The organism is Chlorobaculum sp. 24CR, assembly GCF_004118635.1.
Taxonomy (GTDB): domain Bacteria; phylum Bacteroidota; class Chlorobiia; order Chlorobiales; family Chlorobiaceae; genus Chlorobaculum.
Genome location: NZ_SDGU01000061.1, coordinates 56,548 through 112,337, shown reverse-complemented (window position 1 = coordinate 112,337; position 55,790 = coordinate 56,548). Strand labels below are relative to the sequence as shown.

The window sequence follows — 55,790 nt, the reverse complement described above, 5'->3', positions numbered from 1 at the left end:
TCACGACAAGCAAAACTCACGGGAGAAGCTATGAGCGGCATTTACGAAAGCAAATTGAGAGCGCTGCTCGAATCGGCGGGCATCGCCGTCGGAGGCGGCAATCCGTGGGACATCACCGTCAACGACCCCCGCTTCTACAAGCGCGTCGTCACCGAGTCGCATCTCGGCATCGGCGAATCCTACATGGACGGCTGGTGGGACTGCCCGGCGCTCGACCAGTTTTTCTACCGGGTGCTTCGTTCACGCCTCGACACCAAAGTTTCGCAAGCGACCCGCGCCCTCGGCAATATCCTCGGCGTTCTGGTCAACCTTCAAAAACCCTCGCGGGCGTTCACCGTCGGTGAAGTCCATTACAACGCGGGCAACGATCTGTACGAGGCGATGCTCGACAAGCACATGCTCTACAGTTGCGGCTACTGGAAAGATGCCCGCGACCTCGACGAAGCGCAGGAGAACAAGCTGCGGCTCATCTTCAACAAACTCGACCTCGCGCCGGGAATGCGGGTGCTCGACATCGGCTGCGGCTGGGGCGGCGCGGCGCGCTTCGCGGCGGAGCACTACGGCGTGAGCGTCACCGGCGTCACGGTTTCGAGCGAGCAGAAGAAAAAGGCCGACGAACTGCGAAACAACCTTCCGGTCGAGGTGCGGCTCGTCGATTACCGCCAGCTCAGCGGCAGCTTCGACCGCATCTACTCCATCGGCATGTTCGAGCATGTCGGCGTAAAAAACTACCGGCGCTTTTTCGAGATTGCCCGCAACTGCCTCAAAAATGACGGCCTGTTCCTCCTGCACACCATCGGCAGCAAGCGCTCCTCGACCCACACCGACAAATGGACGCACAAATACATCTTCCCCAACTCCATGCTCCCGTCGGCCCGTCAGATCACCACCGCCGCCGAGGGCCAGCAGCTCATCGAAGACTGGCACGCCTTCGCCAACGACTATGACCACACGCTCATGGCCTGGCACCGGAACTTCGAAGAGCACTGGCCTGCACTTCGCCACGCCTACAGCGAACGGTTCTACCGCATGTGGCGCTACTACCTGCTCAGCGCCGCCGGATCGTTCCGCGCCCGAAACGTCCAGCTCTGGCAGATATTGTTGTCAAACAACGGAATTACGGGAGATTACTACGTGCCGAGGGAGCACAAAAAAGTTCTGGTGAAGGGGTAAGTCTTCTGTCAATGGCAACCACCATCATTGCGAATCCCGACTTGTCGGGATCGATACCGCACACGGGCCTTGAACATGATTATCCAGACAAACCATTGTCATTCCCAACTGTAGGGACGGGTCTTGTGCCCGTCCTCTTCCTCTGTCTGTTCATGGAAAGCCGCATCGCCAAGTGCCGACTTGTCGGGACTCGCGATGGCGAATCTCCGTCATTTTTATTTTGACAAACCGGTAATCGGAAGAACACCCTCCCCACAAAGTCGCTGACTTTCAGATAAATCCTCAGCCCGCATTAACCGGATAAATCAACTCCGCCCCGTCGCCCGGCCACAAAAAAACCCCGCATCCGAGGACGCGAGGCTTGAGAGGTGTTTTTGTTCTCTGGCCGATCAGCTTACGGCGATCTCTTTGCTCTTTTTCTCTTCCGGCTCCTTTTTCGGGACAACGATTTTCAGCACGCCATTGTCGTAATTGGCCGTGATGTTCTCCGCGTCCACGTTTTCGCCGATGGTGAAGCTCCGTGACAGGCTGCCCCACGAGCGCTCGACCCGGTGGTAATTCTTGCTTTTCTCCTCCTCCTCCTGCTGGCGCTCAGCACAGATGCTGATGACCTCGTCCTCCATCGTCACCTTCACATCCTCCTTCTTCACGCCCGGAATGTCGGCGGAGAGGTAAATGGCTTTTTCATCTTCACTGATATCCACCTTGAAGGTCGGAGCGATCATCGAGCCCATCGAGCTGATGAACGGCGTCATCTTTTCGTTGAACACATCTTCGAACATCTTCAGGGGATCCCTTCCATACAGCTTCAGGTTCATGGTTCTGCTCCGTTTGTTGGTTCTTGAATCTGGTTCGGCACAACGTTATCAATGAATTCTAACACGTTTCAGGCCGACAAAATTCCATGCCGGGCCTCCGCAGAATCACTTCAAGATGATGTGACGAGCCTGGCACAGAAGCGAAACCTCTCAGGCTCGTTTGCGAACAATTTCCCCGATCGAGAGTACCGATAGTTCATTGCACTAATTTTTTACATTCTATTTATCGCCCCGACCCCACACGCCAGCAGTTCCGGTTCATTGTGGATTCGGTTGACCGTTTTGTGTTTTGCGCCTTGCCCAACCACACCGTTCAAACCTCACAACCCGACCATCCATGCGTCATTACCCAAAATCCCTGAAAAATGCGGAGGCTCCGGCTGAACATCCGCCGCTGCCGCTCGAAAGCTGCCTGGCCAAATCGCGAAAAATCGATGCCCTGCGCTCCGTTGCCGGGCGAACGGTGCTCGACCACTGCCGCATCGCGGGCGAGGTGGCGCGGGAGCTGATCGCCCGCTCGCCCGCCTATCTGCGCGAGCCGTTCTTCCCCGGCGGCTCCACGCTCGTCGCCGCCTGCCACGACCTCGGAAAGGTCAGTCCGACATTTCAGCAAAAAATCTATGCAAAGATTGAGAACGCCGATGCATCATCGCTGGAAGCGTTACGCAATGTCGATCACTCCATCGATGAAAATAAAAGCTGGGGCGGACACGCGGGCGTGAGTCAGTGCGCTCTCGAAGCGCTGGAGGCGGGCAAAACCGTCGCTTCGATTGCCGGTTGCCACCACGGTTACGCGCCGAATCTCGGCGCACGATCCGCCGACGCGGAGTCGTTCGGCGGCGCGGCGTGGCAAGCCGAGCGAGCGCGGCTTTTGGCGCTGCTGATGGAGGCGACGGGCGAGCGGTTCCCGGAAATCCGCGATCCGCTGCACGCCCGCGTGCTGGCCGGGCTGACCTCCGTGGCGGACTGGATCGGCTCCGGCGCGACCTTCGACGACCCGGCAGTGCCGTGGCAAAGCCGCATCGCCAGCGCCGTCGATGCCGCCGGATTCACGCCGCCGCGCCTCGCGCCGGGGCTGTCGTTTCGGGAGATTTTCGGGTTCGAGGCGCGCCCGATCCAGCGCGGCCTGATCGAAGCAGCCTGTCACCCCGGCGTCTATATCCTCGAAGCGCCGATGGGCATCGGCAAAACCGAGGCCGCGCTCTACGCCGCCTACGCCGTCGTTTCGTCCGGCAATGCACGCGGGATATACTTCGCGCTGCCGACGCAACTGACCTCCAACCGCATCCACGAGCGGGTCGAGCGCTTCCTCGACAAGGTGCTCGAACCGGGCTCCAGCAACCGAAACGCGCTGCTCGTACACGGCAACGCCTGGCTGCGGGAGTTCGACCTCGGCGCGGACGCCGCGCCCGGCTGCTCGTGGTTCAGCTCCGCCAAGCGCGGACTGCTCGCCCCCTTCGCGGTCGGCACCATCGATCAGGCGCTGATGGCCTCGATGAACGTCAAGCACGGCTTCGTCCGCGCCTTCGGCATCGCGGGCAAGGTGGTCATTCTCGACGAAGTTCACTCGTACGACGCCTACACCGGCACCATTCTCGACCGGCTGGTGGGCGAGTTGCGGCGGCTGCGCTGCACGGTCATCATCCTCAGCGCCACCCTCACCGGCGAGCGGCGGAGCGCGTTGCTCGGCGCGGAACGAAGCGCGGAAGCGCCCTACCCGCTCATCTCGGCGCTGGCTGACGAAGCGCTGGAGCCGGTCGAAATCGCGCCTAAAACAACCCCCGGAAACCGCGTCGCCATCCGCCAGACGCTCGACATCGACGAGGCGCTCGACGAAGCGCTCGACCGCGCGGATTCCGGCCAGCAGGTGCTCTGGATCGAAAACACCGTCAGCGAAGCACAGGAGATGTTCAAACTCCTCGCCGCACGAACTGACGGCATGGCAATCGAGTGCGGCCTGCTTCACTCTCGCTTCATCCACCGCGACCGCGAGGTGCTCGAAAATATCTGGGTCACGCGCTACGGCGCGGATGGCGCGGCGGCGCGGCGCGAGCGGGGGCGGATTCTCGTCGGAACGCAGGTGCTGGAGCAGTCGCTCGACATCGACGCCGACTTCCTCGTCACGCGCCTCTGCCCGACCGACATGCTCTTGCAGCGCATCGGGCGCTTGTGGCGGCACAGCTTCCACCAGCGCCCCGCCGGAGCGAGGTGCGAAGCGTGGATCGTCAGCGCGGAGTTCGAGGCCGCCGAGCAGAATCCGGGCGAGGCGTTCGGCAAAAGCGCGAAGGTTTACAGCCCCTACGTGCTCCTGCGGACGCTTCAGGCGTGGGCTGGCGTGGAAACGCTCTCGCTGCCGGGCGACATTCGCAGCCTGCTCGAACGCACCTACGAAGCGAGGCCGGAGAGCGAGGCGATGGCGAAACTCAAAGCCGAACTCCAGAAACACAAGGCGAAGCTCGAAAGCTTCGCGCTTCAGAGCGTCTCGTTGGACCTCCTCGAAAAGCCCGACACCAATGTTGCCACGCGCTACAGCGACATCGACAGCGTCGAGCTGCTCCTGCTGCAATCGGTCAGCCACAACCACGCGGCGCACGAAACCACGGTGACGCTGCTCGATGGCAAAACGCTCACGCTGCCGCACGACTTCGCCGCCGGGAAGAAGCGCGAGCAGCGCCAGCTCGCCGCGCGTCTCGCCACGCAAACGCTTCAGGTCGCCGATTACGCCGCGCCCACGGCGCCCGGACGCAACACGCTTTCGTGGCTCAAGCCCTACTTCTACCTCGGCGATCCGTCGAAGAGCGAAAGCCTCCTGCGCGTCGCCATCGTGGGCGAGGGCGGCCAACTGAAGCTGCCCGGCGGCGGCGCGGCGTCCGGCGACTACGAACTGAGTTACAACCCCCGTTTGGGATACCAATACGAAAAACGATAACCCTCATCGACACAGCCATGCAAAACCGTTTCAACCTGATCGACGAGCCGTGGATTCCAACCATCGGCAAAGGCTTCGCGAGCCTCGGCGACATTTTCAGCGATCCCAACATTCCCGCGCTCGGCGGCAACCCGGTGCAGAAGATCGCCCTCACCAAGCTCCTGCTCGCCATCGGCCAGGCCGCCTGTACGCCGGAAACCACCGAGGAACTCGAACAGCTCGACGCCGAAACCTTCCGCGCCGCCTGCCGCGCCTACCTCGAAAAGTGGCGAGACAGCTTCTGGCTCTTCAGCGAACGGCCGTTCTTGCAGATGCCCGCCGTCCGGAGGCTGATCGAGGAGCGCAAGCAGACCGAACTGAAAGCCGCGCCTGCCGCTCCGGCGAAGAAAAAAGAGGCCGCGCAGAAAAAGGCGGAGGACGACGCCCTGCCCCGCGCAATTGGCACGGGCTTCTTCCCCGACCTGCCCGCCGAGAACAACACGATTCTGAGCCAGTTCCAGTTACTCGAAACCACCGATCCCGCCGAAATGGCGCTCTTCATCGTCACGCTCATGAACTTCGCCTTTGGCGGCAAGCGGATCGAAAAGAACCTCGCCCCGCTCACTCACGGATTCACGGGCAAATCGGTCTCAGCCAAGGCGGGGCCGAGCATCGGTAATTACGTGGGCTACCTGCACTCGTTCCTCACCGGCCCGACCCTGACGGATACCCTTCTGCTGAACCTGCTGTCGCGGGAGCAGATTCGCGACAACCCGTACTGGAAATCGGGCCTCGGCAAGCCACCGTGGGAGCTGATGCCGGAGGGGGAAGATTGCCCCGCCGCCAACAATCTGAAGAACTCCTACATGGCGACCCTGCTCTCGCTGTCGCGCTTCGTGCTGCTCGACGGCGAGGGCATCTACTACGTCGAAGGGCTGCAATACCCAAGCCACAAGGAGGGGTGGCGCGAACCGGGCATGACGATCAGCGATCAGGAAAAACAGTTGAAAGTGCTCTGGATCGATCCCGACAAGCGCCCGTGGCGCGAGTTGCCCTCGATGCTCGCCTTCCTCGAAAGCGGTGAAAACAAAGGCTTCGAGTGCCAGTTCATCAGGTACGGACTCACGCGGGCAAAGCGAAAGCACCAGCAGATCGGTATCTGGTCCGGCGGACTTCGCGTCAGCGCGAACTCAGGCGACCAGTCGGTGAAGCAGGACAACGATTTTGTCGAATCCCTCTTCCTGTTCAACTCCGAGGCAATTGATAAAAACTGGTACGACCGGTTCAAGCAGGAGATGGAGTCGCTCGACCAGCTCTCCAAAAGGGTCTATGCGGCCACAAGGAGCTATTTCTCTAAACAGAACATGGACGGCGGCGACCTGGCCTCCAACGCTTCGGGCCTCTTCTGGCAGCTCTGCGAGCGGCGCTTCCCGGAACTGGTCGACGCCTGCTATGAGCCAAACAAACTTCCCGCCATCCGCAAAGCGACCGCCGCGCTCGCCTTGCAATCGTACGACGCCTACTGCCCGAAGGAGACGGCGCGGCAGATCGATGCGTGGGCGGAGTGCCGACCGAATTTTGCGAAGCGTTACATCAACAACCGATAAAACCAACCGTTATGGACAACGAAAAAGAGAAGAAAACCGGCAGGCCGGAAAAGTTCGTGGAGTTCGTGACCGGGCTGTGCCAGCGCGACAAGGGGGCCGCCGCCGCTTTGCGCCGGGCGGACAACCCGGCGACCGAGTACCAGAGCTGGGAGTACCTCGCGGGCTTCAACATCGACCTCGAAAACCGGTTCGAGCGCGTTCCCTACGCCACCATCGCCGCCGCCATCTCGCGAGCCAAAGCGGAGCGCAACGGCTCGGCGGGCATCGGCAAGGCCATCGCCTTTTGCTACGACGACAAAAGCGCCAGCGAGCAGGCCAAAGCGCGGCTCCGGCGGCTGCTCGCCTGCGATTCGGTGGAGGAGGCTTGCCGGATTCTGCGCCCGCTCTTCAGCCTGATCGACTCGAAGGCGGCAGTCACGCTCGACTACGCCAAGCTGCTCGACCAGCTCCTCTGGTTCCATCGCGACAGCAACCGCGTCAAAACGGCCTGGGCGACCGACTTTTACCGCCACGCCGCCAAAGCAGAAAACGAGGAGGTGGAGGCATGATTGCAACAATGCTCACCCTCACCCGCAAGGACGTCAATGCGCTGCGCATGACGGACGACTATTCGCTGCACCGCGTCATTTACAGCCTTTTTGAGGACGTGCGCTCGGAGGCCGAAAAGCGGTCGAGCGTTCCCAGCGGCTTGCTCTTCGCCGACAAGGGGGGCGATGCCAAAGGCAGGCGAATCCTCATTCTGTCGGACAGGCCGCCGCTGCAACCGGCGCACGGAACGCTGTCTGCGTCGTGGACGGTGCCCGACGAGTTCCTCCAGCACCGCTTCTACAAGTTCGAGGTGACGCTCAACCCCACGCGCAAGGAGAACAAGAGCGGCAGGCGCGTACCCATCAAAACCCGCGAGGAGGTGGCGGCGTGGTTCGGCGGCAAGTCGCTCGCGTCGTGGGGATTCAGCGTCGATCCGGCGCGGCTCGACGTGCGAATGCTGCCGGTGATGCAATTCAGCAAGCAGGACGACCGTCCCGTCACCCACGGAGCGGCCAGCGTGTCGGGAATGCTGCGGGTCGAAAACCGCGACCTCTTTATCGAAAGCTTCAACAAAGGCATTGGCCGGGGCCGGGCGTTCGGCTTCGGGCTGTTGCAGATCGAACCTCTCAAAGACGACTCAAACCACTAAAACCATACCACCATGAACACCATGAACAACAATCCATTCAAGGGCCAGCGCATCGAGTTCCACATCCTCCAGCCCTTCCCGGTCACCTGCCTGAACCGCGACGACGTTGGCGCTCCGAAAACCGCGTCGGTCGGCGGCTCCACCCGCGCCCGCGTCAGCTCGCAGTGCTGGAAGCGCCAGGTGCGCCTCGAAATGCACAATCTCGGCGTGACGCTCGGCATCAGGAGCAAAGAGAGCAAAACCAAAAACCTCTCGACCTACCTTGCCAAAGCCTGCGTCGCACTCGGCGCGGATGAGGAAAAAGCGCAGGCTTGTGGAGAGAAGATTGCCGCCGCCTTCAGCAACGACACGCTTTTCTTTTTCAGCGAATCGGAGGCAAACGCCTACGCGCAGTACGCCGCCGAAAAGGAGTTCGACGCCACCAAGCTCAACGACAAGGAGCTGGCGAAGCTCTCGAAAAAAACGCTCGATCCAGCCAAGGATGGCCTCGACATCGCGCTGTTCGGGCGGATGGTGGCGCAGGCTGCCGAGCTGAACATCGAGGCTGCCGCGTCGTTCGCTCATGCCATTTCGACGCACAAGGTGAGCAACGAGGTCGAGTTCTTCACCGCGCTCGACGACCTTGCCGAGGAGCCGGGTTCGGCGCACATGGGCAGCCTTGAATTCAACTCCGCCACCTACTACCGCTACGTCAGCCTCGACCTCGGCCAGCTTTCGGCGAACCTCGGCGGCGCACAGATCGCCGACGCGGTGGAGGCGTTCACCAAGGCGCTTTTCCTGGCCGTGCCGAGCGCCCGGCAGACGACGCAATCGGGCGCGTCGCCGTGGGAGTTCGCGAAAGTCTTCATCCGCAAGGGCCAGCGCCTTCAGGTTCCGTTCGAGACCGCCGTCAAAGCGAAGGATGGCGGATTCCTCCAGCCGAGCATCAAGGCGCTCACCGACTATCTCGCCAAAAAGGAGCAGCAGGCCGGGTCGCTCTTCGGCAAGGAGCGGGAGTTCACCTTCGGCGGCGAGGACGAAACGTTCAGCATCGACACGCTGGTCGGCGAAATCCGCAACTTTATCGAAGCGAAATCATGAGCAATCCATTCATCCTTTTATGGCTCGAAGCGCCCCTGCAATCGTGGGGCGCTGACTCGCGCTTCGGGCGGCGCGACACGCTCGACTTCCCCACGAAGTCGGGGCTGCTCGGCCTGCTCTGCTGCGCCCTCGGCGCTGGCGGGGAGCAGCGGGAACTGCTCGACGAAATGGCCAAACTCCGCCAAACGGTGCTCGCGTTCCAGCGCGAACGCGGCGAGCGCCCGCCGCTCTTGCGCGACTTCCAGATGGTCGGCAGCGGGTACAATGAGAAAGACAAGTGGGAAACTTTGCTGATTCCGAAAAAGCGCGATGGCGGCGGCGCGGTGGGCGGCGGCACGAAGATGACCTACCGCTACTATTTGCAGGAGGCCGCGTTCGCCGCCGCGCTGGAGGTTCCGGCGGCGCGGGCCGGGGAGTTCGCCGAAGCGCTTCAGTCACCCGTGTGGGACATCTATTTCGGACGGAAGTGCTGCGCGCCGACCGACCTGGTGTTCCGGGAGTGCTTCGAGACGGAGGCGGAGGCGCTCGAAGCGGCCTCGGCCATCGCCGCCGGAAAGTCGCTCCGGGAGGCGTTCCGCGTTCGCGACTACGCGCCGGGCGACGAAGGCGAGGGGGAGGTCGTGGCGCTCAACGACGTGCCGGTGCAGTTCGGCCCAAGGAAAAAATATCGCCAGCGGCGAGTAACCATAATCCACCACAACGATGAAGAGTAACGCACTCGGCAACGAAGGGAATCCGGCGCGGCTTTTGATAAAAGTGACGCGGGATACCCTGCCGCAGGTCAAGGAAAAGTATCCGTTTCTGTATCTTGAGAAGGGTCGGATGGAGATCGACGACAGCAGCATCAAGTGGATCGATTGCGACTGCAACGTCGTGCGCCTGCCGGTCGCCATGCTGAATTGTATTTTGCTCGGCCCCGGCACGACGGTGACGCACGAAGCGGTCAAGGTGATGGCCGCCGCCAATTGCGGCATCTGCTGGGTGGGCGACGACAGTTTGATGTTTTACGCCAGCGGTCAGACGCCGACCAGCAACACGCGGAACATGACGCATCAGATGAAGCTGGCGGCCAATCCGACAAAAGCGCTCGAAGTGGCGCGGCGGCTCTTCGCGTACCGCTTTCCGGACGCGAATCTGGAGAACAAGACGTTGCCGCAGATGATGGGCATGGAGGGTTTGCGGGTGCGGAAGTTTTACGAGGAGATGGCCGTGAAGTACAAGGTGGGCTGGAAGGGGCGGCGGTTCGAGCCGGGAAAATTCGAGATGAGCGACACGACCAACAAGATTCTCACGGCGGCAAACGCGGCCCTGTACAGCATCATCATGTCGGCGGTGCACAGCATGGGCTATTCGCCGCACATCGGGTTCATTCACTCCGGCAGTCCGCTGCCGTTCATTTACGACCTGGCCGATCTGTACAAGCAGCACGTCTCCATCGATCTGGCTTTTGCCATGACTGCCGAGATGGCCGGATATTACGACCGGCACAAGATCGCCGCGGAGTTCCGGAAGCGCGTCATCGAAATCGACCTGCTGGGCAAGATCGGCCCTGACATCGAAACCATTCTGGGGAAAAAGCCATGCTCGTCGTAGTCGCCAATGACCTGCCCCCGGCGGTGAGAGGCCGGATGAAGCTCTGGTTCATCGAACCCAGGGCGAACGTTTTTGTGTCGGGCGTGCGGGACAGCCTGGCCAGAAAGGTGGTGGACTATCTGCACGAGCACTGCCCGCCGAAAAGCGGCCTGATGATTTTCAACAGCTCGAACACGTGCCCCGGCTACGAGATTTTCGGCTTGGGCGACACGCGCAAAGAGATCACGGAAATTTCGGGCCTGCCGCTCGTGATCGAAAAATCCGCCGCCTCGCCACCAGATAACCCAAACAGCTTGACGCCAGACGTCCCGAAACCCCAGTAAAACCCAGTGTCTTCCCCACGCCCGTGGGGGTGTTTCCTGCCCAAGGACTGCCCATGGGAAGTTATTACCGTCTTCCCCACGCCCGTGGGGGTGTTTCTGATACGAAATTATCGCGTTGTAGCATTGCCCAGTCTTCCCCACGCCCGTGGGGGTGTTTCCCTGCAAATAGCGGGGGTGGGAAGGGGTTACCGAGTCTTCCCCACGCCCGTGGGGGTGTTTCTAAATCTCCGGGGCCGCACCAAATGCCGGGCGGGTCTTCCCCACGCCCGTGGGGGTGTTTCCAATGGAATACCCTATGAGTGACAAAAAAGAAAGTCTTCCCCACGCCCGTGGGGGTGTTTCTTTCTCGGAGAAGGACAGACTTAGATCGGAAAGGTCTTCCCCACGCCCGTGGGGGTGTTTCTCCACCGACGCTTTCCGACGGCATGACAGGCAAGTCTTCCCCACGCCCGTGGGGGTGTTTCTAAAACCCACTCTGGTTAATGGTTCTATGGTTAGTCTTCCCCACGCCCGTGGGGGTGTTTCTGCAGGAAACCGGGACTGGTCAGGCATGATAGAGTCTTCCCCACGCCCGTGGGGGTGTTTCTTGGCCCACAAGCTTATACGAAATCACCACAAAGTCTTCCCCACGCCCGTGGGGGTGTTTCATTTTAAGACGTACACCCTCGCACTCTTAGACGGTCTTCCCCACGCCCGTGGGGGTGTTTCTATCTAAAGGCGCAACGATGGCTTCATATATGAGTCTTCCCCACGCCCGTGGGGGTGTTTCCACATTGCAGGCCGGTATTTTGAAGGCATGGAGGTCTTCCCCACGCCCGTGGGGGTGTTTCTTTACGAGACCGTAGATATTGACGCGAGACCGGGTCTTCCCCACGCCCGTGGGGGTGTTTCTGAAATCAACGCCGCGCCCGCGACCAGCGCGACGTCTTCCCCACGCCCGTGGGGGTGTTTCCACGGCATGAGCGTACCCCTTTCTACAAAAAAAGTCTTCCCCACGCCCGTGGGGGTGTTTCTTGCGGGCTGGACGGTCACTGTCTGCGCAGACAGTCTTCCCCACGCCCGTGGGGGTGTTTCTCTGCTCTTCCGCGTCTGGAAAACGCTCGCGCCGTCTTCCCCACGCCCGTGGGGGTGTTTCCTGCGTCCGCCGAGAAAGCCGGGGCAGTGCAGGGTCTTCCCCACGCCCGTGGGGGTGTTTCTGAGCAGCAGTCCATCTGCGTCCCCGCCGGGAAGTCTTCCCCACGCCCGTGGGGGTGTTTCTCATATCGAGAATCTCATCGGCTGTCGCAGCGGGTCTTCCCCACGCCCGTGGGGGTGTTTCCTTCCGAACAGGCTGTACTGCAACCGTGATATGGTCTTCCCCACGCCCGTGGGGGTGTTTCTCTGCCGGAGGTAATCCCTCGACATGCCGTACAGTCTTCCCCACGCCCGTGGGGGTGTTTCTGTGCTGTACCAAAGCAGCACGAAGGTACCGCAGTCTTCCCCACGCCCGTGGGGGTGTTTCTAAAAGCTCTTGGCTCAAGGCGTCCGCCTGAAAGTCTTCCCCACGCCCGTGGGGGTGTTTCTCCAGACCAAAGACTCTTCGCTGGCGTATTACAGTCTTCCCCACGCCCGTGGGGGTGTTTCCGATTTACAGAGACCGGGAAGTGGTCAGACCCTGTCTTCCCCACGCCCGTGGGGGTGTTTCTCTGGAACAGCTCCTCGAAAAAGTGCGAAAGATGTCTTCCCCACGCCCGTGGGGGTGTTTCTGCTTTCTTTCATCTCCAGCGACGACCGAGACCGTCTTCCCCACGCCCGTGGGGGTGTTTCTTCCTTTTGCGATAGACATGGATTTTGATGACGGTCTTCCCCACGCCCGTGGGGGTGTTTCCGAAGGAGAGGCTCTTCCCTCGACGCATGCCGAGTCTTCCCCACGCCCGTGGGGGTGTTTCTGCCGTGGAGTCGGGGATTTACGAGGTGTGGCAGTCTTCCCCACGCCCGTGGGGGTGTTTCTTGGAAAAGCGAGTGGCGAATGTATCGTCGCAAGTCTTCCCCACGCCCGTGGGGGTGTTTCCGAGGGCATCATGAGCTGAATCACATCGTGCACGTCTTCCCCACGCCCGTGGGGGTGTTTCGGAGCTGAAGACTGCACAGATCAACCTGAAGGTGTCTTCCCCACGCCCGTGGGGGTGTTTCTTAATACCACGCCAACGGCGAGAAACAGGCTGTGTCTTCCCCACGCCCGTGGGGGTGTTTCTCCCAGACTCCACGGTATTCTGAGCAGGGCAAAGTCTTCCCCACGCCCGTGGGGGTGTTTCTATTCCGTTCGTTTGAAACAAGCCTTTCCGTTAGCTAACTTGTATTTTATTGAAATACAAAACTCAAGCAGAGATGAATACATCAACGAAAAACAGTGAGCAAAAGGAGCAGATCAGCTTTCGTATTGCCTCCAGCGAGAAAAGGCGAATCGAGAGACTTGCCCAAGCTCTGAACCGGGACAAGACGTTCGTTTTCACGGAAGCAATCAGCCACTATCTGGATCTCAACGAATGGCAAATAGCAGGCATTCAGGAAGGGCTGGAAGACCTTGAACACGGACGAGTCGTTTCACAAGAAGAGATCGAGGACGAATGGAGGCGAAAGAGTGAAGGTTCAGTGGACTGAAAAAGCCCGGAAGCGTCTCCGTGAGATCGAGGCGTACCTCATCGCCGAAGAGTGTACGCCGATCAGAGCCAGCAAGCTCATTTTTTCGATTACCCGGAAAACCAGCAAACAGCTTGCAGACTATCCGCAATCAGGCCGGCCAGGAAGGGTAAAGAACACCCGTGAACTGTTCTTTTCAGACAGCCCGTTTCTGGTCGTCTATACGGCACGAAAACAGACGGTCACGGTACTTTCTGTTTACCATACAGCCCAACAAATACCCACCGCTTGAATCCTGAGAAACACTCGATGGGCCGCGCCCGTGGGGGTGGGCGTCGCAAAAAGTGGACGAGGTGGACAATGTGGACGAGGTTGACAGAAGAGGCGACGGGATGGGGTTGCTCCGTTCGCGTAAAAAAAGGCGACCTCGCAAATCGAAATCGCCCCTGCAAAAACAGCAAACCCTACCGCGCAATCACAACCTGGTGCCGATGCCGAGCAGGTCGGCGATGTTGGCTTTTGGGTCGATGACGGGGCGAATGGCGGGGGTGGCGCTGGTCATGATGGTCGTCACGCCGGGGCCGTGGCCCGCTTCGCGGCAGTCGCTGTGCACCACCACGCCAATGGTGACGGCCCCCTTGCGGTAGGCCCGCCCGTAGCGGTTGTCCTGGTCGAGCAGCGCCACGAAGTCGCCGAAGCGGATGCGATCGAGGCCGAACTCGCGCACGGCGTCGGCGTCGCTGGTCACGATGTCGTAGTCGCCTTTGGCCACGTGCGCCGAGCCGATGCCGGAACCCATGCAGTAGGCCGGAACCATCGTCGTCACCGGCACTTCAAGAACGCCATCGTCGGCGACCACGATCTTCATCTTCGCCAGAAGTGACGGATCGAGGTTGAAAAGCGATACTGCCGGGAAGTCGGTCAGCTTGAGGCCCTGCCCCTTCGAGCGCACCATGATGGTGTCGCCGTAGGCCATCTTCTCCTTCACGTCGCGCGGAAAATCGACGATGATGTGCTCCGAGCCGCCGTGATGGCCAAGCACCACTCCGCTCTCGCCCTTCGCCTCGCCGGAGACGAGGGTAGCTTTGTTGCCAACGCAGCTCAGCATCTGCACGGTGACGTTGGGGTGTTCGTAGGGTTTGTGCGTGTCGGCGGTGCAGCTCACGCCGGGTTCGATGTGGTCGCCCTCCCAGCCGAACGCCGGATCGCCCGCCTGGAGGTTGAGCGTGATGCCGCCGATGGAGGGCAGAATGAAGGGCGTGCCCTGATGGTCAACCTCCCAGGTTCCGCGAGTGCGGGGCTGGCCGGGCTGGCACTGAAGCAGAATTTCGACGAGGCGCTGTTCGTTGGTTGCAAGCATAGCGAAGTCAAAGGTTTAATGATAAAATTACGCCGTACGAAGAGACGTCGCCAGTAATTTGACCAGCATTCGACGCCACGACGCACGGTGAGCCAAGGATGAAAAAAATAAAGTCGCGCATCGCTATCCGAGAAAAAATTCTCTTTTCAGAGAGCTTTTTCCTCAGATACTCCTCGAAGCGGCGTATCAAATACGTAACGAATTTTCCTTTCCGAGCTTTTTTTATAACATTCAAACTTATGATTTTTATGAAGTGTCACCCCCTACGTTTTTCGTGAATTTATCCGGTCATCATGTACAATAAGCAGTTTCACCATCTTCTAATAAAATTACGCCAATCAGCGCTCTTCCGAAGTCGTCCGCGCCTTCTCGCCTCATCGACGGCCCTGCTCGTCGTTCTTTTCTTTTCAGTCAGTTTCGTCCTTTCCGCCACCTCCCGGTACGCCTCATCCGGACACTGGTCCGCTTCGCCGATCCATGCGCTCGGCAAATCCCTCGGCCTGACGAGTGACGACGAGCTTGGCATGAATGACGAGTCCGACAAGGTAACGCTCGACGAGGGCGAAAACGATCCGGCTCACCGCATTGAAAAGAGAGTTCTCAGGCGGGGCGAGTCTCTCTACACCATTCTCACCGCTGCCGGACTGACGCCGTCCGAAGTTCACGAACTCACCTCGCAACTCAAGGGAAACCGCGCCATCAGAGGACTGAGGGCCGGAAAAACCTATCAGCTCGAAACCGGAAAAAAAGGAAAGTTCATCAGTCTTTCCGTGCAGTCGAGTCCTTACGAAATCCTTCATCTCGTCAAGGATCAGCAGACCGGCAAGCTGAGCACCGAGCGCGAAACCATCGAATACGATACCCGCGTCGCCACCATCGAGGGAACCCTCCGCTCCTCGCTGTCGAGTGAGCTGCGCAGCCGGAACCGCGGCTCGCTCAATCCAAAAATCAGAAAAATCCTCTCTTCCAGACTCGATTTCAGAAGAGACATTCACCCTGGCGCGACCTACCGGATTCTGTTCCAGGAGCAGTGGGACGAGACCCATTGCGTCGGAACCGGCGACATTCTCGCCATCGAAATCAGCTCGAAAGGCCGGAAATTCAACGCGTACCAGTTCACCAATACCAAGGGCGACACCGCTTACTACGATGAAAAAGGGCGCGCCATGATGCAGGGCCGCGCCATGTTCGTCAAGCCGTGCAGCTACCGCCGCGTATCGAGTGGGTTCGGCTATCGTATCCACCCGGTCACCGGCCAGCGCCAGTTCCACGGCGGCATCGATCTGGCCGCGCCCGTCGGCACACCGGTGAGGGCAGTGGCCGACGGGCGCGTCATCTTCCGCGGACGCAAGGGCAATGCGGGCAACATGATCACCATCGCTCATTCCGGAAAGGTTCATACGATGTACCTGCACCTGAGCCGTTACGCAGCCTCCTGCCGTTATGGCAAACGGGTGAAACAGGGCGATATCATTGGCTATGTCGGCTCGACCGGCCGCTCGACGGGGCCGCACCTCGATTTCAGGATCATCAGGAACGGACGCCCGCAGAATCCTCTGGTGGCGCTGAAGCAGGTCGCGCCGCGCCGATCGCTTTCGCCTGCGGAACTGCACAGCTTTATGGCCAGAGTGCAAACCTATGAGCGGCAGCTCAGCGCCGACCGCCCGGTCATGGTGGCCGATACTGGCGAATCTGGCGAATCGGTGCTCTGAGCCGACGGACAGGCTTCAATCAAAAAGCCCCCGGAATGCTTCATCTGTATCGGCATTCCGGGGGCTTCTGCGTTTCAACGAACTCTGGAGCTGCGGCGCGGTTCAATCGTCATTGACAGGTTTTCTCGACGCCTTGATCTCGCCTCGTTTCGCTTTCTGTTCGAGCCGTTTTGCTGACGCGCTTTTTGGCGGCTTCGTCGGTTTGCGCATCTTCTGTTCGACCAGCGCTTTGGTCAAAATGCCCTGAAACCGTTCGAGCGCGTCCTGTCGATTTTTCTCCTGCGAACGGTAGCGCTGGGCGCGGATGACGAGCACCCCCTCCCGCGTTATCCGGCGGTCACGCTGCTGCATGAGCCGCGCCTTGAGTGCTTCCGGAAGCGATGACGCGCCGATATCGAAGCGCAGATGCACCGCCGTTTCGACCTTGTTGACATTCTGCCCGCCCGCGCCCTGCGAGCGCATGGTTTTGATTTCGATCTCGCTGTCGTCAACCGAAACACCTCTCGCTATGCTTATCACGTGCGCGCCTCCTCTTCTGCGGAACATTGCGAAAAAGCCGCCAGCAGCGGCGAAGCGAGCGTCTCCTTCCAGCTCCGGAAAAGGATGCTCTGGATGCCAGCTTCGGCGCACGTGCCGGTGTTGACCTCACGGTCGTCGATCAGGAGAAATCCGGAAGCATCGAAGCCGGAGGAATCGAGCACGTACCGGAACGCCTCCGGCGAGCGCTTCAGCCAGCCGTGCTCGTAGGAGAGAAAATAGCGATCCATGTTGCGCAGCACCGGAAAGCGGTCGATGAGGAAAGCGAAGTGCAAGGGGTCGGTGTCGCTCATGATCCAGAGCCGGTGGCGTTGCCGCAGCGTTTCGACCGCTTCGGCGCTGCCGGGCGTCGGCACGAAAATGTCTTGCCAGGCGAGACGGAGCCTGTCGGGCGGCAGGTCGCGCGTGAGCGGATCGGCGGCGATCATGCTGAGATACTCCTGCGGGCCGGTGCGCCCGGTGTCATGACGATCCTTGAGTTCGCCCTGGCAATAGCGCTCCATGATCGCCGCCGCGCCCGCTTCGCCCTTGCGCGAAACCGCCCGGCAGAACGGCATGAAGTCCACGTTGACCAGCACATTACCAATATCGAGAAGAATAACGCCCATCATTCAAGTATTCAGTTCCGGCCACCCTGTCCATGCAAATCCACCACTTCCCCGCCCCGAAAACAGAACTGCCGGGCGTCAAACCCGGCAGTTTTGGCAAAGCTTCTTAAACCTTACACGACGCCCCAGAGCTTGATCTTGAAGTCGTCGCTGCCGCTGGCGATCACCTTGCCGTCCGGCGAGAAGGCGACCGACTGCACCTCGTGCGTGTGGCCGCGATAGGTGTGCACGAGCACGCCTTTGGCGACGTCCCAGAGCCGCACCGACTCGTCGTTGGCGGCGCTGGCGATGAGCGTGCCCGCCGGGTTGAAGCAGAGGCTGCGAACGCCATCTTCGTGCCCTTCGAGGATGTGGATGATTTTGCCGCTCGTCGCGTCGAGCACCTTCACCTTGGCGTCGCGACCGCACAGCGCGATTTTGCTGCCGTCAGGGCTGAAGGCCGCGAAGTGCGAGAGCGTGTCGCCGGTCGGGTAGTTGGCGATGTTCTTGCCGGTTTCGATATCCCAGATTTTCACCACCGGCTCCTCGCCGCAACTCACGAGCTTTTTGCCGTCGGCGCTGTAGGCGATGCACTCGATGTAGGACTTGTGGCCGAAGAGCGTTTTCAGCTCACTGCCGGTTTCGGCGTCCCAGAACTTGATGGTGGTGTCGCGCGAGCAACTGGCCACCACCTTGCCGTCGGGGCTGAAGGCGATCATGCGCACCTCGGTATCGTGCCCCTTGCAGACGTGCAGGCACTTGGCGGTCACTACGTCCCAGATGCGCACGGTGCTGTCGATGCTGCCGCTGGCAACCTTGTCGCCCTTGGGGCTGTAATCGACGCACTTGACCCAGGTGGTATGGCCCGACATGGTATGGATCGCATTGCCGGTCTCGACATTCCACAGCTTCACCTTTTCGTCGAAACTGCCGCTGACCAGCTTCTTGCCATCGGGGCTGAAGCGCACGCCAAGCACCCGGTCTTCGTGACCGACGAGGGTTTTGATCAGGGCCGCGTCTTCGCGCACCTGAGGCCGTTTCAGTTCCACCTCTTTTTTGCCGAATATCTTCGAAAGAAAACCCATGTGTGTAGTTCGTTTGATGGTTGCCGGGCGACGGCATGACGATGCCGGAAAACGCCTGAAAAAATTGTCCGTTAATTTAAAAAAATTTATCCGTATCACCCACCGCCGACGCGCTCTGCGCCGCTAACTGCCATGACCTGAAAGCGGGTAGTTCCGCCCCTTCCACTGCGGCCCTTTGCCGAAAACGCTCAGGCGAAACGAGTTGGCGGCGATCAGAAGCAGCATCGCCTGCGAAAAGAGATGGAGCGCCACGGGCCATAACGGCTGGCGGAACTTCGCGGCGATGAGGAGGCGGATGAGGAGCGCCACCGTGATCTGCGCCGTCGGCAGCCAGAACAAGGCGAGCGAGCGGTCGCCATGCAGCGCCGACGTAACGAGGTAGCCGTACGGCGCGAGGTAGAGGAGCGCGACGAGCGCCATCAGGGCGAAGAGGCCAACGACGTTGTTGCCGAGTCCGGCGAAAAGATTCTTCGAGAAACCCTGCCACACCTCGCCAAAGCCCCGGTACATGCGGCAACTCACCGCGTCGGTTCCATCGAAAGCCGCCACCTTGCCGCCCGAACGCTTGACCGCCTTGCAGAGCCAGACATCCTCGACGATGTTGTTGCTGACCGACCGGTGCCCGCCGATCTTTTCGTACGTCTCGCGCCGGAAAAGGATGAACTGGCCGATGGCGTAGCAAAAAGCCGGAGAGCGACTTTTCCAGACCATCGAGAGCGGCAGGTAGCTGAAGAGGATGTGATAGACCAGCGGCACGATCAGCTTCTCCCAAAAGCTCTGCATCTGTTGCGCCGGAGTCAGCGAGAGCATCCCCGCGCCGTTGCCCTGCATCGCCTCGACCGCCCGCGTGAGCGCGTCGGGCCGGTGGCGCGTGTCGGCGTCGGTGAAGAGCAGCAGCTCGCCCGCCGCCGCTTCGCCAAGCTGCTGGCAGGCCCACGCCTTGCCGTGCCATCCGGCGGGCAACTCGCGACCTTCGAGAATCCGCAGCCTCGCGCCGAGCGGCGGAGCGGCGATCCGGCGGAGCGCGTCGAGTGTGCCGTCGCTGGAGTGGTCGTCGAGCACGATCACCTCGAAATCCGGATAGCGCTGACCGAGCAGCGAAGTGACGCACGCCTCGATGTTCAGCTCCTCGTTCCGCGCGGGCACCAGAAGCGACACCTTCGGCGCGAACGCGCCGTCGCCCGGCCCGGCGGGAAGCGGCGGCAAGTCGCCGAGGTTCTTCAGCACAATACCGAGAAAAACCAGCAGCGAACCAAGGATGAAAAGTTGATAAAAGATCACAAGCGTCTGTCAAAAAGAGATTGGGCTAAAGCCCTGATTTATTATGAGTTTTCAGGGTACCCCGGCTTAAAAGCCGGGGCAATTATCAAGAGTTGTCGTGGCTGCATGAACAAAAAGGCCGCACCAGGCGGCCTTGCATGACAAGATAAGGAAAGACGGGTGGAGCACAGAACCCATAGATATTCAGAAGGGTTTTAACCCTTCGGACATTCAAAACGCTCACATTATTACTCCGGCGATAAAACTCTTAAACAATTGCCCCGGACTTCAGTCCGGGGTTTATGGATAAGACAAAATATATAAGGGCTTTAGCCCAATCACTTTTTTTAGGGAAGATTGCGAATTAGGGGTTGCTGAATAATACTTAAATCATTTTATGATAATGAATTAAGCGGTATTTTTCGTATCTTGAATGCAAGGAAAAGCCTGAAAAAGCCCCAAAAACCTTGCACCTCGATACCACCGATTCATGTACCAGCCGAAGTTTCATCAGCTCACGTTCGAAAATTTCCATCTGCCGTTCGGTGGTAAACTCGATCCGGAAAACCGGTGGGTGAAGCTCGCCGACGTAATTCCCTGGCACGTCGCCGAGACGATGTATGCCAAAAACTTCATGTCGAAACGAGGCGCTCCGGCACTGACGGTCCGCATGGCGCTGGGTTCACTCATCATCAAGGAGAAACTCGGTCTTTCGGATGTCGAAACGGTCGAACAGATCAAGGAGAACCCGTATCTCCAGTTCTTTATCGGGCTTGAAGCGTACCAGCATAGAGCGCCCTTCGACGCCTCGATGCTGACCCACTTCCGCAAGCGCCTGAAGCATACCGATCTGGCGGCGTTGCAGGAGGAACTCCTGCAACGCCATCTGGCTGAGGAGCGAAAAAGGGCGAAGGAGAAAGGGAAGGAAAACGAGAAGGGAAACGAAAACGACGAAAAGGGCGATCCTGCCAACAAAGGCAAGCTCATCGTTGATGCCACCTGTGCTCCGGCCGACATCGCGTATCCGACCGATATCGGGCTCTTGAACGACGCCCGCGAGAAGACCGAGCAGATCATCGACGAGCTGTGCCAGATGCACCCGGAAGGGGTGAAGAAACCGAGGATGTCTCGCCGGACAGCAAGAAAGGATTTCCTTGCTGTCGGCATGAAGAAGAGTCTTTCAAGGAAGGCCCTCCGCAAAGGGCTACGCAAGCAGTTGGGCTATCTCAGGAGGAACCTGCAGTTCATCGGCACTCTGTCCGCATCGGTTCCGCTGACGGTTCTCTCGACAGCGCGGTATCGCGACTTGCTGGTGATCAATGAACTGTACCGGCAGCAGTTGGCAATGTACCAGAGCGACAAGAAGAGCATCAGCGACCGGATCGTCAGCATCAGCCAGCCCCATGTCAGGCCGATTGTACGGGGCAAGGCCGCAGCCAGGACGGAGTTCGGCATGAAGCTCTCGATCAGCGTCGTTGACGGCATCAGCATGCCGGAGCGAATGAGCTGGAACGCCTACAACGAAGGCTGCGACCTGGTACGGGATATCGAGCGGTACCGCGAGCGATACGGGTGCTACCCTGAATCCGTGCATGCCGACAAAATCTACCGGACGCTGGCCAACAGGCAGTGGTGCAAGGCACGTGGCATCAGGCTGAGCGGTGTGCCGCTGGGGCGACCACCGAAAGACGCCGAGAAGAACCGGGCCCGGCGCAGACAGATCAGGGAAGACGAAGGAATCAGGAATGCCGTTGAAGGCAAGTTCGGTCAGGCGAAGCGTCGATACGGACTGGGTCGGGTGATGGCAAAGCTTGCCGAGAGCAGTCTGAGTGTGGTCTCGATCATATTCCTTGTGATGAACCTGGATCGGCTGCTCGCCGCTCCTTTTTTGCGCCTGTTCGAATGGCTCCTTTTGGAGCTTGACGTAATCAGAAATTTGTTCGTGTGGCCATCTCCCCGAGCGCCGATTGAGTGCCGCAGGGCGATGGCTTGAATTCTTCAGTAGGCCCGAATTATTGTTGCCGGAGTAATAACATTGCCCCGGTTTTCAAGCCGGGGAACGCGAGGATTTCAAGCACCACCCGATCCCGAACGCTTTCGGGACAACCGTTGCGGCGCGGTTCCCTCTCAATCGATGAGCTTGTTGATGTTGTACTCGAAAATCCCCTCCGCGCCAGCCCGCTTCAGTTCAGGAATGAGCTTGCGCACGATCTTTTCGGCGACGATCACTTCGAGCGCCACCCAGTCATTTCCGGCCAGGCTCGAAACCGTCGGCAGGCGCAGGGCGGGAATGACCGACATGATCCTGTCGAGCGCGGCTTTCGGGGCGTTCATCTTGAGGCCCACCTTGCCCTGCGCGTTGATCGCGCCCTGGAGCAGCATGGCCATGCTTTCGATCTTCTCGCGCTTCCACGGATCAGCCCACGCGGCCTTGTTGGCGATGAGCTTGGTGTTGGACTGAAGCACCGTCTCGACGATACGCAGCTTGTTGGCCCGCAGCGACGAGCCGGTCTCGGTCACTTCGACAATGGCGTCGGCCAGCTCCGGCGGCTTGACCTCGGTCGCGCCCCAACTGAACTCCACCGAAGCGTTCACGCCGTTCTCGGCCAGATATTTTTTCGTGATGTTCACCACCTCGGTGGCGATGTGCTTGCCCTCCAGGTCTTTGACCGTCTTGATCGGCGAGCTTTCCGGCACAGCGAGCACCCAGCGCACCGGCCTCATCGAGGCTTTGGAATAGACCAGATCGGCCACCTCGACCACGTCGGAGTCGGTCTCGATGATCCAGTCCTTGCCGGTCAGCCCGGCGTCGAACGCACCTTGCGCGACGTAACGCGCCATCTCCTGGGCACGGATCAGGATCGCCTCCAGTTCGTCATCGTCGATCGAGGGAAAATAGGAGCGGCTCTGGACGGAGAAGTGGAAACCGGCGTTGGCGAAAAGTTCGAGAGTCGAATCCTGAAGGCTGCCCTTCGGCAGGCCCAGCTTGAGAACCTTGTTGTTGCTCATGTGATAAAAGAGAATCTGATAGTTGACTTAAAGCTTTTCGAGCCGGAACTCGCCCTGTGCGTACACGCCATATTGATAGCGCCCTTCGATCCATGAACCGAGATTGACGTAGGTGCCGCCCGAATTACCGACCACCTGCACGCGCTCCGAGTGGTTATGGCCGCAGACAAAGTAATCAAAATCACGTTCACGCGCCAAAGCAGCGGCAAAATCGAAAAGGCGCGTCGATTCAGCGCGCATATCGACCTTTTTGTGCTTGCGGCTGAGAAGGGAGAAGCGCTTCATGAGCGCCGTGCCGAGGTCGGAGTGAAAGGCCGTGAGCAGGCCGAGATTGAACGGGTTGCGCACGAAGCGGGCGAAAAGCTTGTAGCCGAGGTCGCCCTCGCCGAGACCGTCGCCATGCGCGACGAGAAAAAGCTTGCCGTCGTGGCGCACCTCCTGCAATCCGTAGCAGGTTTTCACGCCAAGCTCGTCGTCGAAAAAAGTACCGAGGTAAAAGTCGTGGTTGCCCGCAAACCAGGTCACTTCGACGCCGCTCCGGACAAGGGCCGAAAGCATACAGAAAAACCGGGTGAACCCTTTGGGAATCACGTGCCGGAACTCCATCCAGTAGTCGAGAATGTCGCCGAGCAGGTAGAGCGAGCCGCCCTGTTCGCGGATGAGTGCGAACAGGGTTTCGAGACGCTCCAGTTTTTCCTGTTCCGCCTGAGGCTCTTGCAGGCCGAGATGAAGATCGCTGAGAAAATAGAGTCCAGGCATCACACAGAGTCAACAGGTTCAGAGCAACGCGGAAAGCGCGATGACCCCCGTCGGAATGAGAATATTGTCCACCTCTTTCGGACTGACGGCTTCGATGACGGTGGCTGCGACGGCGATCATGGCGATCTTCGCGGGATCGAAGGATTCCGGCACGATCAGCCAGACAAAGAAGAGGCCCGCCCCAAGGCTCCCCGCAAGAAAGGCGAGGCTCCCCTCGACGCTTCGTTCGCAGAATACCTTGTATTTTATTTTACCCATTCTCGTTCCGATGATCGGCGCCAGACCGTCGCCCCAGCCGAGCACAGCCATCGCCAGCACTCCGGCGAAAAGTTTGTAGTAGAGGGTGCCGCAGATCATGGCGACCACCACGAAGTAGAGCGTACCCTTGAGCAGCTCGCGCTTGTCGCCGGTGCGGGTCATGGTTTTGACCGCCTGGTCGTCATCGGCGGCGAACAGCCCTTTCTGGATGAGCAGCAGCGTCCAGACGGCGAAGACCGTGATGTTCAGGTAGTGCGACCAGTCGCCGTCGCGGAAAAGGGGCAGAAACACGATGACCGAACCGGCGCAGATGTGGGTGATCTTGCGGCTGATGTCGCGCGGCAGGCCGTGGTTGGTCACGAGCCAGTCCATGAGCGGCGGTACGCTGAACACATACGCGAACGTGAGCAGCATGACCAGAACGTTGTGCCACACGACAGGCAGGTCGAAAAAGGTAGGGGCTATGGCTGTCATGACGCCTCCGGATGGTGAAGGTTATGAGGAAGATGACCTGAAAAACGGATGTTCGCTCGAGGCATCGTCATCGTCTTGTCGTCCGGCATTCATCGGAACCGGCAGGCGAAAAAAGAGAGGGTTCCGCCCGCCACCTTCGCAAAGATCACATGTACTGTCTGCCAACCAGCGCGGCGGCAAACATCTGGTTGGTCAGAAACAGAATGTTGTTGACCACCTGAAACCGCAAAAAGGCGTTGTGCTCCTGCACCTCGCTCTTGCCGATGGCGTTGCCGAAGCCGTCATCGACAGCGTGCTGCACCAGGGTGATACCCGATTTGGGGTCGCGGTAGATCGGAATCTGGATGATGATGTTGAGCACCAGACCGGCAACGATGAAGTACATCAGAGTCGTGAAGCCCCACATGTATGCGCGCCAGGCGAACACGGCGAACACCAGATCGATGATGATGAAGGCCACCAGAAAGGTGTTCTTCGCGCCGATCATCACCGTCAGGGACTTCATGCCCCCCTTGGCGTCACCCTCCTGCGATTTGAAGTCGTTCATGACGATGAGGGCGATGGCCATGAAGAAGTTGAGTCCGGCCAGCCAGAGCACCTCAGGGCGTATGTCGCTGAAGAGCGCGTTGGCCGAGAGGTAAGTGATGAATCCGTAGGAGAAGCCCACCGCCGGGCCGGAGAAGAAGATGTTCTTTTTGAGCTTGAAGGGCGGCGCGGAGTAGAGGTAGCCGATGACGAGGCCCGCCAGCAGCGAACCGACGAAAATCAGGCCGCGCTCGCCGCCGATGCTCATGCCGATCCAGCTACTCAGCACAACGGAGATTACGAGCACGATGCTCCAGTTCCAGATCGCCTCTTTTTCGGAGAGCCTGCCGGACGGAATCGGGCGGGTCGGCTCGTTGACCCGGTCGAGTTCGAGATCGTAGTAGTCGTTCACCGACTGGCTGAAACCGGTGCCGAGCGGGCCGTAGAGAAAAAAGAGGGCGGCAAGCAGAAGGTAGTCGTGCACGGTCGGCTGCATGGCTCCGGAGGCCATGACCCCACCGGCGAGGCAGGGAAAAACGCTGATCCAGGTGACGGGGTCGAGCAGTTCGAGATGGGCTTTTACTTTATCGACAAAACCTTTGCTTGCAACTGACATGATTGATAGAAGAGGTGAAAACGGCGGCCTGCCGGTTGAAAATGATTGCGAGAGCCTCGGCGAGGGGTTACTCCGCACCATGAAGCGCCCGAATATGTTCCGTGAATTTACGAATCCCGGCGAAATAATAACATCATATCGGGAACAATTATAAAGGAAGCATCTCCGGCGTGTGTCGCCAAGTCGGGATCATGAAGGAGACGTTGGCCGGGACGTTCCCTGAAGTGGAGCCAGAAGAATCGTCTTCGTTCTTTGTCTTTTGAAGTCCCTTGAGTGCTTTCCGTCCTTTTTGCAGGATTCCCCGTTGAATCGGAGGCACTCAGGCCCGGCGTTATCCCGCAAGTGCGCTTGCCGACCGACTACGACGCCGCCTCGCCGGTGAGCGTGGCCGAGGTGGCGGCAGTGATTTTTACGAAAAGCGTGTCGCCCGGGCTGAACGCGCCACGGTTGAAGACCACCGCGCGGTTGGTTTTCGTGCGGCCCATGAGTTGCGACGATGAGCGGCGACTTTCGGCTTCGGCGAGCACCTCGACGGTTCTGCCAATATCGTCGCGATATTTGAGCCGCGATATGCTGTTCTGCAACTCGATGATCTCCTGGAGCCGTCGCTTCTTGACCGCTTCGGGCACGTCGTCCGGCAGGTTCCGCGCCGCCCAGGTGCCGGGGCGCACCGAGTAGTGGAACATGAACGACGAGTCGAAGCCGACCGCCTCCATGAGCGAAAGGGTCTCCCGGTGATCCGCCTCTGTTTCGGTGCAGAAGCCGGCGATCAGGTCGGTGGTGATGGCGGCGTCCGGAATGTGGCGGCGGATCATGGCGATCCGGTCGAGATACTCTTCGCGCGTGTGGCCGCGCTTCATCAGGTCGAGCATCCGCGACGAGCCGGACTGCACGGGCAAGTGGATGTGGTTGCAGAGATTCGGCCTCGCGGCGATGACTTTGACGAGCGCTTCGGAGATGTCCTTGGGGTGCGAGGTGGTGAAACGGATGCGCATCCGGGGCGCGACGAGGCTCACCCCGTCGAGCAGCGCGGCGAAGTCGAGGCCCTTTTCGGCGTCGCGCCACGAGTTGACGTTCTGGCCGAGCAGCGTCACCTCGCGGAACCCCGCCGCGGCAAGCGCCGCGACCTCGGCGACGACGCGCTCGCAGCCGACGCTACGCTCGCGCCCCCGCGTCACCGGTACTACGCAAAAAGCGCAGTAGTTGTTGCAGCCGCGCATCACCGGCAGGAACGCGCTGATCGTGCCGGTTCTGACGGGATCGATGCCCGCGTAAGTTTCTTGCTGATCGTAATCGAGGCTGGCGAGACGCTTCTGTTCCCGCGAGTTTTCGATGATGCCGGCAAGCTCGCGATAGTTGTCCGGCCCAACGATGAAATCGACGAAGGGATAATCGCTGAAGACCCGTTCGCGCTCGAACTGCGGCACGCAACCAAGCACACCGATCACCAGCCCCCGCTGCCGCCGCTTGCGCCCCTTGAGCTGCGTAAGGATGTTGCCAAGCCGCTCCTCGGCATTCTCGCGCACCGCGCAGGAGTTGAGCAGCACCACATCGGCGGAAGCCTCGTCGCCAGCCCGCGCGAACCCGCCCTCCGTCAAAATCGACGTAACGATCTCCGAGTCCGCCAGGTTCATCTGGCAGCCGAAGGTGTGGATGTAAAATGTTGATGCCATGCTGCTTATCGAATCAACGCTGCTCTGAGATGTTGGGCTAAAGCCCTGATTTACTTTGCATTATCTGCATACCCCGGACTAAAGTCCGGGGCAATTATTCATGAATTAATGGTCGGGACAATACTTGCCCCGGCTTTCAAGCCGGGGATACAGAATTGACCAGTTTTCTTGGGCTTCAGCCCAATCTCTTTCTTTGTGATTTGTGCGATTGATTGTTGCCGGAGCAATAATGCGATGACAAATCAAAACCTGCACACTCACTCAACCTCCCGAAACGGAGCGAGGCGCGACCTCGTGAATCACCCGGCGAACCGGAGTCGTCACGAGGCGCGCCCTGCCGCGTCCTTCCCTTGAACTGAAAACTCCCCGGCGGAGACCGTCAGGCGCCGAAGTGGAGGTGGACGTACTTCTGAAGTTCGGCTTCGGCATCCTCCTTGCACAGACCGCACACCGTGCTGATTTTGGTGTGCTCCTGAAGTTCGTAGAAGGTGCGCGCGCCTTCGAGCACCGCCTCTTCGATGTCGTGATCGGTCACGTTCATGCACTGGCAGACCGTGCGGGCCTGCGCCTTCTGAACGCGGTCGGTCATGCCGTTGCGGATGAAGTAGTCGTTGATCGCCGCCCGGAGCGCCTTGTCGCCAAGCACCGAGCAGTGAATCTTGTTCTCCGGCAATCCGCCCAGCTCCTTGGCGACATCTTTCGGTGAAATGTTGAACGCCTGGTCGAGCGTCATCCCCTTGACCATTTCCGACAAGATCGAGGTGCTGGCGATGGCGCTGGCGCAGCCGTAGGTTTTCCACTGGCAATCGATGATCTTTTCGCTCTCCTTCTCGACCTTGATAGCCACCATCATCTGGTCGCCGCACTGGAGGTTGCCCTCCATGCCGACGCCGTCGAAGGCGCTGGTGTCGTTGCCCTGAAGAATATTTTTCGGACTCTCGAAATGCTCCTTGAGTTTTTCGGTATATGCCCATTCACCTGATTGCAGCATGAGCGCCTCCTTTGATATAAGCTGTTGACATGTTTCTGATTCTTTCTATGATGCCCGGCAGAACGTCGAGCAGGTATTCGACCTCATCGATGGTGGTCGTGCGGCCCATGCTGATGCGGATCGAGCCGTGCGCGCGCTCGGCATCGACGCCCGTGGCGAGCAGCACGTGCGACGGATCGAGCGAGCCCGACGCGCAGGCCGAGCCGGTCGAGACCGCGATGCCGACAAGATCGAGATAGAGCAAAATCGACTCGCCCTCCGCGCCGGGGAACGACACGTTGAGCGTGTTCGGCACCGAGTCGGTCGGGTGACCGTTGAACAGCGCTTCGTCGATGCGCTCCTCGATCCCCTTGCGCAGCACCTCCTTCAACCCCAGCAACCGCTCCGCCTCCGACTCCATCTCGGCCTTTCGCATATCGACCGCCATCGCCAGGCCCATGATGCCAAGGGTGTTCTCGGTGCCCGCCCGGCGGCCCCGCTCCTGGTGACCGCCCCGAATGAAGGGGCAGTAGGGCGTTTTCTTGCGGACGTACAACGCCCCGATCCCTTTCGGGCCGTAAATCTTGTGACCGGAGATGGTCAGGAAATCGACGCCGAGCTGGTTAACATCGACCGGCACCTTGCCGAACGCCTGCACGGCGTCGGTGTGCATCAGCGCTCCGTGCTCGTGAGCGAGCGCGCTGATCGCCGCGATGTCCTGAATCGTGCCAATCTCGTTGTTGGCCATCATGACCGAAACGAGGCCGACGCCTCCGGCCTTCAACTGCTCTTCGAGCTGCCGAATATCGACCTTGCCATAGCCATCCACGTCGAGATAGCTGACATCGACGCCGCGATGCACCAGGCACTGCGAAGTTTCGAGAATGCAGGGATGCTCGATGCGGCTGGTCACGATCTTCGGGCGCATACCGGGAAAACACTGCCCGGAGCCGCAGACGAAGAGCGACAGCACGGTGTTATTGGCTTCCGAACCGCTGCCGGTGAAAACGATCTCGCTCTCGTCGGCGCCCATGAAGGCCGCCACGCGGTGACGCGCATCTTCGACATTGGCGCGGGCCTCGCGGCCAAAAGCGTGCATACTCGAAGGATTGCCGAACATCTCCATAGCCGCCACCAGCTCTTTCTTCACCTCGGGGTGAAGCGGCGTAGTGGCATTGTTATCGAAGTAAATCTGTCTTGATGGCATAACTGGTTTCTGAATTTCGGTGATATTTGCCTCAGGCAGGACAAATATAAGGTTATTACCGATGAACACCCATGCCGAAAGATAAGGTTCCCGGCATCAGCGAATAAGGACTAAAGTAGTCTTGTTTTATTTGAAAAGCAAACGTGACGAGAGAAAAACGGAGTTTCCGGAGATCAGAGAGGCTGGAGCAAAAACGAAGCCAGGGAAGTGCGGCTTGTCGGCCCCCCTCTCAGAAACCACCGAAAAAGAACAACAGAATCAGGGCGGAAAGGATGACGGCTGCTGCAAATACGGTCACAATCAGCCCGCGGCGCTTTTTGCCTTGTGGTTCCGGCGCGGACTCACGCGGACTTTCCGAAACGACCTGAGCCGGAGGCGGAATTGAAAAATTCGATGTGGAAACACCCAGTTCGTTCCGGCAGGCATCGAGCAGGGCATCGTCGCCAACGCCGAGTTCCGCGGCATACTTCTTTAGATAGGAGTAGATGTACAGGGAAGGAAGAAAGTCGAAATCCCCCGCTTCAAGCCGTTCGATATGGACAGTGCGGATTTTGATAAGACGGGAAATTTCATCGACAGAGAGCGACTTCTGGACACGCGCTTGCTTGAGCGCCCGAACAAGCCGCTCAAGTGAACTTCGGTCCAAAGTCTCATCAGGCATTGGAAGGAAATGGTTTTTGTGACGAAAATACCATCGAAGTATTTTCTAATTTATAAAATAATAGCGTTTTAACCCAAGAGTAATTGTCGGAATACTATAGAGATACTACCGCAAAATGCAGCAAAACGCCGTATCGCCTGTTACAAAACGGAGAACAAACCGGAAAGGTTCTCCGTTGAATACGGCTGACAAATACATCGCCTGCACTGGGCATTCAATCTCTCCGGCGGCAAAACACTCACTCGGAACCGTAGGGCGTGAGCCACATCCAGGCCTGGCTGGTGGGCGAGCCGCTTTTCCGTCCGGTATTTTTCAGACTCTCCGAACCGGACGCCGCCGATTCGACCCCTGGTTTCATGAGCGATTTCAGACTGGAAATCTCGCTCTCCGGCATCGGTTTCCAGGAGAGAAACACCCGGTCGCCGGGATGAAAGAGCTTGTAAATTCCGGCCTTTTCCGGCCTGGATGCATCGAAAAACAGAACATCGCCTTGCGGCTGGACGGCAGCGTGCATGAGCGCCTCGCCGGTTGAAACCACCCATGAAACCTGGTGATCGCTGCCCAGCATTGCCCCACTTCCAAGCAAATGAAACGGCTCGGCCTGCCGTGAAACAAAGATGAGATGACGGTAGCCGCTCAGGCGTTCCTCCATTGATTGCAAAAGCGTAGCGGTCAGCCACCGGCGGTTTTCATCGGCGGCAAGCGCAGCGGCAGGGTTCGGCCCGGCAGAAGCCAGGCGCTGCCGCAGCGCGACGAACCGGCTCCTGAGCTGCTCTCCCGGAACCGTCGAGGTGATGATCTGCATCTCTTTTGCGCTGACCAGCATCACCGTCGAAAGCGAATCACCGACAGAGACCCGTATCAGCGCCTCGCCGGGCCGGAGACTTTTGCGCAGGGTGTTCAGCGTCACGGGCCGGGGCTGCAACCGCGCGGGAACTGTGCCGTCAACCCTGGCCGCATCAGCTATCAAGGCAATCAGCCGCCCTTGCTTCTCCCTGATGACTTTGTCAACCAGATTCGCCAGCATGAACCCCGCGCCCTCTTCCGTCATCATGATCTTGCGCTGAAGCAGTCCCGATATATCCCTGTTCAGCTCGATGATCTCGTTCTGCACAGCTTCGTTGCCCGGCGGCAGGCGGAATCCGGCAATACCCATCTGCACCATGCGCTGCTGCTCAAGGTAGTCGGCAAGAGCGCTTGCGTCGAACAGCTCGATATACCGCCCTCCGGCTGTCAGAAGATCGCCAAGCTCTCCGGCTGCCTCGCGCTCCAGGGCGACATAGCCGCTCGCCGTGGCCGGAATGCCGTAGTGTCGGCAGGCAGTCAGCCCGAGCCGATACGCCTCGATCCGCTCGGCGGGCGTGAGTTCAACAGAGCGGCCAAGCATGAAGAGCGCCGCCGTTTTCTCGAAGGGCATGTTTCGCTGGCCGAAATACTCGATGACGCTGCGCCAGGTATCGGGCTTGCGGACAATGATGTTGTTGGACTCGAACTGAAGGATGGGCACGAGCCGTCCGAAACCGGCCTCCTGGGCGACAGCCAGCGCGCGGAACAAGAGATAGCTCGCGTTCGGGCGCTGTTTTTCCATTTGCTGGAGGCTTTTGGCCGCAATGCGCAAAGCCCTGACCTTCACCTCCGGCGGGCTGTCCATCTTCATCACCCGCCCTGAAACCATGGCGATCTTGCCCGCGATATTGTCGGGCGCGTCGAGACCGGCAACCCGGTCCAACAGGGCGCAATCGAGAATCCCGGAAAGCGCCGTCATCTTGATGGCGGCGTCTCCGGAGGCGGAAAACTCGCTGTAGATTCGCGCCGCTTCGACAATCTTTCCAGCCCTGAACAGCAGGCGCGCCTCGTTGAAGCGCTGCCAGGCGTCCGGATTTCGGAGCGAAGCCATCACCGAAGCCGCCTTGCCGTACATGCCCAGCTCGGCGTACATCCTGCCGGTATCGAGCGCGGCGGCGTTGTGCAGCGAGTCAGGCAGCTTGCCGCCGTCGTGCCGCCGGATGGCATCCCAGGTGCGGAACGCGCCGGAGTAGCGGCCGGTCAGGAACTCGATCCTGTTTTTTTGGCAGAGCGCCTCCAGAGCCGTCTGGCTGAACCCCTTCAGGGTATCGGCGCCGAGCGCCTGATCGTAGAGGGCGAGCGCCTCCGGGTACTTCTTCTGATTGCCGAGACGCGCCGCCTCATCATAAAGAGAGACCGTATCGGGGCTGGGTTCATGCTGGCTGCACGACACGAGCGGCAGCGCGAGGCAGAGCGTCAAAAGGCCGCGAAAGCAGAACAACAGAACAGGTTTCATAGCTATCCGGAACAGTGATGATACAGGTTTACTGATGTTACACAGAATTTCTCCCCCGTTCAAGCCTCCCCGTCACGGCGGCGGCAACTCGCCGCAATGAAACGTTCAGCGCTCCAGGCCGGTTATGTGAAGGTATTGAAGTATCTTGAGATATATCGAGGCGACAGCCGCAGATTCACCGAACTTTAACCTATGAATTCCCACAGCGCGGAAGCGCTCTTCATCCTCTTCTTGATCCTCATCGAAGGAGTGCTCTCCCTCGGAGAGTTCGCCATCATCTCTTCGAGTCCCTCCCGGCTGCGCGAGTTGCGGGAAGCCGGGTATGCGTCGGCCTCCGTTGCGCTGAAACTTCAGGATAACGCCGCCCGGTTTCTCTCATCCGTCAAAGTGACCGCCACCCTGGTCGCCACCCTGACGGGCGTTCTTGGCGGGCTGTTCTTCTCCGAGCCACTCGCCGCCCTCTTTGGTCGCATCGGCCTGCCCGAAGCCTGGCGGCTCCCCCTTGCGCTCGCGCTCGTGATTGCTTCGCTGGCCTACGTCTCGCACGTCGTCGGCAGGCTGCTTCCGAAAAAATTCGCCCTGCGGCACCCCGAATCCATCGCCGTGAAAATGGCCGGCATCATGGACAAACTCTGCGCCATCAGCTCTCCGGCGGTGCTTCTTGCCGAAGCGTCAGCCGCCTTGGTGCTCCGCGCGTTCGGCGTCGAGGCGGGCGAAAAGCCGCAGGTCAGCGATGAGGATGTGATGCTCATGATCCGGCAGGGCGCCAAAAAAGGGGTGTTCGAGTCGGTCGAGTACGAGATGATTTCGAGGATTTTCCGCATGAGCGACAAGCGGGCCAGCGCCATCATGACGCCGCGCAGCGAAATCGAGTGGCTCGACCTGGACCGGCCCGACGAGGAGCTGGTAGCGCGCATCAGGGCCAGCGGGCGCTCGCGCTTTCCGGTGGCGAAGGGCGGACTCGACGAACTTCAGGGGGTGGTCAGGTCTCTCGATCTGGTCAACTTCAGCCTCACCTCGAAACGCAGCATTCGCGAGGCGATCCGGGCGTCGATGCAACCGCCGCTCTTCGTGCCCGAATCGGTGCCCGCCTTTCACGTGCTCGAACTCTTCCGGAAAAACCGCGCCCACCTGGCGCTGGTCATCGACGAGCACGGCTCGGTGCAGGGAACGATCACGCTCACCGACGTGCTCGAAAGCATCGTCGGCGACGTTCCGGCAGACGACGTCGAGGGCAAAGAGAAGCGCATCGTGCGCCGGAGCGAGCGCACCTGGCTGGTCGATGGCATGTTGCCGGTCGATGAGTTCCTCGTAGCCTTCAACCTCGAAGCCGACAAATTCTTCGAGGAGGACGAGCCGCGATCCGACACGATGGGCGGCTTCATCATGACCCGCCTCGGCGAGGTGCCGTCGGTCTCCGACGCCGTCCGCTGGAACGGCCTGGTCTTCAAGGTGATCAAAATGAACGGCAAACGAGTCGGGCGAATTTTGGTCGAGCAGGAGGCGAAAAGTGGCGGGAAAAAATAGCAGTCTGCTTTTCGAGACAGTGTAGCGGAATGGTGTTCAAAGTAAAAAATCGGGAAAGCTTTGGAGCAATGAACTCCATCATTGCTTTTTCATCCGGGGCCTGTAACCTTGCAAGATTTTTCCTAACCAGGATTGCATTAGGATGCGACATGCCCAGTAATTTTTCGCAAATCTGCATCGCGCAACTCCGATCCGCCGCCGGTTAGCACGAACAGGAGCGGCTATAGAGAGCACTGCTCGAACATAACAAGCAGATCAGCGCAATATTGGGAGAGTGAAGAGGGGCAAAGAGACGGAACACTGAACGTCAACATTTGGTTTGCAATATATATCACCAAGTGATACATTTCCTCATGAGGGTTTTCATGAACAAATGGTTCAACCACTGGGCGCGCCGCTAGGGAATGGCCGATGCGGTCTTGCTGAAAGCTGCCAGAGAGATCGCGGCAGGTAAGGTTGAGGCTGATCTTGGTGGCGGCCTGTTCAAGAAGCGGTTGCCTCGGCAAGGCGGCGGCAAAAGCGGTGGCTATCGTGTGCTTGTGGGTTACAAGAAGCCCAACGCTGAACGGATCATTTTTCTGTATGCCTTTGCAAAGAGCGACAAAGCCAACATTTCGGACAGGGAAAAATCCGCGCTGAGCCTTGCTGCCGAGTCGTTTGTTTCGGCAACCGACGAGCGTGTCGCAGTGCTTTTATCGACAAATGTTATCTGGGAGGTACAGATTGATGAGTGAGATTCTGGATATAGCCAACGAGATGGCGCAAGACCTTTTCAAAGCTGGCGTTATGGACGAAGTGACGATGCGTGCGGTCGAGGCGCTTTGCCTACCGACCAAACAGCCATTCGGCCCGGATGACATCCGTCGCATTCGCACGGCCAACCATGTCAGCCAGGCCGTTTTTGCCGCCCTCCTCGGCATCGGCAAAACGACAGTGCAACAATGGGAACAAGGTCTGAAAAAGCCCAGCGGAGCCGCGCAACGCCTGCTTGATTTGATCGATCGCAAAGGCCTGGCGATTCTGGGGTGAAACCGGAGCAGAAGGTTGACGAGACGATCAGCGCAATATTGGGGGAGTGAGCTTAGGGTGGAATAATCGATAAGTGCATTTCAATGCTTATATTGAAAAAGTAATTCTATGTAAAGGCAATTGAAATATTATTATGATTGGAAAGCGGCAATGTCTAAAACCAAAATAACCGTAGCTACAGTTGGCCACATGCCCGCTGACTTCAACAGAAAAAAGGTTAAAGAATGGAGGTCTTCCGTATTTGAAATAATCGATGGGATAGAAAGCTACACAATACCCTGTAATTCAGACGGAAATAGTTGGGAATTTACCGATATAACCCTTGAAAGAGTTCTTCCGAGTAGATTCAATGGCGAATTTTTAATCGCTATTGTGAATGTACCAATAGAGCATAATTGGTATTCAAGGAGACTATCATCTAATAGGGTTGTTGTTTCGTTCCACGAGATTAAAGAGATTCTTAGATTCTCGAATATCCCCTTGGAAAACCTAATATATCGCCTTCTTTATGCATATACCCTTGCTTATAAGCGTAGCGGTAATCGAATCCCCGAAAACAAAGAGATTTCGGATTTTACACATGATGAGACACGAGGCTGTCTATTCGATATGAATGGAATCAAAACCGATGTGATATACTCATGCCATAGCCCTATCATCTGTTCAGATTGTGTAGAGCGTTTAAGGAAAGAGAGGGTTTCCGAAGAAACGATTAACTTATGCCTGAATGAAATTCAGCGAATCCGAAAGGCATTGTTCTACAGAATCACAGACTTCATTAAAAAGCATCCATTATGGTCACTTACTATTTCAGGAATAACTACAATAGTTTTAGGAGTAATCGGTTCCTTGATCGGCTCATATGTGTTTGAGGCAATAAAATAATTTCATATTCAATCACGTCATTTTATCCAAGCTTAGTGACACTTACCAGCATTAGTACCATATCAAGGCGATAGTGTCGTATAAAAAACCTCATCCCATCCCTCGCTGTAATCTGTTCGGGTAATTCCGACACTTGGCGGCGTGCCACTCATCGCAGATTCAGCTTGCGACAGAGCGAAGCTGCGCTTTCACAATCACCTGTCTCGTGATAAACCTGTGTTAGATTCTGGGTGAATTTCTTTTGCGCCATTCCAGATCGCGCTGCTGCCAAGTCAACCGTATCGTCAATGATCGATACGACCATTCACTCTCATCGCAGTGAACGGAAAACGCGCCGGGGGCATTGGTGTAGGACGAAACTCGAACAGCGCATCTGAAAATGGAAAATGAGGAGGAATGATGATCGAACAAGGCAAAATCGCCCCGGATTTCACGCTTCCCGACAGCAACGGGAAGATGGTCTCCCTGTCGGAGTTCAAAGGCCGCAAAGTGCTCCTGATCTTTTACCCCGGCGACGATACGCCGGTCTGCACCGCGCAGCTTTGCGACTACCGCAACAACGTCACCGCCTTCACCAGCCGGGGAATCGAGGTCATCGGCATCAGCGGCGACAGCCCTGAATCGCACAAGCAATTCGCCGAAAAGCACGAACTCCCCTTCCTGCTCCTGAGCGACCAGCAGCGCACCGCCGCCAAAGCCTACGACGCACTCGGCTTCCTCGGCATGGCGCAGCGAGCCTACGTGCTCATCGACGAAGCAGGCGCGGTGCTGCTCGCTTACAGCGACTTTCTGCCGGTCACCTACCAGCCGATGAAAGAGCTGCTCGCCCGCATCGACGCCTCTTGACGGCTGCGGCGACGCGCGGCGGTTGACCAAAATCCGAATCTTTTTTCGTATCTTCGCGGGCAACTTTTTCAGAACAAAATGCAGACCTCCACCATGGAACGTACCCTTACCATCCTCAAGCCCGATTGCGTGCGCAAGCAGCTCATCGGCGCTGTCACCGACCAGATCGAACGCGCCGGTTTCCGCATCGTGGCGATGAAGAAAACCCGCCTCACCAAAGAGACCGCCGGCGCATTCTACGCCGTGCACAAAGAGCGCCCGTTCTACGGCGAGCTGGTGGAGTTCATGTCCTCCGGCCCGTGCGTACCGATGATTCTCGAAAAAGAGAACGCCGTAGCGGACTTCCGCACGCTGATCGGCGCGACCGATCCGGCGCAGGCCGACGAGGGCACCGTCCGCAAGCTCTATGCCGACAGCAAGGGCGAGAACATCGTCCACGGCTCCGACTCCGCCGAGAACGCCGCCATCGAAGGCTCGTTCTTCTTCTCCGCCGAAGAGGTGGTCAGGGTTGACTGATTGGCATCAGGTTTGACCGGACTTCATGCAAAAGGCCGACCCGGCAGAAAAAACCGGGTCGGCCTTTTGCGTTTGCCGACGTTTTTTGCGTGAGTTTTATTTCGGCTCGCCCTGTCCTCCTGCCGAAATTCCCCCGCCGGAATTCCTTTCCATCAGCGACTCGCTGAAGGTCTCGCCGTAAATATCCCACACCGTCACGAACAGCGCGGCGATGACCGGGCCGATGATAAAGCCGGGCAGGCCGAACATGCCGATGCCGCCCAGCGTACCGAAAAAGATGAACAGCTCGTGCATACTCGTATCGCGCCCCACCAGAATCGGGCGAAGCACGTTGTCGATCTGGCCGACGACAATGCTGCAAAACAGCAGCAGCCCGATCGCCTGGGCGTAGTCGCCCGACAAGGCCAGGATGATGACCGCCGGAACCCAGATCAGCGGCGAGCCGATGAGCGGCAAGAGCGAGAGCGTCGCCATGATCGCGCCCCAGAACACTGCCTGGTTGATCCCGGCCAAATAAAAAGCGAAACCGGCCAGAGTGCCCTGAATGAGGGCGATGATGAGCGAGCCTTTCAGCGAGGCCCGCGTGACCGATACGAAACGGTCGAACAGGCGCTTCTGATCGTTCTCGTTCAGGGGAAGGTAGTACTTGATGCGCTCCAGAAGCTCGTGCCCGTCCCGAAGCAAAAAGAACATGGCGTACCAGAAAATGATAAAAAGCACCAGATCGTAGAGCGCCGACCAGGTGATCGCCGAAAAACTGCTGATGACCGACGAACCGAGATTGCCGAGAATTTCAGCGGCTTTTTCGAGAATCAGGTCGCTGTAGCTCTCTATATCCTTGTAGAAAGAGAGGCTCGACAGCATGTGCATGAACCCTGCCGGATCGCGAAGCTGTTCGCGAATCAGCGGAATGGCCGTACTGCTCAGGGAGACCGCCTGAAGGATCACCACGGTAAACACTGCCAGAAGCGGCAGGAAAACCATCATGAAAAAGATGAACAGGGTCAGGCTGGCGCTCAGGCTCCGGTGGCCTCGGGTTAGCGTGATAAACCAGTTGAACAGTGGATAGACGAGGCCGGTAAAAATTCCGGCAAGCAGAATCGTCACCAGAAACTGCCGGATCATCGTCAGAAAGAGCGCGGAGATCAGCAGCGTCGAGACCAGCACGGCGATCTTGTTGAATTGCGGTGTGTTCATCCGGTTCATGGCAATGCGGCAGCGTACATCATTGGGAAAACTTCCTTCAATGTAAGCCGCCCGCCGCATCACTGCAAAAAGTGATTCGACCGCAACAGCGTTCGCCAGCGCCTCTTTTTTTGGAGCCAACATCGCTGATCGAAGGGAAAGACGCGGAGATGGAAATCGATTTCGATTTTGGGAAATCCATGGCGACGGACTTGGTAACGCTGACCGCTCAGAGACGCTTTGCGGGATCGGCTTCGGCGAGGAGCATCGAGCGGACGAGGGCGACGGCGAAGAGTCCGGCGGTCTCGGCCCGCAGCACCGACGCGCCGAACGACACCGGCGTGAATCCGGCCCCGACCGCTTCGGCGACTTCGGCATCGGTGAAGCCCCCCTCGCCGCCAACGAGGAAGAGTATCTTTTTCCCGGCTGGCTCGAACGAGGGAAAGCTCTCTTCGCTTTCGTGGGCGATCATGCGCAGATCGTAGCCGTCGAGCGAGAGCGCCTCGCGAAAAACAAGCGGCGGCATGAGTTCGGGAAGATGGAGGCGGCGGCTCTGGCGGGCGGCTGACTGCACAATGCCGCGCCACCGTTCGAGCTTGCGCTCGATCTTGCCGGAGTCGGGCGTCGAGACGGTGCGTTTGGTCATCATCGGCACAATGCGGGCGACGCCGAGTTCGGTCGCTTTTTCGAGGAAGAGGTCGAAGCGCTGCGGCAACTTCAGGAGCGACAGCGCGACGGTCACTTGCGTTGCGGGCGGCGGTACGTGGAGCGGGTTCTTGATCGCGCCTTCGAGCGAGTGCTTGCCGATGGCCTCGACCGCCAGCTCCGCCGCCATGCCCGCGCCGTCGGTGATGGGCACCAGGTCGCCCGGCTGGCAGCGCAAGACACGGGCGAGATGGTGGAACTGTTCGCCGTCGATCACGGCGCGGGCATGGTCGAGGTCGAGCTGCTGCGGCAGCACGTAAAAAAGATCCATCTCCGGCTACTCCTTTTCGGTGAGGGCAACAGTCGCGAAAGCCACCTCCGCCGCCCCGGCGGTTTTCAGCGCCTCCGCCGCAGCCACCATCGTCGCGCCGGTCGTGAGCACGTCGTCCACCAGCAGCACCCGCGCGGGGCAGCGCTCGCGTCCCGGACGGAAGGCTCCCGCCATGTTGTCGCGCCGCGCCTCCATGCCAAGCCCGGTCTGCGAGCCGGTGTAGAGGCAGCGCTCGATGCACTTCGTTGCAACGGGCAGGCCGAGCACTTCGGCCATGCCGCGAGCAATCACCTCGGCCTGGTTGTAGGTGCGCTCGATGCGCTTGAGCGAATGCAGCGGCACCGGCACGATGGCGTCGAACGGAGCAGGATCGCCGCCCTGCCGGAGCAGCTCGCCGAGCCGACGACCGAACAGTTCGCCGAGGGGAAACAGGCCGCCATATTTCATGGAGTGCATCGCTTCGTGCAGCTTGCCGCTGCTTTGGTAGGGATAGAGGCTGCACGCGGCTGGCGGAACCGCCCTCTCGCCGAAGTGCGCACGCACGGTGCTTTTGAGCGCCGCGCTTCCGGCAAGAGCGCCGGGAAACGGGTTGAATTCATCGAAGCATCCGGCGCAGATCGGCTCTTCGCCCTTGTCGAGCGGCTTCTGGCAGAGGGTGCAGACCGCCGGAAAAAGCAGGTGCGTCAGTCCTTCAAGCATCGAGTCCGGATGATTTTTCGGCGTTGAAGCAGAGCGCCGCCGCGCCGTAGATTCCGGCCTTGTTGCCGAGCCGGGCCGGCACGATCTCCAGCCCATCGTGCATCGAGGGCAGAGTCGAGCGGTGCAGTTGCATCATGGCCGGCTTGAAAATCAGCTCGCCCGCCGCCGCGATGCCGCCGCCGATCACGAACTTGCGGATGTCCATCAGCGCGGTGACGTTGGCCAGCCCGACGCCGAGAATGGAGCCGATCCGCTCCCAGGTGCGCAACGCCGCGGCGTCCCCCTCCTTGGCCGCCTGTTCGAGATGTCGAGGCGAAAGGCGGGAAAAATCGCGGCTGCACAGCTCCGCGAGGCGCGGCGAGCGCTCCGAGCCCATCTCCGTGCTGCACGCCATTTCGACGATACGCTCCTTGCCGATCAGCCCCTCGATGGTGCCCCGGATGCCCGCGTGAACGCTCTCGCCCTCGAAATCGACGATCATGAACCCGATCTCCCCCGCCGTGCCAGTCGGGCCGCGATAGAGCTTGCGGTCGAGAATGATGCCGCCGCCAACGCCGGTGCCGAGCGTCACCAGCATGAAGTCGCGAAAGGCGTTGCCGCCGCCGAAGATCGCCTCGCCGTAGGCCGCAGCGTTGGCGTCGTTTTCGATGATGACGGGCGAGCGGAGGCCGTGGTCTTGTTCGAGGCGGAGCTGGAGCTCTTCGCGCAGAGCGTAACGCCCCCAGCCGGGAAGGTTCGGCGGATAGGAGAGGGTGCCCTTCGCGGCATCGACCGCCCCCGGAGCGCCGAGGCCGATTCCGGCAAAGAGGTCGGCGTCGAGCGTGTCGGCGGCGCGCTGGCAGAGTTCGCTGGCCATGAACGCCAGTTGCCGCACGACGCCGTCCGGACCGGCGGCCACATCGGTCGGCCGGGTATCCTCGAAGAGAATCCCCTCCGCCTCATCGACAACCGCTGTCTTGATGTTCGTCCCGCCGAGATCGATGCCGAGCGCCCATGATGGCATAACCGTAACTGCTTAAGATTTGAAGGGTTTGAGGAACTTCCTGCCATGCTCTCCCGATGCGAAGAAGTCGAGGATTTCCAGCACCTCCGGCGTTTGCGGAAGATCGTTGCGCACCGCTTCGAGCGCTTTGGAGAGCAACAGGCCCGACTGGAAAATGATGCGGTACGCGTTGCGGATGTTGCCGAGCTGTTCGGAACCGAAGCCGCGCCGCTTGAGGCCGAGCACGTTGAGTCCTTCGTAGCGGAACGAGGCGTGGCCGCCCGCCATAACGAAGGGCGGCACGTCGAGCGCCGCGCGGGAGATGCCGCCAACCATCGAGTACCGTCCGATCCTGACGAACTGGTGCACTCCGGCCAGTCCACCGACAACGACGTAGTCGCCCACCTGGCAGTGACCGCCGAACTGCACCGAGTTGGCGATCACCACATGGTTGCCGATCACGCAGTCGTGGCCCGCGTGAACGTAGGCCATGATGAGATTGTCGGAGCCGACCACGGTTTTGCCGCTCGCCTTGGTGCCCCGGTTCAGGGTGACGTACTCGCGGATGACCGTCCGGTCGCCAATGTGGAGGTACGTTTTCTCCCCTGCGTATTTGAGATCCTGAGGCGCGGTCGAAAGCACCGCTCCCGACGAAATCCGGCACTCGACGCCGATGCGCGCCCCGTCGGCGATGTGGACGTGAGGCCCGATGACCGTCCGGTCGCCGATAACCACATCGCTCTCGATCACGGTATAAGGGCCGATCTCAACCCCTTCGCCAAGTACGGCTCCGGAGCCGATGAGCGCTGTTGCGTGAATATTGCTCATTGAAAATTACAAACTATTGCTTGAGTGAATCCAGACGCCTCCGCAGTTCGGGAAGGGCCATTTCCAGTTCTTTCATGACACGATCCGCCTCGCGAACCCTGCCCGCCGCGCGGTAGGCCTGGGCCAGTGTGAAGTACAGTTCGGGTTCCGCGCCCGCGCTGCTCTGAGCGGCCAGCGTTTCAAGATAGTGAATATACGGATATGCTTTCTCGTTTGCACCGCCTGCGGCATAGAGCGTAGCGACCGATGCGGCGAGCTTCGGCGTCACCGGAAAGCGGACGAGCGGGAAGAGCCGGGAGTAGCGGTCAAGCACGTCGAGCGAGAGACTCCCCGACCGCACGGTTTTGCGAGCGCCGGAAGCGTCCGGCGCCATTACCGGCGCGTCCGGCGAAGCGGCGAGCGTAATGGCCAGACGCACGAAAAGCGGCGGATAGTTGCCAAGCAGATTCCGCGAGGTTTCTTCGATATTGACGGCAAGATTGCCGGTATTGCGATAGCGGTAAACGTTGAACAGATTGCCGTAGAGCGTACCTGGGTCGGCGAAGCTCAGCGCCGAGGCGCTCCTGAGCGGTACGACGCGATAGACAAGACCCTCGAGGCGCAGGTTGCGGTCGAGGCCGGTCATTTCGGCAGGATCGACGGTCAGCGCGAAGTAGATCGGGCGCTTGCCGTAGTTGTCCACCACGATGGCATAGACGGCGATGTCCTGCGGGCGGAGGAATCCCGTCCCCTGGTAGGTGAGGGCGGGCCTCAGCGTCCAGCGCAGCGAGTCGGAGGGCGCGCCCGGCAGGGTGACGCCGGAACGCCGCGCGTCGTCGTAGAGCTTTCGCGCCTCGCGCCCCGCCGGAACGGCCACCTCGACCGAATCGACCGGCACGTAGGAGATGTTGCCGAGGTCGTCGTCGCGCATTTCGATATTGACCGGTTTGGCCCCGCGCGGGCTGTCGTGCTTGAGTTGCAGCAGGTACCAGCCGGTGTTGGCCAGGCTCAGATTGACCACGCGCACGTCGGTGCGGATATGCTCCACCTCCTGAAGATACCAGAGCGGAAAGGTGTCGTTGTCGCCGTTGGTGAAGAGAATGGCGTCCTTGTCGCAACTCTGCAACATGTTCCACGCCCAGTCCCACGGCACGTAATTGCCGGAGCGGTCGTGGGTGCGGTAGTTGGCCATGAGCATCCGCCCGTTGATCGACAGGAGGCCGGACGCCACCACCGCGATGGCGAGCCAGGTGAGCTGCTTCGTATCCAGCGACTTCATCTTTGCGGAGAGCCAGGCAAAGAGCCGCTCGACGCCGATGCCGATCCAGAGCGCGAAGGCGAAAAAGCTGCCGACGTAGCTGTAGTCGCGCTCGCGCGGCTGAGGCTCCGGCTGGTTGAGATAGAGCACCAGAATCACGCCGGTCATGGCAAAAAGCACCGCCACGGGCAGCGCCATCTTCCAGTTTTTCCGGAAATGAGACCACGCCCCGAACAGACCCACGAGAAACGGCAATCCCCACAGCTTTCCCCAATCGACCACCGCCCCTTCGACATCCGAGGAGCGCCCGATGAACTGCCATCCGAAATAGCGCAGGTACATCTGGTTGAGCTGGTAGCGCCAGAAGTAGTCCCACTCGCTCGAATATTTCTGGTAGAAGTACTGATAGACCGGCTCCGGCGACCAGCGGCGCGGCCACAGCGGCCACTCGCCATACTGCTCGCGGTTGACGTAGGAGAAAAAGGCCTGGAGCGTCGAGGGATCGTTCTCGTTGATCGGCGGCCCGGCGTGGGCGCGCACGAAGATCAGCACGTACGAGGTGTAGCCGAGGATGAGCAGCACCACCGAGAGCAGCGCGAGATTCATCAACGGGATGCGTTTCTGGTGGCTGTACCAGATGCCGGAAATCAGTGCCGCGAGCACGGCGATCAGCCCCCACCACGAGGTGGTGACGAGCAGCACCGGGATGCCTTTGATAATCAGCTTGTAGATCAGGAAAAACAGGCCGAGGCTGAAGAGCGCCATCAGGCTGAACGATTTCGGCGTAACCGTGTACTTCTTGAAATAGTAGATCAGCACCAGCGAGAAGAGCGCGAGCAGGCAGAGCAGGTGTACGCCGATGGAAAGGCCGATCATGTAGATCACGCCGAGCAGCCACCGCTCGCTGCCGGGCGCGGGGTCTTCGTCGTGCCAGCAAAGCATCATCCAGAAGATGGTGGCGGTCAGGAGCGACGAGGCCGCCCAAAGGCCGGTTTCCGTGGCGTTGAACCAGAAGCTGTCCGAAAAGGCGAGCGCCAGAGCGCCCACCGCCGCGCCGCCCCAGGCCGCGATCTTTTCCGGCAGGCTCCAGCCCTCCGGCTTCGTCCCCCGGTAGAGCGCGATCAGCCGGACGATGATCAGCCAGGTCAGCATGATGGTCGTCGAGCTGATGAGCGTACTGAAAAAGTTGAGGCGAGCGCCGATGTCGTCAAAAAACGGAAGCAGCGAAAAGAGGTGGCCGACGAGCAGGTAGAGCGGCGCGCCGGGGGGATGCGGAATGCCGAGAGTATGCGAAGTGGCGATCACCTCGCCGCAGTCCCAGAACGAAAAAGTCGGGGCCATCGTCGAGAGATAGAGCGCTTCGGCGACAAGAAATATACCGGCGGCGATGATCCGGTTAACGCTTCTGTAGGTCATTCGGGACTGGTTGTTGACAATTCGGTATCAGCCGGGCGCTCACTCCGAAAGCAGTTCGGCGGCGACGAGATCGGCGAAAAGAAAGCCCGCTTCGGTGAGCGACACCGCGCCGCCATCGAGTTCGATCCACCCTTTTTCCTGTAACGCGGCAAGCACGGAATCGAGATGCTGATGCCCTAATTTATGCCCTTTTCGCAAAAACCCAACAGAGAGCGGACGGCGGATTCTCAGGGAGAGAAAAACCTCTTCGTCAAAGCGCTGCGCCTCGGTCAGCGCCTCGCGGAAATCGACCGCCCCGGCGGCGTCGGCGAGGTACTTCGTGAGGCTGCTCGCGTTCGAGAAGCGCGTCTGAGCCCCGGAACTGACGATAAAGCTGTGCGCCGCCGGACCGAAACCGAGGTACGGCTCGCGCATCCAGCTCGCGAGGTTGTAGCGCGAGTGGCGGCCTTCGAGCGCAAAGTTGGAAATTTCGTAGTGGCGATACCCCGCGCCGCAGAGCAGCTCCGCCGCCAGCCGGTACATCGCCGCCTGCGCCTCTTCGCCGGGCAGGCGGCGAAGGCCTTTCTGCACGTCGCGCCACAGGCGGGTCTTCTCTTCGAGCGTGAGCATGTAAACCGAAATGTGCTGCAAACGAAGGTCGAGCGCCGCGCGAAGGTCGCCCTCCCATTCGGCGAGCGTCTCCCCCTCCGCGCCGCACATCAGATCGACGCTGACCGACCGAAAGCGTTCGAGCGCTTCGGAGACGACCCGGCGGGCATCGGCAGCCGAATGCGCCCGTCCGAGCGCCCGGAGCTTGCGGTCAGCAAAGGACTGGACGCCGATGGAGAGGCGGTTGACGCCAACGGCTTTCAGCGCGTCGAGCGAGGCGGGCGAAAGATCTTCGGGGTTGGCTTCGAGCGTGATTTCGGTTTCGGAGGAGATTTGGGCCAGGCCGGAAACCTGCGACAGCCATGCGCCGATGAAGGAGGGCGAAACCAGTGACGGCGTACCGCCGCCGAAGTGAATCGCCTCGATCACCTGGCCTGCGAAGAGCGGCGCTTTCGCCGTGGTTTCGACGGCAAGCGCCTCAAAAAAGCGCTCGACGAAGCCGGGTTTGGTGACCAGAAAAAAGTCACAATAAGGGCAGCGCTCCCGGCAGAAAGGAATGTGCACGTAGAGGCAGATCATCGGGAGCCTTTATCTTGATGTGTCCGACAAGCCGAAATCGATTCTTTCCCTTGCCACCCCTGAAGTCCTTTCCGTCCTTTCAGTCCCCTGCTGTTGCCTTCCTCGAAAGCACAAAGCCGGTCACGGCCTGGTAGAGGTCGTCGGCGACATGATCCGGAAAAATCTGGCGCTCCGCGCAGAGCGCCTCCTCGTTGTGGCCGGTTCTGACGAGAATCGTCTTCAGCCCGGCCCGCTGGCCGCACTCAACGTCGATCAGCTTGTCGCCGATGAAGAACGAGGAGTCGCGATCGACCCCGATGCCCTCCTCGCGCAGGTCAGCGATGGCCTGCTCCACCATGCGGGGCGATGGCTTGCGGTGGTCGATGAAACGGTCGTACTCGGGGTGGGGAAAATTGGGGTGCGCCGGGCAGTAGTAGCAGCGGTCGAACGAGGTCTGGCGCTCCGCCAGCAATTCATTGAGGTAGTCGTTGACATCCTCGACATCACGCGGCGTCACGATGCCGCGCGCGATGCCCGCCTGGTTGGTGATGAGCACGATGCGGAACCCCGCCTCGCGCGCAAGCGCGATGGCCTCGTCAGCCCGGTCAATCAGGATGAACTCCTCGCGGCTCGAAACGTAGCTGCCGATATCGCGGTTAATCGTACCGTCCCTGTCAAGAAAAAGAACCTTCACACTCTCCATAGAACTTATTTCATCCAAGCAGGTTACGGTAAAGTTCGGCATACTGCCCGGTTGAAGCGCTCCACGAGAAGTCGCGCCCCATGCACTCCAGCATGAGCGCGCTCCAGCGCTCCTTGTCGGCGAAGAGCGCCAGCGCCTCCTGGAGCTTCGAGGTCAGCGCATCGGGCGTATAGTCGGTGAAAATAAAGCCCGTGCCCTTGTCGCCGGAAACCTCCTCGATGGTGTCCACGATGCCACCGCCAGCGTAGGCAACCGGCACAGTGCCGTAGTTTTGAGCAAACATCTGCATCATGCCACACGCTTCGATGCGGGAGGTCATGAGCAGAATATCGAGTCCGGCGATCATCTGGTGGTAGAACGCATCGGTAAACTCAGGCCGAAAGGCCATCTTTTCCGCGTTTTCCTCCGCAGTCTCCTTGAGCGCCTGGTCGAACTCCTTGTCGCCCGAACCGAACACAATGAGCTGAAGGTCGAGTTCGAGCAGCCTCGTGAGGCTCTCTTTGACGAGCTCCGCGCCCTGGAAAGCATCGAAGCTCGCAATCACGCCCACGACGGGAGTCTCTTCGGAAAACGGCAGGCCAACCTCATCGAGCAGCACCTTCTTGTCTTCGAGCTTCAGTTCGGGCTGTTCGGCACTGTAGCGCTTCTTGATGAGCTTGTCGGCGGAGGGGTTCCACTGGCGGGTATCCATGCCGTTGAGAATGCCGTGGAAGCGCTCGCCGCAAGCATTCAGCGCTTTGTCCATGCCGAACGAAAGCTCCGGATCAGCCGCGATCTGGCGGGCGTAGCGATCCGACGTAGTGGTGACCAGGTCGGCATGTTTTATGCCGGTAGCCAGCAGGTTGACCGTGTCGCCATCCTTTTCGAGCGCGTCGAACACCTCCGGGTCGAGATGCTTCTGGAACGCTTTCGGCTGGAAAATCCCTTGGCGATAGACGTTGTGAACAGTCTGTACGACCTTCACTTTTTTAAAGAAGTCGTGTTTGGCGTAGCGCGTCTTGGCAAGCAGCGCCACCAACCCCGCATGCCAGTCGTGGCAATGGATGATGTCCGGCTGCCAGCCGAGGCGCACGAGCGTCTCCATGACGCCGACGCTGAAAAAAATGATTCGTTCAGCGCTGCCCTTGTGGTCGCCTCCGAGCGGAATGTCGGAGAAAAGTCCGTAACGCTTGAAATATTTCTCGTTATAGAGAAAATAGGTTTGAATCTTGCTTGACGGAAGGGCGGTAACCTTTATGTTCAGCATGTCGGTCTTGTCCTTGAGAGGGACTTCGATGTCCGACAGCCTGAGCACATCATGCAAACGGAATTTCCGGTCGTTGATGATACCGTATTTGGGCATCATAATGCGCGCCTCGAATCCTTCCTCTTCGAGCGCCTGGGGAAATGATGCCATGTAGTCGGCCAGAGAACTGAGCCTTACAAAAGGGGAACCCTCGCCAGAGACATAAAGAACCTTGAAATTTCTTCTGGCCATCTATCTCACACTCTGTCTGTTTTTTTTCTCAAATCGCTTTCATAGAATACCTTCAGTTTTTAATTTAAGAATTTTCATGCTGAGAAACAATTTAGCAGCTTTCAACTCTGAAGGGAGAACGTCATTGAAAGAATTTCCCGGCCTGAAAATTCTGGCAGCCATCCTGATTCCCCTCCTGTTCTGCGCCTGCGCCGTTGACAAACCGCCGACAGGCGGCCCGCCGGATCGTTCGCCGCTTAGCGTAACCAGCTCACTGCCCGCGACAGCCTCGGTCAATACATCGCCACAGAAAATCCGCATTGGGTTCAGCCACTATGTCGGCAGAGCCGATCTCTTGAAATCGATTTTTTTCTCGCCTCGTGTCGATGATTACGTGGTGACGATGCACGGAAAGGAGGTTGACATCCGGCTGTACGAGCCGTTGCAACCGAACCGCACCTACACGCTGACGCTGCGCGCTCCCCTGAAAAGCATCGACGGAAAACACCAGCTCGCAGAGAGCTGGATGCTCGCTTTTTCAACCGGCCCGGTTCTCGACCGGGGTTCGATTGAGGGGCAGGTATGGACAAACCGCCTGGCTCCGGCCCAAAACGCCACAGTGATGGCCTTCGCCGCCTCACCGTCAAACGCCACTCCGCAGACGAGACCGGACTACATTGCCCAGACCAACCCGTCTGGCGAATTCCGTTTCCAGCATCTCGCGCCCGGCAATTACCACATTGTGGCCACAACCGGCGAGGTCGGCAACGCGCCGTTCAATCCCGAAGAGGAGGCATTCGCCGTCGCCTCCACGCCAACGGTGCAGACCGGCGTGACCGGTCTGGCGATGCGGTTCGCCCCGTATGACCTGTCGGCAAACGCTCTGAATTCCTGCCGTACGCTCAATAACCGGGAAATCGAAGTCACCTTCAAAAACTCCATGCCCACGCGGAGCTTCGAGCTGTCGTCGATACGGATCGAAAATTCCGCCACCCAAGCCACGCTGCCGGTGCTTGGCTACTTCTCGGAATCGAGAAACAGCGAAGAGAACACCTTCCGCCTCCTGACCCCGCCGATGGAGGGCCGCGCCTGGTACCGTCTCCTGTTCGCCCCCGCTGGAAGCCCGGCCTCAGAGCTGACATTCTCCGGCGATACCCGCACGGAGCGCTATCCGGAACTGTCGGTCAGCCTCGTTCCGGAGAATGGGGCCGACAACGTCGTTTCCGAAGCAATCCGTCCTGAATCAAGCTCGCCGGTAGCGCTGCAATGCAATCTGCCGGTGACCGAATCGTCGGTCAGGTCAGCAGTCACGCTTGCGCTGTCCGAAAAAGGCCAACAGAAACCGGTGCCATTCACCATCTCCCGGATCGACAACCGCACCTTTGCCATCGCGGCTTCGGAGGGCTTTCTGCAAAGCAGGGACTACCTGGTGCAGGTCAGGCCCGGAATGCTTACGGGGCTTGTCGGCTCACCGTCGAAAACAGCGCTGGTGAAGTCGCTCTTCAGCACCGCAGGCCCTGATGCGTATGGAGAGATCAGCGGCTCCGGCAAGGCCAACGCGCCCGCAGTGATCGTCGAAGCCCGTCGCGGCGACCAGGAGAGTGCCCTGCGCGTGCTGGCCAGAACAAGCGCCGACGGAACCTTCCGTTTCGACTTCCATAATCTTCCGGCGGGTGAGTACGCCATTGCCGGATTCATACCGTCGGCATCGGGCGCGATCTCGCCTATGACCAAATGGAACAGCGGTTCGATCGCTCCGTTCGCGCCATCCGATCCGTTCGCGGCACTGACCGTTACCGTCCGTGGCGGATGGACAACCGAGGATGTCAGGCTCGACATTCCCTCATCCCGGCAGTCCGGCCCTGACGGCCAGACATCGCCTGAGAAACCGTAACCCGAAATCAACGCACAAACCCAGACTTTTTATTTTTCAATGAGCAGCAGCCCATCCAGAATCGGACCGAACTCCATCATACAGACCGTCGGCGCGCTTGAATCCGCTTACGGCAAAAACGAAACAGAAAAGCTTCTGAAAAAGATGGGTCAGGGCTACCTGATCAACAATCTGCCATCGGAGATGGTCGAGGAGTCGAAATTCCACTCGCTGGTCACGGCCCTGCAGAAAGAGATCGGAGAGACCGGCGCCGCCGGAATTCTCAAGGAGTCGGGGGAACGCACCGCGAAGTACCTGCTCAAAGTGCGCATTCCCGGCCCGTTCCAGACGATTGTCAAGCTGCTTCCGGCGGGCCTCGGCTTCAAGGTGTTCCTTTTCGCCATCAGCAAGAACGCCTGGACCTTCGCCGGAAGCGGCGAGTTCAGTTACGGCTCGAAGCCGTCGCCGAACGTCATGGTCAAGGTCACCTTCCCGTCGCATCCGGTGGTGGGCAACTTCTACCTCGGCACCTTCACCGCCCTGCTCCGCGAGCTGGTCAACCCCCAAACCGAGATCAAGGCCGACATCCGCAAAGAGGGCGGCGCGATCCGCTGCAACTACCTCTGCCGCATCTGAACGCACTCCCGGATTGCGGCACAAGGCAAAAAGACCACCCGTCCCTTTGCCTTGTGCTGCAAACGCTTCAAAATCAACGACCCGAAACTACGCAACCGATCACTCCCGGCCGATCCAGTCGAAACAGTCGTTCCGCTGTTCACGGCCACGGCAATACCGGGCCAGCTTGAAAGCGAGATCCTTTTTCTGCCGCTCGCACAATAAGTCAAGGGACGACTCGATCATCCGCTCCCCATCGGCAAGCATGGGAATACATTTCCGGCAAAGCCTCACCGCCCAGCAATCGGAGCAGCGCGAGCCGAGCAGTCCGGAGTAGCGCTGCAGGTACTCGCTGATCCGGTCATAATCGAATCCCGTCGCAACAGAGCCAACAGGAAAAGCCGTGTTTACCCGCTCGCACATATGGAACACGCCGCCGGTATCGACGTAACAACGCTTGCCGGGAGTGCATTGTCCTCCGGTCGTGGCAAAGTGGCTGAGACCGGTCATCTGGCGATGGTGAATCTTTTTGACTGAGGCTTCGCACACCGCCCGTGCGAACGGAGCAGGACGCTCGCTCCGCAGGCACGACTCGATGAAGTCGTCCCAGACCGGCGTAAAATCGAACGCGCCTTCATCAGGCCAGGCAAGGGGCGGCGCGCCATCACCGCCTGAACGCAAACGAACCGTCGAGACTTTGGGAACCTTCTCTCCGAACAGGTCAGCGTTCTCTTTCATGAAACGCGCAATCTGTTCAAGAGGATTCGGCGGAGCGATGGTGATCGAATAGTTGACCTGCCGGTCGAAGTAATCGGAATGCCTCGACCTGAAGCGCCGGAGGTTGTTCATCACCGTGCCGAAGGTCGGATTTCCGTGACTATCGTGGCGATACCGGTCATGCACCGCCCCCGGCCCATCGATGCTCACAAAGACCTCGAAATCTTTTTCGGCCAGAAAATCGCACACTTCGTCACTCAGCAGCGAGCCATTGGTGGTCAGCGCCAAGATCGCCCGGCTCCCCTTGGGCCTTTTGCGGCCGGCATGGTCGGCAATCGCTCTGAGCAGAGGAAGCTCTAAAAGCGGCTCGCCTCCATAAAATCCGATTCTGTACTCCTTCCGGGGAAACCCGAAGGAGTACTCCACGGCGGCCAGCGCTGTTTCGACGGAGATCGTCTTGCCGGAATGGCCTCTTGAATCGGCATAAGCGCCGGAGTAGTAGCAGTAGTCGCACCTGAAATTGCACGCCTCGGTCACGCCGAGCACCACCATTTCAGGGCCGCTTTGTTTCAGCCCGGCAATGGCGCTGGCAATGAGTTCCGGATCGAATACCACAACATCGTGAGGCGTTTCGGGAATCAGCCCGGCCCTGATCGCTGCCCGCGTTTGGCGCTCCTCCGGCTCACCGGAAGCATACCGGCAAAAGAGGTCACGCGAAACCTCGACGATGCGGTTCGACCAGCCGGAATAGAGATAACAGCCCGCTTCGGTCTCTATCGGCAGGATCAACATGGAAACAGAAAAAAGGGAATGGAGAATGCTGAACAAAATGTGAATGGCGCAACCTCAATAACCGGTTGCGCCATCTGGCGAACATGGGTCGATCCGGGGACACAGGCCTTCACATGGTCGCTCTCATGTTGGCCGTGCTGGCCGTGCCTCCGACGCATTCATCGTCGCATGACTCCGTGGGTGCATCGGCATCATGCTCGACCTCGACACCCGGAAATACCTCTTTCAACTCTTCCATGATACCCTCCTGAAGTTACGATTGAGTGAAAAAGCAAGCAGCGGGCGCTTGTCCCGCCGCAACGATCAATATACACCGAGCGGACGAGAGTCGAACACCGGACAACGGACGACGAGCGCCGCGAAGCTCAGCTTCCGTACCGCCGCATCAGCTCCGGCTCGAAAAAGAAGGAGTCCTCGCCGAACGCCGGGTTCAGGTCATCGATCCACGATGCGCTTTCATCGAACTCCGCAAGGAAGGTTTTGTTGGTCCACTCCGGATTGCGGCTCTGGGTGAACTTCAGCACGAACACCTTTTCGTCGTTGATCTCGGTGACATCCTCGACGATCACCTTGCCGGGAGAGCAGGACATCGACGGCCCGCGAACCGTGCGGCCAAGCCCCGATATCTGCTGGTAGGCTCCGTTGTAAATGTCGAGCGCCTCGCAGAGCGGCACCTCGAAATAGCGCTTCGGCCCGGTATCGCGCTCGACGAACATGTAGTAGGGGATGATGCCGAGCTGTACCTGCTTCTGCCACATCTCGCGCCAGACGTCGGCATCGTCGTTCACATGACGCACCACCGGCGACTGGCTGCGGATCACCGCGCCGGTCGCGCGGAGGCGACGGATCGCCTCGGTCGCGTCGGGCGTGGCGATTTCACGCGGATGGCTGATGTGCGCCATGACGCCCAAGTGCCTGCCCGAAGCGACGACCTCTTCGAAAAACCGGAGCAACTCGTCCGCGTCGGCCTCAGCCGTGTAACGCTGCGGCCACCAGCTCAGCGACTTGGTGCCGATCCTGATGGTTTTCAGCGTCGAGACGCCAAGCAGCGGGCGCATGTATTTTTTGATGAGCGAGGTGCTCATCACCATCGGATCGCCGCCCGTGAAAATGACATCCTTCACCTCCGGATGGAGTTCGAGATACTCGACCAGCTTGTCGATGCTGTCGTTGGCGAACTTCAGGTTTTCCAGCCCGGAGAACTGCGGCCACCGGAAGCAGTAGGTGCAGTAGGCGTGGCACACCTGCGCTTCGAGCGGGAAAAACAGTACGCTCTCGCGGTACTTGTGCTGCAAGCCGTGCAGAGGTTCGTCGCCAAGCAAGGGGGTGTTCAGCTCCATCTGGCCTGCGGGGTTCGGATTCTGCCGGAGCTGTATTTTCCTGGCCTCCTCCCTGATGAACAGCGGATCGGCATTCGACCCGACAAGGTCGGAGAGCATCTGGTAGTCATTGCCCGAAAGCATACCGGCCTGCGGAAAGGTCAGCCGGAACATGGGGTCATCGGGAATGTTGCTCCAGTCGATAAGATTCTCGGCAACATGACTGTTGACCCTGAACGGATAAACCTCGGAAACCACCTTGATGGCGTGAAGTTGCTCCGGAGAGATGCAGTCAAATTGTGGAAGCTCGTGGATATTGTTTGCCGTATATGACTGGTAAGAAAACATAAAACCTCCTTTCTTGCATTACTGCAAGCGGACTCGTGACCGGTGAAAAACCATGAGATCACGTTGGCGGACACCTCGACATTTGGCGAAAAATCGGACGGAAAAGGTATTCCGGATCTGAAATGGCTGGCCACGGGGCAAATGCCATGAAGCCAGACAAACTCGTACACTGCCGGAAGCAGGTACCGAGAGGCGCGACAGATAGTGAGAGATGCCCTTCTGTGATGCCCGCTCGATGAATGAATTTCAAGTTTAAGCGCTATTCTATGTACCATTCATAACGCTTAATACCAAGTGATAGGCAGCAAAGTCACGAAATATTCCCGGCAGTTCACCCAGCCGGAGCTTTCGGTTCACCGGGTTCCCATAATGGAATGTCGCTGCTTCTGATATGCAGATCGGTCTGCGGAAAAGGAATTTCAATGCCGTTTTTCCTGAATGCCGCGAAAATCCTGAAGTTCAGCTCGCTTTGCAAAAACCTCGGAGTCTGGATACGGGTCTCTGTCCAGACCAGAAGCTCGAAATTGAGCGCGCTGTTTCCAAACCCGGAAAAAAGCACCACCGGCGCCGGTTTGGCGAGAATATCGGGATGATGGTCGGCCACCCCGAGCAGCACCCGCCTGACCTGTTCGGGATCGGAACCGTACGAGACCCCGACCGGCACCGCCACCCGGAGATTGCGGTCGTTGTGACTCCAGTTGATGACCTGCTTGGAGACGAACTCCGAATTCGGAATGATGATGTTGATGTTGTCGTTGGTCAGAATGGTCGTTGACCGGATGGCGATCCTGACCACATCGCCATTGATGTCGCCGACCTGGATGCGGTCGCCCACCTTGACCGGGCGTTCGAGCAGGATTATCAGGCCGCTGAAAAAGTTGTCGGTGATATTCTGCAAGCCGAAACCAATACCGAGACCGATAGTGCCCGAAAGAACCGTCAGCGTACTGAGGTCAATGCCCGCCGATTGCAGAACGATCAGGATTCCAAAAAAGACGATCAAATACTGCAGAATGGTGCCGAGAGCCGAGCGAGTGCCTTCATCGTGCACAGAGGAGACCAGAAGCCGCCCCACGAGTACGCGCTTCAGGAACTTCGCGGCTGAAACGATCACCGTGACCAGCAATAGGATGGTAGCGATTTTTGCAATCGATATTTCGGTATGCCCGATCACGATCATCGGCCTCACAAGCCAGTCGGTTACGTGAGAAATATCACGATATGCAGTTGGTTCCATAGAGATTTGCTTTCTAAAAAAAATACGAACCGCAAAAAGATGGGAAGAGCAGAACATCGTTGAGGGCGACAATCGGAAAAGTCAACAGTCAGCAAGAAACCCACAAGACTTTTTCGATGAGAAAATCGATGCTTAGAACAACTGATAACTCTGCGCCCTCATATCGACGACAGTCTCACTGACGACGATTCTACAGCCGTCCGGTGATTGACAGCAGCTTCAGCCACCAGACCATCCAGACGGCTTCAACAATATTGTGACGGGTCATTTTTGATTTACCGATGCTTCTGTCAACAAAGATGATCGGCACTTCGTGAATGACCAATCCTTTTTTCCATATCCGGAAATCGATCTCGATCTGGAATGAGTAGCCCTGTGAATGCACCCGGTCAAGCGCAATGGATCGGAGAGCTTTCGCACTGATGCACTTGAATCCGCTTGTTGGATCGGAGACCGGCATCCCGGTGATCCATCTGGTGTAGATGCTGGCTGACTTTGAAAGGATAAGCCTGGAAAGCGGCCAGTTGACAACGTTGACCGTGTTGTTCATATAACGCGACCCGATAACCAGGTCAGCATTTTTCAGCCCGCCTGATAGTAAGGCTATGGCGGCCGGATCATGCGAAAAATCGGCATCCATCTCGATGACTCGCTCATAGCCCTTTTCAAGGGCATATCGGAATCCCATCAGATATGCCGTGCCGAGACCCAGCTTAGCGGGCCTTGTCAGCAAGGTGACGCGCGACTCTGTTCTCATTATCTCTCTGACGATACCGGCTGTGCCATCCGGGGAGCCGTCGTCAATAACGAGAAGATCGAGCGACTGCGGATACCGTTCGAGAATACTCTCAACCAAAGGCCTGATATTGTCCGCTTCGTTGTAGGTCGGTATGATAACCAGCGTCTTTTCCGTGACCATTTCGCTCTTCCTGGTCTGTACTTCCTGATCGTGCACAATGCTCTGTTTTAACGAAATGGGGCTGAATCCAAATAAAAAAAGCATTGCCTTTGTGCAAAGCAATGCTTTTTCATTTTTCTCCGTTTCGGAATGCCGCTTTTGCCTACCTCACTTCGCGATGGAAACGGTGCAGGAAGCGGAGATCGAAATCGAGCCGCTCCGGAGGCGTGTAAGAAAAGTCGAGCACTTCGCCGTCTGGCAGCACTT

General features: G+C 59.0%; 53 protein-coding genes and 1 CRISPR repeat array (1 of these 54 running past the window's edge). Of the genes, 23 read left to right on the top strand and 30 right to left on the bottom strand.

What is annotated here, in order from left to right:
• The first annotated feature begins 30 nt into the window (after nt 1–30).
• Both cfa and EST62_RS13555 read left to right on the top strand, forming a co-directional pair.
• Entirely contained in the window at nt 31–1,173 is a 1,143-nt protein-coding gene (gene cfa / locus EST62_RS11200; RefSeq protein ID WP_129052159.1) for a cyclopropane fatty acyl phospholipid synthase, read from the top strand.
• Between the two features lie 11 nt (nt 1,174–1,184).
• Nucleotides 1,185–1,397: a hypothetical protein gene (locus EST62_RS13555; RefSeq protein ID WP_167599327.1), complete on the top strand. Its 213-nt coding sequence runs from the start codon at nt 1,185–1,187 to the stop codon at nt 1,395–1,397.
• A gap of 165 nt (nt 1,398–1,562) precedes the next feature.
• Here EST62_RS13555 and EST62_RS11195 read toward each other — a convergent pair whose 3' ends face one another.
• Nucleotides 1,563–1,991, bottom strand: coding sequence for an Hsp20/alpha crystallin family protein (locus tag EST62_RS11195; RefSeq protein ID WP_129052158.1), 429 nt, complete (start codon nt 1,989–1,991; stop codon nt 1,563–1,565).
• A 337-nt stretch (nt 1,992–2,328) separates the two neighbouring features.
• Between EST62_RS11195 and cas3 the strand changes: the two genes are divergently transcribed.
• From cas3 to EST62_RS11145, 10 genes are all read left to right on the top strand, one after another.
• Complete coding sequence (gene cas3, locus EST62_RS11190; RefSeq protein ID WP_129052157.1) at nt 2,329–4,920, top strand: CRISPR-associated helicase Cas3'; 2,592 nt, start codon at nt 2,329–2,331, stop codon at nt 4,918–4,920.
• Nucleotides 4,921–4,937: 17 nt separating this feature from the next.
• Nucleotides 4,938–6,506 carry a type I-E CRISPR-associated protein Cse1/CasA gene (casA, locus tag EST62_RS11185; protein ID WP_129052156.1) on the top strand — a complete coding sequence of 523 codons (1,569 nt, stop codon included), beginning with the start codon at nt 4,938–4,940 and terminating at the stop codon, nt 6,504–6,506.
• Nucleotides 6,507–6,517: 11 nt separating this feature from the next.
• Nucleotides 6,518–7,054 (top strand): type I-E CRISPR-associated protein Cse2/CasB, encoded by a 537-nt coding sequence (casB, locus tag EST62_RS11180; RefSeq protein WP_129052155.1) that lies wholly within the window; start codon nt 6,518–6,520, stop codon nt 7,052–7,054.
• A complete protein-coding gene (gene cas6e, locus EST62_RS11175; RefSeq protein WP_129052154.1) occupies nt 7,051–7,683 on the top strand; it encodes a type I-E CRISPR-associated protein Cas6/Cse3/CasE in 633 nt (210 codons plus the stop codon). Before casB ends, cas6e begins: the two co-directional genes overlap by 4 nt.
• Before the next feature lie 21 nt (nt 7,684–7,704).
• Nucleotides 7,705–8,763 (top strand): type I-E CRISPR-associated protein Cas7/Cse4/CasC, encoded by a 1,059-nt coding sequence (cas7e, locus tag EST62_RS11170; protein WP_129052171.1) that lies wholly within the window; start codon nt 7,705–7,707, stop codon nt 8,761–8,763.
• Nucleotides 8,760–9,476: a type I-E CRISPR-associated protein Cas5/CasD gene (gene cas5e / locus EST62_RS11165; RefSeq protein WP_129052153.1), complete on the top strand. Its 717-nt coding sequence runs from the start codon at nt 8,760–8,762 to the stop codon at nt 9,474–9,476. Before cas7e ends, cas5e begins: the two co-directional genes overlap by 4 nt.
• The gene (cas1e, locus tag EST62_RS11160) at nt 9,466–10,356 is read left to right on the top strand and encodes a type I-E CRISPR-associated endonuclease Cas1e (protein ID WP_129052152.1); all 891 of its coding nucleotides are present in this window, start codon (nt 9,466–9,468) and stop codon (nt 10,354–10,356) included. The genes cas5e and cas1e overlap by 11 nt, the downstream gene beginning before the upstream one ends.
• Nucleotides 10,344–10,679 carry a type I-E CRISPR-associated endoribonuclease Cas2e gene (gene cas2e / locus EST62_RS11155; protein WP_129052151.1) on the top strand — a complete coding sequence of 112 codons (336 nt, stop codon included), beginning with the start codon at nt 10,344–10,346 and terminating at the stop codon, nt 10,677–10,679. The genes cas1e and cas2e overlap by 13 nt, the downstream gene beginning before the upstream one ends.
• Nucleotides 10,680–10,687: 8 nt before the next feature.
• Nucleotides 10,688–12,974: direct repeats of the CRISPR family, unit length 28 nt; unit sequence GTCTTCCCCACGCCCGTGGGGGTGTTTC.
• A 72-nt stretch (nt 12,975–13,046) separates the two neighbouring features.
• On the top strand, nt 13,047–13,319 hold the full coding sequence (locus EST62_RS11150; RefSeq protein ID WP_129052150.1) for a CopG family ribbon-helix-helix protein: 273 nt from the start codon (nt 13,047–13,049) through the stop codon (nt 13,317–13,319).
• Nucleotides 13,300–13,590, top strand: a complete 291-nt coding sequence (locus EST62_RS11145; RefSeq protein ID WP_129052149.1) for a type II toxin-antitoxin system RelE/ParE family toxin — start codon at nt 13,300–13,302, stop codon at nt 13,588–13,590. The genes EST62_RS11150 and EST62_RS11145 overlap by 20 nt, the downstream gene beginning before the upstream one ends.
• Nucleotides 13,591–13,773: 183 nt before the next feature.
• On the opposite strand, the gene EST62_RS11140 is transcribed toward EST62_RS11145, so the two are convergent.
• Nucleotides 13,774–14,658: a DUF4438 domain-containing protein gene (locus tag EST62_RS11140; protein WP_129052148.1), complete on the bottom strand. Its 885-nt coding sequence runs from the start codon at nt 14,656–14,658 to the stop codon at nt 13,774–13,776.
• 293 nt (nt 14,659–14,951) lie between these two features.
• Between EST62_RS11140 and EST62_RS11135 the strand changes: the two genes are divergently transcribed.
• The gene (locus EST62_RS11135; protein WP_167599326.1) at nt 14,952–16,370 is read left to right on the top strand and encodes a M23 family metallopeptidase; all 1,419 of its coding nucleotides are present in this window, start codon (nt 14,952–14,954) and stop codon (nt 16,368–16,370) included.
• Between the two features lie 102 nt (nt 16,371–16,472).
• On the opposite strand, the gene arfB is transcribed toward EST62_RS11135, so the two are convergent.
• The 4 genes from arfB to EST62_RS11115 all read right to left on the bottom strand — a co-directional run bounded on the left by arfB (nt 16,473) and on the right by EST62_RS11115 (nt 19,860).
• On the bottom strand, nt 16,473–16,889 hold the full coding sequence (arfB, locus tag EST62_RS11130; RefSeq protein WP_129052147.1) for an alternative ribosome rescue aminoacyl-tRNA hydrolase ArfB: 417 nt from the start codon (nt 16,887–16,889) through the stop codon (nt 16,473–16,475).
• Nucleotides 16,886–17,518 (bottom strand): HAD family hydrolase, encoded by a 633-nt coding sequence (locus tag EST62_RS11125; protein WP_371414695.1) that lies wholly within the window; start codon nt 17,516–17,518, stop codon nt 16,886–16,888. The genes arfB and EST62_RS11125 overlap by 4 nt, the downstream gene beginning before the upstream one ends.
• A 110-nt stretch (nt 17,519–17,628) precedes the next feature.
• On the bottom strand, nt 17,629–18,579 hold the full coding sequence (locus EST62_RS11120; protein WP_129052146.1) for a WD40 repeat domain-containing protein: 951 nt from the start codon (nt 18,577–18,579) through the stop codon (nt 17,629–17,631).
• A 123-nt stretch (nt 18,580–18,702) separates the two neighbouring features.
• Entirely contained in the window at nt 18,703–19,860 is a 1,158-nt protein-coding gene (locus EST62_RS11115; protein WP_129052145.1) for a glycosyltransferase family 2 protein, read from the bottom strand.
• Nucleotides 19,861–20,329: 469 nt separating this feature from the next.
• On the opposite strand from EST62_RS11115, the gene EST62_RS11110 reads away from it, so the two are divergent.
• The gene (locus tag EST62_RS11110) at nt 20,330–21,832 is read left to right on the top strand and encodes an IS5 family transposase (protein ID WP_129052144.1); all 1,503 of its coding nucleotides are present in this window, start codon (nt 20,330–20,332) and stop codon (nt 21,830–21,832) included.
• Between the two features lie 134 nt (nt 21,833–21,966).
• Here EST62_RS11110 and hisG read toward each other — a convergent pair whose 3' ends face one another.
• The 4 genes from hisG to EST62_RS11090 form a co-directional block, all read right to left on the bottom strand.
• Entirely contained in the window at nt 21,967–22,848 is an 882-nt protein-coding gene (gene hisG / locus EST62_RS11105; RefSeq protein ID WP_129052143.1) for an ATP phosphoribosyltransferase, read from the bottom strand.
• Nucleotides 22,849–22,875: 27 nt separating this feature from the next.
• Nucleotides 22,876–23,607, bottom strand: a complete 732-nt coding sequence (locus EST62_RS11100; RefSeq protein WP_129052142.1) for a UDP-2,3-diacylglucosamine diphosphatase — start codon at nt 23,605–23,607, stop codon at nt 22,876–22,878.
• Nucleotides 23,608–23,625: 18 nt separating this feature from the next.
• Nucleotides 23,626–24,339, bottom strand: coding sequence for a diacylglycerol/polyprenol kinase family protein (locus EST62_RS11095; protein WP_129052141.1), 714 nt, complete (start codon nt 24,337–24,339; stop codon nt 23,626–23,628).
• Nucleotides 24,340–24,484: 145 nt separating this feature from the next.
• A complete protein-coding gene (locus tag EST62_RS11090) occupies nt 24,485–25,480 on the bottom strand; it encodes a UbiA family prenyltransferase (protein ID WP_129052140.1) in 996 nt (331 codons plus the stop codon).
• Between EST62_RS11090 and EST62_RS13550 the strand changes: the two genes are divergently transcribed.
• A complete protein-coding gene (locus tag EST62_RS13550; RefSeq protein ID WP_167599325.1) occupies nt 25,479–25,634 on the top strand; it encodes a hypothetical protein in 156 nt (51 codons plus the stop codon). The two genes, EST62_RS11090 and EST62_RS13550, sit on opposite strands and share 2 nt — an antisense overlap.
• 205 nt (nt 25,635–25,839) lie before the next feature.
• Here EST62_RS13550 and miaB read toward each other — a convergent pair whose 3' ends face one another.
• The 5 genes from miaB to EST62_RS11065 form a co-directional block, all read right to left on the bottom strand.
• Nucleotides 25,840–27,153, bottom strand: coding sequence for a tRNA (N6-isopentenyl adenosine(37)-C2)-methylthiotransferase MiaB (miaB, locus tag EST62_RS11085; RefSeq protein WP_129052139.1), 1,314 nt, complete (start codon nt 27,151–27,153; stop codon nt 25,840–25,842).
• 379 nt (nt 27,154–27,532) lie between these two features.
• The gene (locus EST62_RS11080; RefSeq protein WP_129052138.1) at nt 27,533–28,144 is read right to left on the bottom strand and encodes an iron-sulfur cluster assembly scaffold protein; all 612 of its coding nucleotides are present in this window, start codon (nt 28,142–28,144) and stop codon (nt 27,533–27,535) included.
• On the bottom strand, nt 28,128–29,330 hold the full coding sequence (locus tag EST62_RS11075) for a cysteine desulfurase family protein (RefSeq protein ID WP_129052137.1): 1,203 nt from the start codon (nt 29,328–29,330) through the stop codon (nt 28,128–28,130). Before EST62_RS11075 ends, EST62_RS11080 begins: the two co-directional genes overlap by 17 nt.
• 229 nt (nt 29,331–29,559) lie before the next feature.
• Nucleotides 29,560–29,991, bottom strand: coding sequence for a helix-turn-helix transcriptional regulator (locus EST62_RS11070; protein WP_129052136.1), 432 nt, complete (start codon nt 29,989–29,991; stop codon nt 29,560–29,562).
• A gap of 238 nt (nt 29,992–30,229) precedes the next feature.
• A complete protein-coding gene (locus EST62_RS11065) occupies nt 30,230–32,293 on the bottom strand; it encodes a lipopolysaccharide assembly protein LapB (RefSeq protein ID WP_129052135.1) in 2,064 nt (687 codons plus the stop codon).
• Nucleotides 32,294–32,485: 192 nt separating this feature from the next.
• Here EST62_RS11065 and EST62_RS11060 point away from each other — a divergent pair, with 192 nt between their 5' ends.
• The 6 genes from EST62_RS11060 (at nt 32,486) to EST62_RS11035 (ending at nt 37,096) form a co-directional block, all read left to right on the top strand.
• A complete protein-coding gene (locus tag EST62_RS11060) occupies nt 32,486–33,820 on the top strand; it encodes a hemolysin family protein (RefSeq protein WP_129052134.1) in 1,335 nt (444 codons plus the stop codon).
• A gap of 404 nt (nt 33,821–34,224) precedes the next feature.
• Nucleotides 34,225–34,554, top strand: coding sequence for a type II toxin-antitoxin system RelE/ParE family toxin (locus tag EST62_RS11055; protein WP_245153610.1), 330 nt, complete (start codon nt 34,225–34,227; stop codon nt 34,552–34,554).
• The gene (locus tag EST62_RS11050) at nt 34,547–34,849 is read left to right on the top strand and encodes a DNA-binding transcriptional regulator (protein WP_129052133.1); all 303 of its coding nucleotides are present in this window, start codon (nt 34,547–34,549) and stop codon (nt 34,847–34,849) included. The genes EST62_RS11055 and EST62_RS11050 overlap by 8 nt, the downstream gene beginning before the upstream one ends.
• Before the next feature lie 150 nt (nt 34,850–34,999).
• Nucleotides 35,000–35,734 (top strand): hypothetical protein, encoded by a 735-nt coding sequence (locus EST62_RS11045; protein WP_209019436.1) that lies wholly within the window; start codon nt 35,000–35,002, stop codon nt 35,732–35,734.
• 399 nt (nt 35,735–36,133) lie between these two features.
• A complete protein-coding gene (locus EST62_RS11040; protein WP_129052168.1) occupies nt 36,134–36,580 on the top strand; it encodes a peroxiredoxin in 447 nt (148 codons plus the stop codon).
• A gap of 93 nt (nt 36,581–36,673) precedes the next feature.
• The gene (locus EST62_RS11035) at nt 36,674–37,096 is read left to right on the top strand and encodes a nucleoside-diphosphate kinase (RefSeq protein ID WP_129052132.1); all 423 of its coding nucleotides are present in this window, start codon (nt 36,674–36,676) and stop codon (nt 37,094–37,096) included.
• Nucleotides 37,097–37,192: 96 nt separating this feature from the next.
• Here the strand turns inward: EST62_RS11035 and EST62_RS11030 are convergent, their stop codons facing one another.
• The 9 genes from EST62_RS11030 to EST62_RS10990 form a co-directional block, all read right to left on the bottom strand.
• Nucleotides 37,193–38,293: an AI-2E family transporter gene (locus tag EST62_RS11030; protein WP_129052131.1), complete on the bottom strand. Its 1,101-nt coding sequence runs from the start codon at nt 38,291–38,293 to the stop codon at nt 37,193–37,195.
• A 217-nt stretch (nt 38,294–38,510) separates the two neighbouring features.
• On the bottom strand, nt 38,511–39,257 hold the full coding sequence (locus tag EST62_RS11025) for a 16S rRNA (uracil(1498)-N(3))-methyltransferase (RefSeq protein WP_129052130.1): 747 nt from the start codon (nt 39,255–39,257) through the stop codon (nt 38,511–38,513).
• Nucleotides 39,258–39,263: 6 nt separating this feature from the next.
• Nucleotides 39,264–39,956, bottom strand: a complete 693-nt coding sequence (locus EST62_RS11020) for a ComF family protein (RefSeq protein ID WP_129052129.1) — start codon at nt 39,954–39,956, stop codon at nt 39,264–39,266.
• Nucleotides 39,949–40,959: an ROK family protein gene (locus tag EST62_RS11015; protein WP_129052128.1), complete on the bottom strand. Its 1,011-nt coding sequence runs from the start codon at nt 40,957–40,959 to the stop codon at nt 39,949–39,951. Before EST62_RS11015 ends, EST62_RS11020 begins: the two co-directional genes overlap by 8 nt.
• A 12-nt stretch (nt 40,960–40,971) precedes the next feature.
• Entirely contained in the window at nt 40,972–41,766 is a 795-nt protein-coding gene (gene lpxA / locus EST62_RS11010) for an acyl-ACP--UDP-N-acetylglucosamine O-acyltransferase (RefSeq protein ID WP_129052127.1), read from the bottom strand.
• A gap of 13 nt (nt 41,767–41,779) precedes the next feature.
• The gene (locus EST62_RS11005) at nt 41,780–44,419 is read right to left on the bottom strand and encodes a DUF2723 domain-containing protein (RefSeq protein WP_167599324.1); all 2,640 of its coding nucleotides are present in this window, start codon (nt 44,417–44,419) and stop codon (nt 41,780–41,782) included.
• Nucleotides 44,420–44,458: 39 nt separating this feature from the next.
• Nucleotides 44,459–45,586, bottom strand: coding sequence for a radical SAM family heme chaperone HemW (gene hemW / locus EST62_RS11000; RefSeq protein ID WP_129052125.1), 1,128 nt, complete (start codon nt 45,584–45,586; stop codon nt 44,459–44,461).
• A gap of 79 nt (nt 45,587–45,665) precedes the next feature.
• Nucleotides 45,666–46,268: an HAD-IIIA family hydrolase gene (locus EST62_RS10995; protein WP_129052124.1), complete on the bottom strand. Its 603-nt coding sequence runs from the start codon at nt 46,266–46,268 to the stop codon at nt 45,666–45,668.
• Between the two features lie 10 nt (nt 46,269–46,278).
• The gene (locus tag EST62_RS10990) at nt 46,279–47,745 is read right to left on the bottom strand and encodes a starch synthase (RefSeq protein ID WP_129052123.1); all 1,467 of its coding nucleotides are present in this window, start codon (nt 47,743–47,745) and stop codon (nt 46,279–46,281) included.
• Between the two features lie 124 nt (nt 47,746–47,869).
• On the opposite strand from EST62_RS10990, the gene EST62_RS10985 reads away from it, so the two are divergent.
• Together EST62_RS10985 and bchJ are read left to right on the top strand one after the other, a co-directional pair.
• Entirely contained in the window at nt 47,870–49,618 is a 1,749-nt protein-coding gene (locus EST62_RS10985) for an Ig-like domain-containing domain (RefSeq protein WP_129052122.1), read from the top strand.
• A gap of 39 nt (nt 49,619–49,657) precedes the next feature.
• The gene (gene bchJ / locus EST62_RS10980; protein WP_129052121.1) at nt 49,658–50,233 is read left to right on the top strand and encodes a bacteriochlorophyll 4-vinyl reductase; all 576 of its coding nucleotides are present in this window, start codon (nt 49,658–49,660) and stop codon (nt 50,231–50,233) included.
• Nucleotides 50,234–50,332: 99 nt separating this feature from the next.
• Here the strand turns inward: bchJ and EST62_RS10975 are convergent, their stop codons facing one another.
• From EST62_RS10975 to EST62_RS10955, 6 genes are all read right to left on the bottom strand, one after another.
• The gene (locus EST62_RS10975) at nt 50,333–51,721 is read right to left on the bottom strand and encodes a radical SAM protein (protein WP_129052120.1); all 1,389 of its coding nucleotides are present in this window, start codon (nt 51,719–51,721) and stop codon (nt 50,333–50,335) included.
• Nucleotides 51,722–51,830: 109 nt separating this feature from the next.
• Entirely contained in the window at nt 51,831–51,959 is a 129-nt protein-coding gene (locus EST62_RS13915; RefSeq protein WP_256372371.1) for a hypothetical protein, read from the bottom strand.
• Between the two features lie 127 nt (nt 51,960–52,086).
• Complete coding sequence (locus EST62_RS10970; protein ID WP_129052119.1) at nt 52,087–53,388, bottom strand: KamA family radical SAM protein; 1,302 nt, start codon at nt 53,386–53,388, stop codon at nt 52,087–52,089.
• Nucleotides 53,389–53,719: 331 nt separating this feature from the next.
• Nucleotides 53,720–54,625 (bottom strand): mechanosensitive ion channel family protein, encoded by a 906-nt coding sequence (locus tag EST62_RS10965; protein ID WP_129052118.1) that lies wholly within the window; start codon nt 54,623–54,625, stop codon nt 53,720–53,722.
• A 190-nt stretch (nt 54,626–54,815) separates the two neighbouring features.
• On the bottom strand, nt 54,816–55,544 hold the full coding sequence (locus EST62_RS10960) for a polyprenol monophosphomannose synthase (protein WP_129052167.1): 729 nt from the start codon (nt 55,542–55,544) through the stop codon (nt 54,816–54,818).
• 142 nt (nt 55,545–55,686) lie between these two features.
• Nucleotides 55,687–55,790, bottom strand: the final stretch of a protein-coding gene (locus tag EST62_RS10955; protein ID WP_129052117.1) for a 4Fe-4S dicluster domain-containing protein. Its footprint extends 598 nt past the window's final position; only the last 104 of its 702 coding nucleotides appear in the window; its start codon lies beyond the right edge, outside the window; the stop codon is at nt 55,687–55,689.

What these genes read in the sequence shown, in the direction of transcription:
- cfa (WP_129052159.1), top strand. Translation starts at nt 31, where the DNA reads ATGAGCGGCATTTACGAAAGCAAATTGAGAGCGCTGCTCGAATCGGCG.
- EST62_RS13555 (WP_167599327.1), top strand. Translation starts at nt 1,185, where the DNA reads ATGGCAACCACCATCATTGCGAATCCCGACTTGTCGGGATCGATACCG.
- EST62_RS11195 (WP_129052158.1), bottom strand. Translation starts at nt 1,991, where the DNA reads ATGAACCTGAAGCTGTATGGAAGGGATCCCCTGAAGATGTTCGAAGAT.
- cas3 (WP_129052157.1), top strand. Translation starts at nt 2,329, where the DNA reads ATGCGTCATTACCCAAAATCCCTGAAAAATGCGGAGGCTCCGGCTGAA.
- casA (WP_129052156.1), top strand. Translation starts at nt 4,938, where the DNA reads ATGCAAAACCGTTTCAACCTGATCGACGAGCCGTGGATTCCAACCATC.
- casB (WP_129052155.1), top strand. Translation starts at nt 6,518, where the DNA reads ATGGACAACGAAAAAGAGAAGAAAACCGGCAGGCCGGAAAAGTTCGTG.
- cas6e (WP_129052154.1), top strand. Translation starts at nt 7,051, where the DNA reads ATGATTGCAACAATGCTCACCCTCACCCGCAAGGACGTCAATGCGCTG.
- cas7e (WP_129052171.1), top strand. Translation starts at nt 7,705, where the DNA reads ATGAACAACAATCCATTCAAGGGCCAGCGCATCGAGTTCCACATCCTC.
- cas5e (WP_129052153.1), top strand. Translation starts at nt 8,760, where the DNA reads ATGAGCAATCCATTCATCCTTTTATGGCTCGAAGCGCCCCTGCAATCG.
- cas1e (WP_129052152.1), top strand. Translation starts at nt 9,466, where the DNA reads ATGAAGAGTAACGCACTCGGCAACGAAGGGAATCCGGCGCGGCTTTTG.
- cas2e (WP_129052151.1), top strand. Translation starts at nt 10,344, where the DNA reads ATGCTCGTCGTAGTCGCCAATGACCTGCCCCCGGCGGTGAGAGGCCGG.
- EST62_RS11150 (WP_129052150.1), top strand. Translation starts at nt 13,047, where the DNA reads ATGAATACATCAACGAAAAACAGTGAGCAAAAGGAGCAGATCAGCTTT.
- EST62_RS11140 (WP_129052148.1), bottom strand. Translation starts at nt 14,658, where the DNA reads ATGCTTGCAACCAACGAACAGCGCCTCGTCGAAATTCTGCTTCAGTGC.
- EST62_RS11135 (WP_167599326.1), top strand. Translation starts at nt 14,952, where the DNA reads ATGTACAATAAGCAGTTTCACCATCTTCTAATAAAATTACGCCAATCA.
- EST62_RS11125 (WP_371414695.1), bottom strand. Translation starts at nt 17,518, where the DNA reads ATGATGGGCGTTATTCTTCTCGATATTGGTAATGTGCTGGTCAACGTG.
- EST62_RS11120 (WP_129052146.1), bottom strand. Translation starts at nt 18,579, where the DNA reads ATGGGTTTTCTTTCGAAGATATTCGGCAAAAAAGAGGTGGAACTGAAA.
- EST62_RS11110 (WP_129052144.1), top strand. Translation starts at nt 20,330, where the DNA reads ATGTACCAGCCGAAGTTTCATCAGCTCACGTTCGAAAATTTCCATCTG.
- hisG (WP_129052143.1), bottom strand. Translation starts at nt 22,848, where the DNA reads ATGAGCAACAACAAGGTTCTCAAGCTGGGCCTGCCGAAGGGCAGCCTT.
- EST62_RS11100 (WP_129052142.1), bottom strand. Translation starts at nt 23,607, where the DNA reads ATGCCTGGACTCTATTTTCTCAGCGATCTTCATCTCGGCCTGCAAGAG.
- EST62_RS11095 (WP_129052141.1), bottom strand. Translation starts at nt 24,339, where the DNA reads ATGACAGCCATAGCCCCTACCTTTTTCGACCTGCCTGTCGTGTGGCAC.
- EST62_RS13550 (WP_167599325.1), top strand. Translation starts at nt 25,479, where the DNA reads ATGATTGATAGAAGAGGTGAAAACGGCGGCCTGCCGGTTGAAAATGAT.
- EST62_RS11090 (WP_129052140.1), bottom strand. Translation starts at nt 25,480, where the DNA reads ATGTCAGTTGCAAGCAAAGGTTTTGTCGATAAAGTAAAAGCCCATCTC.
- miaB (WP_129052139.1), bottom strand. Translation starts at nt 27,153, where the DNA reads ATGGCATCAACATTTTACATCCACACCTTCGGCTGCCAGATGAACCTG.
- EST62_RS11080 (WP_129052138.1), bottom strand. Translation starts at nt 28,144, where the DNA reads ATGCTGCAATCAGGTGAATGGGCATATACCGAAAAACTCAAGGAGCAT.
- EST62_RS11075 (WP_129052137.1), bottom strand. Translation starts at nt 29,330, where the DNA reads ATGCCATCAAGACAGATTTACTTCGATAACAATGCCACTACGCCGCTT.
- EST62_RS11070 (WP_129052136.1), bottom strand. Translation starts at nt 29,991, where the DNA reads ATGCCTGATGAGACTTTGGACCGAAGTTCACTTGAGCGGCTTGTTCGG.
- EST62_RS11065 (WP_129052135.1), bottom strand. Translation starts at nt 32,293, where the DNA reads ATGAAACCTGTTCTGTTGTTCTGCTTTCGCGGCCTTTTGACGCTCTGC.
- EST62_RS11060 (WP_129052134.1), top strand. Translation starts at nt 32,486, where the DNA reads ATGAATTCCCACAGCGCGGAAGCGCTCTTCATCCTCTTCTTGATCCTC.
- EST62_RS11055 (WP_245153610.1), top strand. Translation starts at nt 34,225, where the DNA reads ATGGCCGATGCGGTCTTGCTGAAAGCTGCCAGAGAGATCGCGGCAGGT.
- EST62_RS11050 (WP_129052133.1), top strand. Translation starts at nt 34,547, where the DNA reads ATGAGTGAGATTCTGGATATAGCCAACGAGATGGCGCAAGACCTTTTC.
- EST62_RS11045 (WP_209019436.1), top strand. Translation starts at nt 35,000, where the DNA reads ATGTCTAAAACCAAAATAACCGTAGCTACAGTTGGCCACATGCCCGCT.
- EST62_RS11040 (WP_129052168.1), top strand. Translation starts at nt 36,134, where the DNA reads ATGATCGAACAAGGCAAAATCGCCCCGGATTTCACGCTTCCCGACAGC.
- EST62_RS11035 (WP_129052132.1), top strand. Translation starts at nt 36,674, where the DNA reads ATGGAACGTACCCTTACCATCCTCAAGCCCGATTGCGTGCGCAAGCAG.
- EST62_RS11030 (WP_129052131.1), bottom strand. Translation starts at nt 38,293, where the DNA reads ATGAACACACCGCAATTCAACAAGATCGCCGTGCTGGTCTCGACGCTG.
- EST62_RS11025 (WP_129052130.1), bottom strand. Translation starts at nt 39,257, where the DNA reads ATGGATCTTTTTTACGTGCTGCCGCAGCAGCTCGACCTCGACCATGCC.
- EST62_RS11020 (WP_129052129.1), bottom strand. Translation starts at nt 39,956, where the DNA reads ATGCTTGAAGGACTGACGCACCTGCTTTTTCCGGCGGTCTGCACCCTC.
- EST62_RS11015 (WP_129052128.1), bottom strand. Translation starts at nt 40,959, where the DNA reads ATGCCATCATGGGCGCTCGGCATCGATCTCGGCGGGACGAACATCAAG.
- lpxA (WP_129052127.1), bottom strand. Translation starts at nt 41,766, where the DNA reads ATGAGCAATATTCACGCAACAGCGCTCATCGGCTCCGGAGCCGTACTT.
- EST62_RS11005 (WP_167599324.1), bottom strand. Translation starts at nt 44,419, where the DNA reads ATGACCTACAGAAGCGTTAACCGGATCATCGCCGCCGGTATATTTCTT.
- hemW (WP_129052125.1), bottom strand. Translation starts at nt 45,586, where the DNA reads ATGATCTGCCTCTACGTGCACATTCCTTTCTGCCGGGAGCGCTGCCCT.
- EST62_RS10995 (WP_129052124.1), bottom strand. Translation starts at nt 46,268, where the DNA reads ATGGAGAGTGTGAAGGTTCTTTTTCTTGACAGGGACGGTACGATTAAC.
- EST62_RS10990 (WP_129052123.1), bottom strand. Translation starts at nt 47,745, where the DNA reads ATGGCCAGAAGAAATTTCAAGGTTCTTTATGTCTCTGGCGAGGGTTCC.
- bchJ (WP_129052121.1), top strand. Translation starts at nt 49,658, where the DNA reads ATGAGCAGCAGCCCATCCAGAATCGGACCGAACTCCATCATACAGACC.
- EST62_RS10975 (WP_129052120.1), bottom strand. Translation starts at nt 51,721, where the DNA reads ATGTTGATCCTGCCGATAGAGACCGAAGCGGGCTGTTATCTCTATTCC.
- EST62_RS13915 (WP_256372371.1), bottom strand. Translation starts at nt 51,959, where the DNA reads ATGGAAGAGTTGAAAGAGGTATTTCCGGGTGTCGAGGTCGAGCATGAT.
- EST62_RS10970 (WP_129052119.1), bottom strand. Translation starts at nt 53,388, where the DNA reads ATGTTTTCTTACCAGTCATATACGGCAAACAATATCCACGAGCTTCCA.
- EST62_RS10965 (WP_129052118.1), bottom strand. Translation starts at nt 54,625, where the DNA reads ATGGAACCAACTGCATATCGTGATATTTCTCACGTAACCGACTGGCTT.
- EST62_RS10960 (WP_129052167.1), bottom strand. Translation starts at nt 55,544, where the DNA reads ATGGTCACGGAAAAGACGCTGGTTATCATACCGACCTACAACGAAGCG.